The sequence below is a fragment of the Georgenia sp. G2120 genome (assembly GCF_055326485.1).
In genome coordinates, this window is record NZ_JBUZNL010000009.1 from 112,752 (window position 1) to 161,023 (window position 48,272).

At 73.6% G+C, this 48,272-nt stretch carries 39 protein-coding genes, 2 pseudogenes and 1 riboswitch (1 of these 42 only partly in view); of the genes and pseudogenes, 12 read left to right on the top strand and 29 right to left on the bottom strand.

Annotated elements, in window-relative coordinates:
* Positions 1-533 carry the end of an aminopeptidase P family protein gene (locus tag ACZLMO_RS11320; RefSeq protein WP_425715462.1) on the top strand. The gene continues 1,030 nt to the left of window position 1, outside the view, so the window shows 533 of its 1,563 coding nt (coding positions 1,031-1,563); its start codon lies off the left edge, out of view; it ends in the stop codon at positions 531-533.
* Between the two features lie 8 nt (positions 534-541).
* Here the strand turns inward: ACZLMO_RS11320 and ACZLMO_RS11325 are convergent, their stop codons facing one another.
* Both ACZLMO_RS11325 and ACZLMO_RS11330 read right to left on the bottom strand, forming a co-directional pair.
* Complete coding sequence (locus tag ACZLMO_RS11325) at positions 542-1,396, bottom strand: sugar phosphate isomerase/epimerase family protein (RefSeq protein WP_425715461.1); 855 nt, start codon at positions 1,394-1,396, stop codon at positions 542-544.
* Positions 1,393-2,418 (bottom strand): YflT domain-containing protein, encoded by a 1,026-nt coding sequence (locus tag ACZLMO_RS11330; RefSeq protein WP_425715460.1) that lies wholly within the window; start codon positions 2,416-2,418, stop codon positions 1,393-1,395. Before ACZLMO_RS11330 ends, ACZLMO_RS11325 begins: the two co-directional genes overlap by 4 nt.
* A 153-nt stretch (positions 2,419-2,571) precedes the next feature.
* On the opposite strand from ACZLMO_RS11330, the gene ACZLMO_RS11335 reads away from it, so the two are divergent.
* From ACZLMO_RS11335 to ACZLMO_RS11345, 3 genes are read left to right on the top strand one after another with little or no spacing between them, the layout of a single operon-like run.
* The gene (locus tag ACZLMO_RS11335) at positions 2,572-3,882 is read left to right on the top strand and encodes a magnesium transporter MgtE N-terminal domain-containing protein (RefSeq protein WP_425715459.1); all 1,311 of its coding nucleotides are present in this window, start codon (positions 2,572-2,574) and stop codon (positions 3,880-3,882) included.
* On the top strand, positions 3,875-4,504 hold the full coding sequence (locus tag ACZLMO_RS11340; protein WP_425715458.1) for a DUF1003 domain-containing protein: 630 nt from the start codon (positions 3,875-3,877) through the stop codon (positions 4,502-4,504). The genes ACZLMO_RS11335 and ACZLMO_RS11340 overlap by 8 nt, the downstream gene beginning before the upstream one ends.
* Positions 4,501-5,634 (top strand): Mrp/NBP35 family ATP-binding protein, encoded by a 1,134-nt coding sequence (locus ACZLMO_RS11345; protein WP_425715457.1) that lies wholly within the window; start codon positions 4,501-4,503, stop codon positions 5,632-5,634. The genes ACZLMO_RS11340 and ACZLMO_RS11345 overlap by 4 nt, the downstream gene beginning before the upstream one ends.
* Before the next feature lie 22 nt (positions 5,635-5,656).
* Here ACZLMO_RS11345 and ACZLMO_RS11350 read toward each other — a convergent pair whose 3' ends face one another.
* Together ACZLMO_RS11350 and ACZLMO_RS11355 are read right to left on the bottom strand one after the other, a co-directional pair.
* The gene (locus tag ACZLMO_RS11350; RefSeq protein ID WP_425715456.1) at positions 5,657-6,118 is read right to left on the bottom strand and encodes a twin-arginine translocase TatA/TatE family subunit; all 462 of its coding nucleotides are present in this window, start codon (positions 6,116-6,118) and stop codon (positions 5,657-5,659) included.
* 52 nt (positions 6,119-6,170) lie between these two features.
* Positions 6,171-8,246 carry a S1C family serine protease gene (locus ACZLMO_RS11355; protein ID WP_425715455.1) on the bottom strand — a complete coding sequence of 692 codons (2,076 nt, stop codon included), beginning with the start codon at positions 8,244-8,246 and terminating at the stop codon, positions 6,171-6,173.
* A gap of 351 nt (positions 8,247-8,597) precedes the next feature.
* On the opposite strand from ACZLMO_RS11355, the gene ACZLMO_RS11360 reads away from it, so the two are divergent.
* From ACZLMO_RS11360 to ACZLMO_RS11375, 4 genes are all read left to right on the top strand, one after another.
* Positions 8,598-9,230 (top strand): O-methyltransferase, encoded by a 633-nt coding sequence (locus ACZLMO_RS11360; RefSeq protein ID WP_463653804.1) that lies wholly within the window; start codon positions 8,598-8,600, stop codon positions 9,228-9,230.
* A gap of 123 nt (positions 9,231-9,353) precedes the next feature.
* On the top strand, positions 9,354-10,169 hold the full coding sequence (locus ACZLMO_RS11365; protein ID WP_463653805.1) for a succinate dehydrogenase cytochrome b subunit: 816 nt from the start codon (positions 9,354-9,356) through the stop codon (positions 10,167-10,169).
* Between the two features lie 26 nt (positions 10,170-10,195).
* Positions 10,196-12,361 (top strand): fumarate reductase/succinate dehydrogenase flavoprotein subunit, encoded by a 2,166-nt coding sequence (locus ACZLMO_RS11370; RefSeq protein ID WP_463653806.1) that lies wholly within the window; start codon positions 10,196-10,198, stop codon positions 12,359-12,361.
* On the top strand, positions 12,358-13,107 hold the full coding sequence (locus ACZLMO_RS11375) for a succinate dehydrogenase/fumarate reductase iron-sulfur subunit (RefSeq protein ID WP_463653807.1): 750 nt from the start codon (positions 12,358-12,360) through the stop codon (positions 13,105-13,107). Before ACZLMO_RS11370 ends, ACZLMO_RS11375 begins: the two co-directional genes overlap by 4 nt.
* A gap of 12 nt (positions 13,108-13,119) precedes the next feature.
* Here the strand turns inward: ACZLMO_RS11375 and ACZLMO_RS11380 are convergent, their stop codons facing one another.
* The 7 genes from ACZLMO_RS11380 to ACZLMO_RS11410 all read right to left on the bottom strand — a co-directional run bounded on the left by ACZLMO_RS11380 (position 13,120) and on the right by ACZLMO_RS11410 (position 21,945).
* Complete coding sequence (locus ACZLMO_RS11380) at positions 13,120-14,943, bottom strand: leucyl aminopeptidase family protein (protein WP_463653808.1); 1,824 nt, start codon at positions 14,941-14,943, stop codon at positions 13,120-13,122.
* An 80-nt stretch (positions 14,944-15,023) separates the two neighbouring features.
* On the bottom strand, positions 15,024-15,191 hold the full coding sequence (locus tag ACZLMO_RS11385) for a DUF3117 domain-containing protein (protein WP_425715452.1): 168 nt from the start codon (positions 15,189-15,191) through the stop codon (positions 15,024-15,026).
* Positions 15,192-15,354: 163 nt separating this feature from the next.
* Positions 15,355-16,677: an anaerobic C4-dicarboxylate transporter gene (locus tag ACZLMO_RS11390; protein ID WP_463653809.1), complete on the bottom strand. Its 1,323-nt coding sequence runs from the start codon at positions 16,675-16,677 to the stop codon at positions 15,355-15,357.
* On the bottom strand, positions 16,674-18,170 hold the full coding sequence (gene aspA / locus ACZLMO_RS11395; protein WP_463653811.1) for an aspartate ammonia-lyase: 1,497 nt from the start codon (positions 18,168-18,170) through the stop codon (positions 16,674-16,676). The genes ACZLMO_RS11390 and aspA overlap by 4 nt, the downstream gene beginning before the upstream one ends.
* Positions 18,171-18,339: 169 nt before the next feature.
* On the bottom strand, positions 18,340-19,155 hold the full coding sequence (locus ACZLMO_RS11400) for an LOG family protein (protein ID WP_463653812.1): 816 nt from the start codon (positions 19,153-19,155) through the stop codon (positions 18,340-18,342).
* Positions 19,156-19,204: 49 nt separating this feature from the next.
* The gene (dapE, locus tag ACZLMO_RS11405) at positions 19,205-20,383 is read right to left on the bottom strand and encodes a succinyl-diaminopimelate desuccinylase (protein WP_463653813.1); all 1,179 of its coding nucleotides are present in this window, start codon (positions 20,381-20,383) and stop codon (positions 19,205-19,207) included.
* 29 nt (positions 20,384-20,412) lie between these two features.
* Complete coding sequence (locus tag ACZLMO_RS11410) at positions 20,413-21,945, bottom strand: NAD(P)H-quinone dehydrogenase (protein ID WP_463653814.1); 1,533 nt, start codon at positions 21,943-21,945, stop codon at positions 20,413-20,415.
* 104 nt (positions 21,946-22,049) lie between these two features.
* Between ACZLMO_RS11410 and ACZLMO_RS11415 the strand changes: the two genes are divergently transcribed.
* The gene (locus tag ACZLMO_RS11415) at positions 22,050-23,822 is read left to right on the top strand and encodes a phospho-sugar mutase (RefSeq protein ID WP_463653815.1); all 1,773 of its coding nucleotides are present in this window, start codon (positions 22,050-22,052) and stop codon (positions 23,820-23,822) included.
* A 107-nt stretch (positions 23,823-23,929) separates the two neighbouring features.
* Here the strand turns inward: ACZLMO_RS11415 and ACZLMO_RS11420 are convergent, their stop codons facing one another.
* From ACZLMO_RS11420 to ACZLMO_RS11470, 11 genes and pseudogenes are all read right to left on the bottom strand, one after another.
* Positions 23,930-24,826, bottom strand: a complete 897-nt coding sequence (locus ACZLMO_RS11420) for a hypothetical protein (protein WP_463653816.1) — start codon at positions 24,824-24,826, stop codon at positions 23,930-23,932.
* A gap of 38 nt (positions 24,827-24,864) precedes the next feature.
* Entirely contained in the window at positions 24,865-26,154 is a 1,290-nt protein-coding gene (locus ACZLMO_RS11425) for a thymidine phosphorylase (protein ID WP_425715445.1), read from the bottom strand.
* Between the two features lie 128 nt (positions 26,155-26,282).
* Positions 26,283-26,690 (bottom strand): annotated as a pseudogene (locus tag ACZLMO_RS11430) (cytidine deaminase); the annotation flags it as partial.
* Between the two features lie 44 nt (positions 26,691-26,734).
* A complete protein-coding gene (locus tag ACZLMO_RS11435) occupies positions 26,735-28,045 on the bottom strand; it encodes an ABC transporter permease (protein ID WP_425715444.1) in 1,311 nt (436 codons plus the stop codon).
* Positions 28,042-29,472, bottom strand: coding sequence for an ABC transporter permease (locus tag ACZLMO_RS11440; protein ID WP_425715443.1), 1,431 nt, complete (start codon positions 29,470-29,472; stop codon positions 28,042-28,044). The genes ACZLMO_RS11435 and ACZLMO_RS11440 overlap by 4 nt, the downstream gene beginning before the upstream one ends.
* Positions 29,469-31,037, bottom strand: a complete 1,569-nt coding sequence (locus ACZLMO_RS11445) for an ABC transporter ATP-binding protein (protein ID WP_425715442.1) — start codon at positions 31,035-31,037, stop codon at positions 29,469-29,471. The genes ACZLMO_RS11440 and ACZLMO_RS11445 overlap by 4 nt, the downstream gene beginning before the upstream one ends.
* 170 nt (positions 31,038-31,207) lie before the next feature.
* The gene (locus ACZLMO_RS11450; RefSeq protein ID WP_425715441.1) at positions 31,208-32,377 is read right to left on the bottom strand and encodes a BMP family lipoprotein; all 1,170 of its coding nucleotides are present in this window, start codon (positions 32,375-32,377) and stop codon (positions 31,208-31,210) included.
* Between the two features lie 277 nt (positions 32,378-32,654).
* Complete coding sequence (locus tag ACZLMO_RS11455; RefSeq protein ID WP_425715440.1) at positions 32,655-33,932, bottom strand: amidohydrolase; 1,278 nt, start codon at positions 33,930-33,932, stop codon at positions 32,655-32,657.
* Positions 33,933-34,038: 106 nt separating this feature from the next.
* Complete coding sequence (locus tag ACZLMO_RS11460; RefSeq protein ID WP_425715439.1) at positions 34,039-35,157, bottom strand: mannose-1-phosphate guanylyltransferase; 1,119 nt, start codon at positions 35,155-35,157, stop codon at positions 34,039-34,041.
* Entirely contained in the window at positions 35,154-36,404 is a 1,251-nt protein-coding gene (locus ACZLMO_RS11465; RefSeq protein WP_425715438.1) for a YihY/virulence factor BrkB family protein, read from the bottom strand. The genes ACZLMO_RS11460 and ACZLMO_RS11465 overlap by 4 nt, the downstream gene beginning before the upstream one ends.
* A gap of 128 nt (positions 36,405-36,532) precedes the next feature.
* Positions 36,533-37,348 carry an exodeoxyribonuclease III gene (locus ACZLMO_RS11470; RefSeq protein WP_425715437.1) on the bottom strand — a complete coding sequence of 272 codons (816 nt, stop codon included), beginning with the start codon at positions 37,346-37,348 and terminating at the stop codon, positions 36,533-36,535.
* A gap of 187 nt (positions 37,349-37,535) precedes the next feature.
* Here ACZLMO_RS11470 and ACZLMO_RS11475 point away from each other — a divergent pair.
* Both ACZLMO_RS11475 and ACZLMO_RS11480 read left to right on the top strand, forming a co-directional pair.
* Positions 37,536-37,622 (top strand): annotated as a pseudogene (locus tag ACZLMO_RS11475) (XdhC family protein); the annotation flags it as partial.
* 458 nt (positions 37,623-38,080) lie between these two features.
* A complete protein-coding gene (locus tag ACZLMO_RS11480) occupies positions 38,081-38,653 on the top strand; it encodes an XdhC family protein (protein ID WP_425715436.1) in 573 nt (190 codons plus the stop codon).
* Between the two features lie 9 nt (positions 38,654-38,662).
* Here the strand turns inward: ACZLMO_RS11480 and ACZLMO_RS11485 are convergent, their stop codons facing one another.
* The 6 genes from ACZLMO_RS11485 to ACZLMO_RS11510 form a co-directional block, all read right to left on the bottom strand.
* The gene (locus tag ACZLMO_RS11485) at positions 38,663-40,735 is read right to left on the bottom strand and encodes a xanthine dehydrogenase family protein molybdopterin-binding subunit (protein WP_425715435.1); all 2,073 of its coding nucleotides are present in this window, start codon (positions 40,733-40,735) and stop codon (positions 38,663-38,665) included.
* Complete coding sequence (locus tag ACZLMO_RS11490) at positions 40,728-41,741, bottom strand: FAD binding domain-containing protein (protein ID WP_425715434.1); 1,014 nt, start codon at positions 41,739-41,741, stop codon at positions 40,728-40,730. The genes ACZLMO_RS11485 and ACZLMO_RS11490 overlap by 8 nt, the downstream gene beginning before the upstream one ends.
* A complete protein-coding gene (locus ACZLMO_RS11495) occupies positions 41,738-42,250 on the bottom strand; it encodes a (2Fe-2S)-binding protein (RefSeq protein WP_425715433.1) in 513 nt (170 codons plus the stop codon). The genes ACZLMO_RS11490 and ACZLMO_RS11495 overlap by 4 nt, the downstream gene beginning before the upstream one ends.
* Positions 42,251-42,366: 116 nt before the next feature.
* Entirely contained in the window at positions 42,367-43,239 is an 873-nt protein-coding gene (locus tag ACZLMO_RS11500; RefSeq protein WP_425715432.1) for a bifunctional 5,10-methylenetetrahydrofolate dehydrogenase/5,10-methenyltetrahydrofolate cyclohydrolase, read from the bottom strand.
* Positions 43,236-44,537, bottom strand: a complete 1,302-nt coding sequence (gene glyA, locus ACZLMO_RS11505) for a serine hydroxymethyltransferase (RefSeq protein WP_425715431.1) — start codon at positions 44,535-44,537, stop codon at positions 43,236-43,238. Before glyA ends, ACZLMO_RS11500 begins: the two co-directional genes overlap by 4 nt.
* A gap of 49 nt (positions 44,538-44,586) precedes the next feature.
* Positions 44,587-44,689, bottom strand: a riboswitch (ZMP/ZTP riboswitch).
* Between the two features lie 33 nt (positions 44,690-44,722).
* Entirely contained in the window at positions 44,723-45,238 is a 516-nt protein-coding gene (locus ACZLMO_RS11510; RefSeq protein ID WP_425715430.1) for a GNAT family N-acetyltransferase, read from the bottom strand.
* Between the two features lie 98 nt (positions 45,239-45,336).
* Between ACZLMO_RS11510 and purU the strand changes: the two genes are divergently transcribed.
* Positions 45,337-46,200, top strand: a complete 864-nt coding sequence (gene purU / locus ACZLMO_RS11515) for a formyltetrahydrofolate deformylase (RefSeq protein ID WP_425715429.1) — start codon at positions 45,337-45,339, stop codon at positions 46,198-46,200.
* A gap of 155 nt (positions 46,201-46,355) precedes the next feature.
* Here the strand turns inward: purU and ACZLMO_RS11520 are convergent.
* Positions 46,356-48,272, bottom strand: a 1,917-nt coding sequence (locus tag ACZLMO_RS11520) for an MSCRAMM family protein (protein ID WP_463653817.1), incomplete at its 5' end; no start/stop codon positions are given.

Below are 48,272 nucleotides of genomic sequence, written 5' to 3' on the forward strand. Positions count from 1 at the left end.
GCACCCTCCCGGTCGACGGCACGTTCACCGAGCCCCAGCGCCGCGTCTACCGGGCGGTGCTCGACGCCGCCGACGCCGCGTTCGCGGTGGCCGGGCGGGTGAACGAGGACGGGTCGCGGGTCCGGTTCCGGGACGTCCACGCCGCGGCGATGGAGGTCGTCGCCGCCCGGCTGGCCGAGTGGGGGATGCTGCCCGTCGACGCCGCGTCCTCGCTCGAGCCGGAGGGGCAGTACCACCGGCGCTGGATGGTCCACGGGACGTCGCACCACCTCGGGCTCGACGTCCACGACTGCGCGCAGGCCCGCCGCGAGATGTACCTCGACGCGGAGCTCGTTCCCGGGATGGTCTTCACCATCGAGCCGGGCCTCTACCTGCGCGCCGACGACCTCAAGGTGCCCGAGGACATGCGCGGGATCGGCGTGCGGATCGAGGACGACGTCCTCGTCACCGAGACCGGCGTGGAGAACCTGTCGGCGGCCCTGCCGCGCACCCCCGAGGCGATCGAGGAGTGGATGGCCGCCCTGCGCGGCTGACGGACCGCCTAGTCCCCGGAGGTCCCGGACTCCCCCGACGACGACGTTCCCGGCGCCGCACCGTCTCGCACCGGCGCCAGGTGCTCGCGCGCGAACCGCAGCGACTCCATGTTCATCGTGCGGCGCTGGAGCGTGGACACGGACCGGGTGTTGATCTCGACGACCACCGAGCCGGAGAACCCCGTGTCCCGGAGGTGGTGGAGGACCTCGGCGCACGGCTGGTTGCCGCGGCCGGGCACGAGGTGCTCGTCCTTGATCGTGCCCGTGCCGTCGGTGAGGTGGAGGTGGGCGAGCTTGTCCCCCAGGGACCGCACCATCGACATCGTGGCGTCGGCGTCCATCCCGGACGTGGCCGCGTGCGAGAGGTCGATCGTCACCGAGCCGTAGTCGTGCTCGGTCGGGTCCCAGCCCGGCGAGTAGGCCTTGAGGTGGGCGCCGCCGGCCTGGGCCTGCCAGGTGAACATGTTCTCCACCGCGAGCCGCACGCCGTCGCCGGCCGCCTCCCGCTCGGCGATGGCCTCGACGAACCGCCTGGCGTACTTCCTCTGCCACCGGAACGGCGGATGGAGCACGACGACGCCGGCCCCGACCTCTCCCGCGAGGTCCACCGAGCGGTCGACCTTGTCCCACGGCTCCCGGCCCCACACGCCCTGGGTGAGCAGCAGCGTGGGCGCGTGGATCGCGTGGACCGGGATGCCGTACTTCTTCGACAGCGCGTTGATGAGCCGCGGCTCGCGGGACTCCGGCGCCGTGAGCACCATGATCTCGACGCCGTCGTAGCCGAGCTCGGCCGCGAGGGCGAACGTGTCCTCGACCGACCCGGGCATCACCGAGGCCGTCGAGAGGCCGACCGGGATGCTCACTGCTGGTCGTGCCCGCCCGCGTCGGGGGCCGTCCGGTTCTCGGCGGCCCCCCGGTGCTCGTCCGCCGCGCGCAGCTGGGCCTCGGCGTGGGCCCGCTGGTCGGGGGTGAGGTCCTCGAGGCGGGCGCCGTAGCGGGGCGCCCCGTCCGCCGTCGGCTCGAACCCGGCGGGGGCGGGACGAGGCGCGCTGTCCGCGCCGGCCTCGGCACCCGCGGGCTGTTCGGCCCCGTACGCGGGGGTGCCGGCGTCATGGCCCCCGTGCACCGACGCTCCCGCGTCGTGGGTGCCGGCGGGGTGCGAGCCGGTCGCACCCTCGCCGCGCGCGCCGGGGGTCCAGGCGTCCTGACCGCCGTCGGGCTGCCCGCTCGTCCCGGGGGTGCCCGCGTGTCCGGGCATGCCGCCGTGTCCGGGCGCGCCCGCCTGACCCTGCGTGCCCGCCGGCCCGCCCGCGTGCTGCGGTGCCCCGTGCGCGGACACGCCGTACGCACCCTGCCCCGCGCCGTACGCCCCCGCACCCTGTTGGGCGGCCGGCGCGTTGCCGAGCAGCCCCTCCTTCTGGAGGGCGGCACGCATCTCGTCGGCCACGGTCGGCCCGGCGATGATGACGTACCGCTTGGCGACCACGGTGCTCGAGGAGGTGAAGTCGCGGGTCTTGGGGCGCACGGCGTAGCTGACGATCCCGAGAAGCACGCCGAAGGCCGCGCCCACGAGCACGGGGATGACGAAGTCGACGAGCCCGAAGTTCCCGATGACCAGCCACATGACCAGCGCCATCATCAGGCCGAACCAGGCGCCGGTCAGCGCGCCGGAGCCCGCCACCTTCCCGTAGTCGAGCCGCCCCGTGATGCGCTCGACGAGCCGCAGGTCCTCGCCGACGATCGACACGAGCCGCACGTCGTGGTCCGTGTCCGAGAGGTGGTCGACGGCACGCTGCGCATCCTCGTAGCTGGAGTACGCGGCGAGCTGGACCCCCGTGGGGATCGACAGCGCCCTCGCGCCGAGCGGCTGGTTCTGGATCGACATGGGTCCAGTATCCCGCCCGGCGCGGCCGGGCCGCCACCGCGCTCCACTCCCGGCGAAACAACGCTCCGCTCCCGGCGTGACCGCGCCCCGCTCCCCGCGTCATCACGGCCCGTCCCCGGCGCCGCCCGCACGGCCGCGGTTACGCTTCGACGCGTGTCAGCCACCACGCCCCGCCCGACCAACGTCGCGCGCGTCTACGTGGCCCGCCTCGCCGGCACCACCGTGTTCGACCCGATCGGTGACCAGGTGGGACGGGTCCGTGACGTCGTCCTGCTCACCCGCGTCCGCGCCGCGCCCCGCGCCGTCGGGCTCGTGGTCGAGGTGCCCGGCCGGCGCCGCATCTTCGTCCCCCTCACCCGGGTGACGGCGATCGAGCCCGGGGCCGTCATCACCACCGGGCTGCTCAACCTGCGCCGGTTCCAGGCCCGGATGGCCGAGCGCCAGGTGGTCGGCGAGCTGCTCGACCGCCGCGTCACGCTGACGGACGGGTCGGGCGACGCGTCGGTCCTCGACATCGCGATCGAGCAGCAGCGCAACCGCGACTGGCTCGCCACCAAGCTGTTCGTGCGGCGGATCAGGCCGCGCGCGACCTTCCAGCGCGGGGAGACCCTCGTCGTCGGGATCGACGAGGTGACCGGCCTGACGGGCGCCGCGCTCGCCCAGGGCACCGAGTCTCTGCTCGCGCAGCTCACCGACCTCAAGCCGGCCGACGTCGCGGACGTCCTCCACGACCTGCCCGACCAGCGGCGCCTCGACGTGGCGCGGCACCTGCCCGACGAGCGGCTGGCCGACGTCCTCGAGGAGCTCGGCGAGGACGACCGGGTGCACATCGTCTCCGGGCTCGACCTCGAGCGGGCGGCCGACGTCCTCGACGTCATGCAGCCCGACGACGCCGCCGACCTCATGTCCGAGCTGCCCGAGACCACGGCCGCGACCCTGCTCGAGCGGATGGAGCCCGAGGAGGCCGAGGACGTGCGCCGGCTCCTGGCCTACGACGAGCACACCGCCGGTGGTCTGATGACGACCGAGCCCGTCATCCTCCCGCCGGAGGCGACCGTGGCGACCCTGCTCGCCCACGCGCGGCGCAGCGACGTCCCGGCCGCCCTCGGCGCCCTGACGTTCATCGCCCGCCCCCCGCTCGAGACCCCGACGGGCCGGCTGCTCGGCGTGGTCCACCTCCAGCGCGCGCTGCGCGAGCCGCCGACCACTCCGGTGGGCACGATCCTCGACAAGGACATCGACCCGGTGCTGCCGACCGACGGCCTGGGCAAGGTCACCCGCCTGCTGGCGACCTACAACCTCACCGCCCTGCCGGTGGGGGACGAGGACGGCCGCCTGCTCGGCGCCGTCTCCGTGGACGACGTCCTCGACCACCTCCTGCCGGAGGACTGGCGCGAGGCCGACGAGGACGTGACCGACGAGGCCATGGACGAGAGCGTGGAGGAGCGGCGCACCGATGACTGACCGGCTCGACACCCCCACCAGCCGGCGCCCCTGGTTCACGCGGCGCCCGTCCGACCCGGACAAGGTCGGCCGCGTCTCCGAGTCGGTGGCCGTCTTCTTCGGCACGCCCCGATTCCTCGTCTACCTCACCGTGTTCGTCACGGTCTGGCTCGTGTGGAACTCGTTCGCGCCCGTGGCCTGGCGGTTCGACTCCCAGGAGTTCGGGTTCACCCTGCTCACGCTCATGCTCTCGCTGCAGGCCTCCTACTCCTCGCCGCTCATCCTGCTCGCGCAGAGCCGGCAGGTGGACCGCGACCGGGTCTCGGCCGAGCAGGATCGCCAGCGCGCGGAGCGCACGCTCGCGGACACGGAGTACCTCACCCGCGAGATCGCCTCGCTGCGGATGGCGGTCGGCGAGGTCGCCACCCGCGACTTCGTCCGCTCCGAGCTGCGCGACCTCCTCGCCGAGGAGGTGGCCGACCGCGACCGGCGGATCGTCGAGCTCGAGCGGGAGGTCACCGAGCTGCGTGGCCGGGCCGGGGGCGATATGTCCGACGACGAACCCCCGGTGGGCGACTCCGCACCCGCGGGTGACCAGAGCCACCAGGATCGGGGCCCGGGGCTGCCTACCATGGAGGCATGACCGCCCCCACCGTCGAGACCGTCCGCGCCGAGCTGACCACGGTGATCGACCCCGAGATCCGCCGCCCCATCACCGAGCTGGGGATGGTGCGCAGCATCGAGATCGAGGAGTCGGGCGAGGTCGAGGTCGGCATCGACCTCACCACCGCGGGCTGCCCGCTCAAGGACACGATCACCCGGGACGTGACGAACGCCGTGGCCGCGCTCGAGGGTGTGAGCGGCGTCCGGGTCGCGATGGGCGTGATGACCGACGAGCAGCGCAAGGAGCTGAAGACGCAGCTCCGCGGCGGCACGCCGGAGCCGGAGATCCCCTTCAGCAAGCCCGGCAGCCTCACCCGCATCTACGCGGTCACGTCCGGCAAGGGCGGCGTCGGCAAGTCGACGGTCACCGCGAACCTCGCCACCGCGATGGCGGCGACCGGCCTCAAGGTCGGGGTGCTCGACGCCGACATCTACGGCTTCTCCATCCCGCGCATGCTCGGGGTCGAGCTGCCGCCGACCAAGGTCGACGACATGATCCTCCCGCCGGTCGCGCACGACGTGAAGGTCATCTCGATCGGCATGTTCGTCCAGGACCGCAGCCCGGTCGTGTGGCGCGGACCGATGCTGCACCGCGCGCTCCAGCAGTTCCTCGCCGACGTCTTCTGGGGCGACCTCGACGTCCTGCTCCTCGACCTCCCGCCCGGGACCGGCGACATCGCGATCTCCGTGGCCCAGCTGCTGCCCGGCTCGGAGATCCTCGTCGTCACCACGCCGCAGGTCGCGGCCTCCGAGGTGGCCGAGCGCGCCGGCACGATCGCGACCCAGACCCGCCAGAAGGTGGTCGGCGTGGTCGAGAACATGAGCTGGTTCGACGGCCCGGACGGCTCGCGCACCGAGCTGTTCGGCTCGGGCGGCGGCGGGGAGACCGCGACGCGGCTGAGCGAGACCCTCGGCTACGACGTGCCGCTGCTCGCGCAGCTGCCCCTCGAGGTGGCGATCCGCGAGTCCGGCGACTCCGGCGTCCCGGCCACGCTGTCCGGCGACGCGGCATCCTCCCCCGCCACCGGCGCCCTGCTCGACCTCGCGGCGACGCTGGGCACCCGGGCGCGCGGCCTCGCCGGCCGCTCGTTGGGCGTCACGCCGGTCTGACCCGCTCGGGCCGGCGACGGGGTCAGGTCGCGTCGGGGTCGTGGGGCGCCGGCCGCGCCTGGTCGAAGGGGTCGGGGCGGCGTCGCTCATCGGCGCCGGCCGCGGACACTGCCCCGGTCCCGCGCGACTGTCCCGGGCCCGCGCCCGAGCTCGCGGTCGCCGTGACGCCCGCCGCCGAACCCGTGGCGGCGGCGCTCGAGCCGGCACCCGTAGCGGTGCCGGCCCGGCCCGCGGTGCGCGCAGGCTCCTTCATCGCGTCGGCGACGATCCGGCGCGGGTCGTACTGGCGCGGGTCGAGCGACTTGAGATCCTCGAGGTCGTCGCCGAGCTCGGCACGGACCTTGTCCCCGGTGTCGCGGGCGACCGCGGCGACCTTGCGCACGATGCGGGCGAGCTGACGGGAGAGCTCGGGGAGCTTCTCGGGGCCGACGACGAGGAAGCCCACGAGCAGCAGGACGACGAGCTCGCTCCCGCTGATCCCCATGACGCACCATCCTAGGCGGGCCGGGTCCCGGGTCCCGGCCCCGCCCCAGGGGTCAGAGGGGTTCCTCGACCTCTGCGAGGGTGACGTCGACCTCCTGCTCCTCGCCGTCGCGCTCGATGGTGAGCGTGACGACGTCACCGCCCTGGTGGGAGCGGACGAACACGATCACCTCCGACGGCTCGGTCACGGGCGTGCCGTCGAACGCGGTGATGATGTCCCCGGGCTCGATGCCCGCGTCGTCACCCGGTCCGTCGGGGACCACGCCGTCCTCGTCCTCGACGACCCGCACGCCCTCACCGAAGTAGCTCGGGTCGAGGCTGATGCCGATCTGGGCGAACGAGGCCGTGCCGTCCTCGATGAGCTGGCCGACGGTGGTCTCGACCTGGTTGGCGGGGATCGCGAAGCCGAGACCGATGCTGCCCGCGCCGCCCTCGCCGCTGGAGTAGATGACCGAGTTGATGCCGACGACCTCGCCGTCGTAGTTGAGCAGCGGCCCGCCCGAGTTGCCGGGGTTGATCGCGGCGTCGGTCTGCAGGGCGTTGATGTAGCTCTCGTCGCCGGGATCGCCCGCGGTGACGGGCCGGTTCCGCGCGGAGATGATCCCGGCGGTCACCGTGCCGGTGAGACCGAGCGGGGCGCCGACGGCGATGACCAGGTCGCCGACGACGACCTCGTCCGAGTCGGCGAGCACGAGCGGCGTGAGGCCCTCGCGCGGGACCTGGAGGACCGCGAGGTCGTATCCCGGCGAGCGGCCCACGAGCTCGGCCTCCTCCTGCGTCCCGTCGTGGAACGTCACGGTGAGCTGGCCACCGTCCAGCGCGGGCTCGACCACGTGGTTGTTCGTCACGATGAGGCCGTCCTCGGAGTAGATCATCCCCGTGCCGGAGCCGCCGACCTGGCCGTTGCGGGCCTCGATGTAGACGGTCGAGGCGAGCGCGATGTCCGAGATCTGGGCGACCGACGCGTCGGGCCGGTCGACCCCGACCGCCCCGCTCGCGGACTCGGGCGGATCCGACTCCTCGGAGTCGTCCTCGCCGATCACGGCGCTCGACTCGTCCCACAGCAGCCAGCGGCCGCCGAGCGCGCCGAGCACGAGGCCCGCCAGCAGCGCGACCGCCGTGATGAGGGCGACGACCGGCACGGCCACGCCCCGGCGCTGCGACCGGCCGGAGCCTCCGCCGTCTCCCGCGGACGCGCTGCGGTCGGCGCCGTAGCCCGAGCCACCGGCTGCGCCCGACCCGGCGCCGAAGCCGGAACCCGGGCCCGCACCGGAGCCGCCACCGAAGCCGCTGCCGGGGGCCGACGGGCTGCCGAACCCGCCGAACGAGGAGCCGGACCGGTCAGGCTGACCGGGCGACCCGACGGGCGCCGCGAAGCCGTGCCCGGGCTGGTGCGCCGCGCCGGCGGCCGACGCCGGGGAGCCCGAACCGGCCGCGGCCGCGCCCACTCCCGCCGCGGTGGGACCGGCGGAGCCGGAGAAGGACGACGACGAACCCCCACCGGGGCCCGCCTCGGGCTGCCCCGCGGGCCGGGTGGTCTCGGAGCTGCCCGCGCCGGGTGCACCGGCGGAGGGCACGCCGTGGGCCGCCGAGCCGTTGCTCGGCGAGGTGTACGCAGGAGCGCCAGGTCCCGTGGCCCCCGGGCCCGGGGCGGCGGAGCCGGCCGCCCCCTGCCCGTACGGACCGGGGGCCGCTCCGGGCCCACCGGGGGTGGGGCCGCTCTCGCCGGGAGCACCCTGGAAGGGGCGTGTGGCCCCGCTCTCGGGGGACCCCGCCATCGGGGAGTCTGGTCGGCCACCGACCTCGTGCGTGCCGGTGCCGGTGGGGCGCGCCGAGGGCATCGGCTGGCGCGCACCGGAGGGCATCCACCGGCCGTCGCCGTTGTCGGCGCGGTCCCGCGGCATCCCCACGGGACGCGCCGGGTTGGCCGGTCGCTGGGCGGGGCCGGGGTCACCGGCGGGCGCCCCCTGGGCGTGCCGGCCGCCAGGCTCGTCGCCGTCGTCCGTGGGCGGGGCGAACCGCGAGTACGGGCCCCCCTGCGTCGGGCCGTCCTGGCCCTGGCGCCCGTCCGGGTGCTGCGCGTCGTCGCCTCGACCCGGCCCGGCGGGGAACTGTCTCTCGTCGGCCATGTGACCCTCCTTCGTCCGGGCTTACGGTATCGCCGCGGGCGCCCCCGCGGGTGCGGACGCACGGTGAGCGCTCCCCGTCCTGCGCCTGGTCCCCGCCCCGGGCGACACCCGCCACCGGGCCCGTCGTGACCCGTCTCCCCCTCGGACCTCGCACCACCACCGGGCCCGTCGTGAGCCGTCTCCCCCCTCGGACCTCACACCACCACCGGGCCCCCTCGTGGCCCGCTCCTCGCACCCGGTTCCCACCCCCGGCCCTCACCCCGTCCCCGGCCCGCCTCCCGGCACCACGTGGGGCGCCCGCCTACGATCGGACGCAGTCCGGCACGCCGTGCCGTGGGAAGGGAGGACCGGATGTCGGTCGACAAGGCGCAGTCGTGGGCCTACGCGGAGGAGTTCGCCGCCGAGGGCGAGGTCATCACCCAGGCGCGTGCGCGCTCCGAGGAGCTCGGCGTCGGGCCGGTCTCCGCCGGGACGGGCGCGGTCCTCCGGCTGCTCGCCGCGACCGTCCGGGCCAAGGCCGTCGCCGAGATCGGCACCGGCACCGGGGTCTCGGGCCTCTGGCTCCTCGCCGGCATGCCGTCCGACGGCGTCCTCACCACGATCGACGTCGAGGGCGAGTACCAGCGTTCGGCCCGCGAGTCGTTCCTCGCGTTCGGCGTGCGTCCCGCCCGCACCCGCCTGATCTCGGGCCGCGCGCTCGACGTGGCGCCGCGCCTGGCGGACAGCGCCTACGACCTCGTCCACGTCGACGGCGACCCGGCCGAGGCACCGGAGTGCGTCGAGCAGGCCGTCCGCCTCCTGCGTCCCGGCGGCGTCCTCGTCGTCTCCGGCGCGCTCGCCGGTGACCGCGTCGCCGACCCGGCACGCCGCGACGACACGACCGTCACCGCGCGCGAGCTCGTCCGCTCCGTGCGGGACGACGAGCGCCTGCTGCCCACCCTGCTGACGGCCGGCACGGGCGTCCTGGCCGCCGTCCGGGTCTGACGAGCAGGACTCGCAGACGGACGTCGTCGGGCACCTGACGGCGACCACCGTCCCGGGACCGGAGTCCCGGAGCAGCCAGAATCTCCTGTCCTACCGTGGAAGCAGTCCACGGAAGGAGCCGCGATGGGGTCGGCGACCGAGCAGGTACGCGCCAAGAGAGAGGGGCGGGACGAGCTGCTCGGGGTGCGGCTGCCCGGCGCGGAGGACGCGGCGCTCGATGTCGGACGGGTACGGAGCTCTCCGCGCACACCGCGCCCCAGGCCGCCGACATGGGTGCTCAAGGCCGGCATGTCGGTCACCGGCATCGTCTTCGCCCTGTTCGTGTTCGTCCATATGCTCGGCAACCTCAAGATCTTCCAGGGCGAGGCCGCGCTCAACTCCTACGCGCACTGGCTGCGCACCGCCTTCTACCCGGTGCTGCCGCACGAGGGCCTGCTGTGGGTCCTGCGGATCGTGCTCAGCGTCGCGCTCGTCGTGCACGTGGTCGCCGCGGGGATGCTGTGGTACCGGGGGCGGAAGGCGCGGGGCCCCCACCGCCGGACGAAGATGCGCGGCACGCGGTCGTTCGCGGCGCGGACCATGCCGGTGACCGGCCTGATCCTGCTGTTCTTCATCGTCTTCCACATCCTCGACCTCACGATCGGCGCGCAGCCGGCCGCCCCCGAGACCTTCCAGGCGGCGACCGAGACGACGTCGAACGCCTATGCCAACGTCGTCGCCTCGCACTCGCGCTGGTGGTCGGCCGGCATCTACATCGTCACGATGCTCGCCCTGACCGTGCACCTCTCGCACGGCGTCTTCGTCGCGGCCGCTGACCTCGGCGCCACGGGCCGGCGCTTCCGGGCCGTCCTGGCCGCGGTCGCCGGCCTCATGGCCGTGGCCGTGCTCGTCGGTAACGCGCTCATCCCGATCTCGGTGCTCGCAGGGTGGATCTCATGAGGTGGCCGTGGCAGAGGGAGGAACTCGTGACCGAGACCGAACCCGGCGTCGGTGCAGCGGTCGGACGGGGCGGGACCCGCCGCGGCGAGCGGCTAGGTGAGGAGCGGCGCAAACAGCAGGAGGTCGGACGTTCCGGCGCCGACCCCGCTCGGGACGCCGAGGCACCCACGGCGAGCGGCGCGGAGGAGGGCCCGACCCGAACCCCGGCGTCGGAGCAACAGCGCCCGTTCGAGGCTCCACCGTCGCACGCGCCGGGCGCGCGGGTCGGGCCGGAGCTTGACGGCAGGGTGCCCGCCGGCGACCCCGCCACCGCGTGGCAGCGTCGCCGGGACGCCTACCGCCTCGTCAACCCCGCCAACCGCCGGAAGTTCAAGGTGATCGTCGTCGGCAGCGGCCTCGCCGGCGCGGGTACCGCGGCGGCGCTGGGCGAGCTCGGCTACGACGTCGAGTGCGTGACCTACCACGACGCGCCGCGGCGCGCGCACTCGGTTGCGGCGCAGGGCGGCATCAACGCCGCTCGTGCCCGGCAGGTGGACAACGACTCACTGCACCGGTTCGTCGTCGACACCGTCAAGGGCGGCGACTTCCGCGGCCGCGAGGCGGAGGCGTTCCGGCTCGGCGAGGAGTCGGCGCGTGTCATCGACCACCTCGACGCCATCGGCGCCCCGTTCGCCCGCGAGTACGGCGGCCGGCTCGCCACCCGCTCGTTCGGCGGCGTGCAGGTGAGCCGGACCTACTACACCCGCGGCCAGACCGGCCAGCAGCTCCAGGTCGCGTCCGCACAGGCGCTGCTGCGACAGGTCGACGCCGGCACCGTCACCCTGCGCACCCGTCACGAGATGCTCGACCTGGTCATTCAGGACGACCGCTGCACCGGTGTGGTCCTGCGGAATCTGCTCACCGGTGAGATCTCGGCGCACACCGCGCACGCCGTCGTGCTCGCCACCGGTGGCTACGGGAACGTCTTCTACTTCTCCACCCTGGCGAAGAACTCCAACGCGTCGGCCGCGTGGCGGGCCGTGCAGCGCGGGGCGCTCCTGGCGTCGCCGAGCTTCATCCAGTTCCACCCGACGGCTCTCCCGGTCAGTTCGCGCTGGCAGTCGAAGTCGATCCTCATGTCGGAGTCGCTGCGCAACGACGGACGCATCTGGGTGCCGAGAAAGCCAGGCGACGAACGCCCCGCCAACGACATCCCCGAGGACGAACGCGACTACTACCTCGAGCGGCGCTACCCCGCGTTCGGCAATCTCACGCCCCGCGACGTCGCCTCCCGCAACGCCAAGGAGCAGATCGACGCCGGCCGGGGAGTGGGCCCGCTGAAGAACTCGGTCTACCTCGACTTCCGGGACGCGATCGCCCGTCTCGGCAGGGAGACGGTGACCGAGCGCTACGGGAACCTGTTCACGATGTACGACCACGCCACGGGCGAGGACCCCTACACCGTCCCGATGCGGATCGCGCCAGGAGCCCACTTCACGATGGGCGGGCTGTGGTCGGACTATGACATGCAGACGTCGATCCCCGGGCTGTTCGTCGGCGGAGAGGCCGGCTGGGGCTACCACGGTGCCAACCGGCTCGGCGCGAACTCGCTGCTGTCGGCGTGCGTCGACGGCTGGTTCACCCTCCCGTACTCCGTGCCGAACTACCTCGCGCCGCTGCTCGGTACGCCCTTGCCCGACGACGACGCCCCGGAGGTGCGCGAGGCGCTCGCCCGCGCCCGCGGACGGGTCGAGCGCCTGATGGCGATCGGCGGAGAGCACGGCCCCACCCACTTCCACCGGCTGCTCGGCGACATCCTGTACGAGGGCTGCGGCGTGGCCCGGTCGGCCACGAGCCTGGGCAGGGCACTGGCGGAGATCCGCACGCTGCGCGCCCGGTTCTGGCGCGAGCTGCGAGTGGCGGGGACCGGACAACGGCTCAATCAGGAGCTGGAGAAGGCGGGTCGGGTGGCCGACTACCTGGAGCTCGCCGAGCTGATGTGCGTCGATGCGCTGGACCGCGAGGAGTCCTGCGGGGCACATTTCCGCACAGAGCACCAGGCGGACGGCGAGGCGCTGCGAGACGACAAGAGATGGGCGTTCGCCTCCGCGTGGGGCCTCGACGGAGGGACCGTGGAGGACGGCCGATGGGTGCGCCACGCGGAGCCGCTGACCTTCTCCACGGTCCCCCTGGCGACAAGGAGCTACACGTGAGACTGAGACTCAGGATCTGGCGGCAGGACGATCCGGTGGGGATGGGCCGCTACGAGGACCACACCGTCGACGACGCGACGCCCGAGATGTCGATCCTCGAGCTGCTCGACCGGCTCAACGAGGATCTTGCGGAGCATGGCGGCGATCCCGTGGCGTTCGAGTCCGACTGCCGCGAGGGCATCTGCGGGGCGTGCGGCGTCACGGTCGACGGCAAGCCGCACGGGCCCGCGGACAACACGCCGAGCTGTCACCAGCGGCTCAGCGCCTTTACCGACGGACAGACCGTGACCGTGGAGCCGCTGCGGTCGGCGGCGTTCCCGGTCATCCGCGACCTGGTCGTCGACCGGTCGACGTTGGACGAGCTCATCGCCGCGGGCGCGAGCGTCACCGTACGGGCGGGTACCGCCCCCGACGCCGACGACGTCGGCGTCACGCACGAACAGGCCGAGGCCGCCCTCGACATGGCGGCCTGCATCGGCTGCGGCGCCTGCGTGGCCGCCTGCCCGAACGGGTCGGCGCACCTGTTCGCGGGCTCCAAGCTCGCGCACCTGTCGTTGCTGCCGACTCCCGGCAAGGAACGCGGCCGGCGGGCTCGTTCGATGGTGAGCGCGCTGGAGGAGAACTTCGGCCCGTGCTCGCACTATGGCGAGTGCACGGTGGTGTGCCCGGCCGGCATCCCGCTCACGGCGGTGGCGATGGTGCCCAAGGAGAGGTGGCGTGCCTGGTGGCGGGACAGTGCCGACTAGAGCGCGTCGCGCTCAGTCGAGCTCGGCCAACCAGTGCACGAGCAGCGCCGCGCCGACGCCCGTGGGTGCGCCGCTCGGCAGCCGCTTGCCGCCGGTCGAGCGGCCGGTCCCCGCGATGTCCAGGTGCGCCCAGCGGCGCCCCTCGGTGAACTTCCGCAGGAACATCGCGGCGAAGATCGTCCCGCCGACCGCGTGCACGTCACCGCGCGGGGTCTGCCGTACGTCGGCGACGTCGGAGTACAGCGCGGCCCCGGAGTCGGCGGGCATCGGCAGGCGCCACACCCGCTCGCCGGCGGCCTCGCCCGCGGCGCTCAGGGCGGCGGCCAGCTCGTCGTCGGTGGCGAACAGCGCCGACGTCGAGGTGCCCAGGGCGATGCGGGCCGCCCCGGTCAGCGTGGCGACGTCGACGACGACGTCGGGGTCCGCGGCGGCGATCGCGTGGGTGAGTCCGTCGGCCAGGACGAGACGCCCCTCGGCGTCGGTGTTGCCGATCTCGACGGTGCGGCCGGAGAGCGTGCGCACGACGTCGCCGGGCCGGTAGGACCCCGCCCCGAAGGCGTTCTCGGCCAGCGGGAGGACGGCGGTGACCGTGTGCGGCAGCCGCAGCCGGGCGGCCGCCAGGACGGTGGCGAGCACGACGGCCGAGCCGGCCATGTCGGTGCTCATCGTCAGCATGCCCGAGGTCGGCTTCTTGGACAGCCCGCCGCTGTCGAAGGTGATGCCCTTGCCCACGAGCGCCACGCGGCTGCCCCCGCCGCCGGCGGGCGTGTAGCTGACGGTGACCAGGCGGGGCGGGGTCGGTGAACCCGTCCCGACGGCGAGGATCGCCCCGGCTCCGCGTCGGCGCAGCTCCTCCTCGTCCTCGACCTCGACGCTGAGCAGGGCCCGGGTGCCGGCGTCGAGCCCGTCGACGAGGTGCCGGGCCGCGGCGGCCATCCAGGCGGGGTTCTTCACCGTCGAGCGGGTCGCGGTCAGGGCGCGTGCCCGGTGGGTGGCGGTGACCGCCTGGCGGGCCAGGCCGAGGCCGTCGGTGCCGGTCAGCGGGGTGGGGCGCGGGTCGGCTTCCGCCTCGGGCGCGGTGGCGTCCTCCCGCTGCGGGTCGGCCTCGGCCCGGGGCTCGGGCGCCAGAAGCTCGACGGCGCCCACCGGGGCGGGGCCGGAGCCCTTCCGCGAGACGGTGGGCAGGCGGTAGGCGTCGAGCCAGATTCCGGCGGCGAGCGGCGCGACCGGGTCCTCGACGGACCGCCCGTCCTCGCCGGACCGGCCGTCCTCGCCGGACCGGCCGTCCTCGCCGGGCCGGTGGTCCTCGCCGCCGACCGATGCGGTCGGCGTCGGCTCCTCGAGGACGACGAGCGCCCGGCTGCGGCCGGCGAGCGCACGCCCCAGCCCCAGGCCGGCCGCACGCAGGTCGGCGGCCGTCCCGGCGCCCGTGCGGACCACGAGCAGGCGGCGCGGGAGCCCCGTCCACGGGACGGCGACGCCGCCGAGCACGTGCGGCAGGCGCACGGTATGCACCGACCCGGCCTTCGCCGAACCACCGGCGGCCGCAGCCGCTGCGGGCTCGTCGTCGTCGGAGCCCTTGTCGGGTGCTCCCGCGCCGCCGAGCTCGGCCGCCAGGTCGATGCCGTAGCGGGTCGCGACCTCCAGGGCGCGGGGCCCTGGCCCGTCGGCGTCGGCGGTGACCACGACGGCGTCCGGCCGACCGCCTCCGGCGGCGTCGTCACCGTCGTCGTCGACGGTCAGCGCCTCCGACCAGGGGCGGGTCGAGACACGCACCTCCGGCAGGTCGACGTCGGGCAGCTGCACGGCGGGTTCGGTGGGCTCGGTGGTGGCCACGGTCCTCCTCGGGTACGACGACGGCCGGCCGCGTGGCGGCCGGCCGTCGGTCAGGCTGGTGCGGGTCTGTCAGCTGCCGGTCAGGAGGCGACGGCGGCGAGCGCCTCGCTCAGCTCGCCGGCCTCGGTGGCATTGAGCTCGACCACCAGGCGGCCGCCTCCCTCGAGCGGGACGCGCATGACGATGCCGCGACCCTCCTTGGTCACCTCGAGCGGGCCGTCCCCGGTCCTCGGCTTCATCGCTGCCATTGCGGCACCTCTCGTTCTTATGTGTTCGGGCCCGCCGCGTCGGAGAGCTGCCCCGTACCGAACCGCGCGGACACCATGGCCAGGCCCATTCTAGGTCACGGGCGGGTGTGCGTTCCGTCCAGACCTGGGCAGCCCGCCCCGTGACCTGCGGGCAGGCCAGGGCTCAGATGCCACGCAACGCGGCAAGGACGAACCCGAGCGCAACGGCGATCGAGATGTTGATGGCACCGGGCACGAGGAACGGGTGGTTGAAGATCGCCCTGCCGATCCGCGTGGTCCCCGTGTCGTCGATCTCGACCGCGGCCAGCAGGGTGGGGTAGGTCGGGAGCACGAAGAGCGCGGAGACCGCCGGGAACGCCGCGAGCACGGCCGCCGGGGCCACGCCGATGGCGAGCGCGGTGGGCATGAGTGCATGCGTCGTCGCCGCCTGGCTGTAGAGCAGTGCCGCGGCGAAGAAGAGGATGACGGCAAGCGTCCAGGGGAAGTCCGTCAGCATGTTCCCTGCCGTGCGCATGATGAGCTCCTCGTGGTGGGAGACGAACGTCGTCCCCAACCATGCGACGCCCAGCACGCAGATCGAGGCGCTCATGCCGGACTTGAAGGTGGAGGCGCCGAGCACCTCGGCCGTCGAAACCTTGCACAGCAGGACGATGAGCGCGGCGATGCCGAGCATGATCGCGATGATCGCCTGGTCTCGTCCCATGACCGGGTCGCTGATGAGGCCCACGTTGTCACTGATCGCCGTCGCGTACCCCATGACCAGCACGAGTCCGAGGACGAAGATGAGCACCGACAGCTTGGCACCCCTGCGCAGCTCGCGCTGCTGGGAGCCGCGCATCTCGATCTCCCCGGCCGCCAGGCGCCGGCGAAACTCCGGATGGGTGTCGAGCGCCGTCGTCCCGCGGAACTTGTCGATCGCCATCATGATCGCGGCGGTCGCCATGCAGGCGATGAACGTCGCGGGTATCGCCACGGCGAGGAGGTCGATGTACGACACGCCCGTGCCGCTGGACTCGAGGTAGGTCGAGAAGGCGACGACGGCGGCCGAGATGGGCGAGGCGGTGATGGCCATCTGCGAGGCGACTACGGCGATCGACAGTGGCCGTGCCGGCCGGATGTTGTTCTCCTTGGCGACCTCGGTGATCACCGGCATCGTCGAGAACGCCGTGTGCCCGGTGCCGGCCATCATCGTCATCGCGTACGTGACGAGCGGGGCGAGGAACGTGAGGTAGCGCGGCTTGCTGCGCAGGACCTTCTCCGCGAGATTGACGAGGTAGTCCATGCCGCCCGCCACCTGCATCGTCGCGATCGCGGCGATGACGGACATGATGATGGAGATGACGTCGAGGGGCATGTCACCCGGAGTGACGCCCATGACCGCGAGGACGAGGACGCCCAGGCCGCCGGCGAAACCGATGGCGATCCCGCCCAGGCGTGCTCCGAGGAAGATCGCCGCCAGGACGACGACGAACTGCACGGCGATCATGACCGGTCCTGCGCGTCCGGGGTGGCTCCCGCATCGACCTGCTCCGCGCGGGGGAAGGTGTCGGGGTCCTCCGCGGGAAAGATCTTGCCCTGATACTTCGGCCGCATGAGGTTCTCCCGGGAGAGCAGCTGGTCGATCTGCTCCTCGTCGAGCAGCCCCATCTCGAGGACGACCTCCTTCACCGAGCGCCCCGAGCGGGCCGCCTCCTTGCCCACCAGGTCGCCGTTGTGATGGCCGATGACCGGGTTGAGGTAGGTGACGATGCCGATCGAGCCCATGACGTTGGCCAGGCAGACGTCCTCGTTGGCGGTGATCCCGTCCACGCAGCGCTCGCGCAGCCCGACCGCGGCGTTGCGCAGCAGGCTGACCGACTCGAAGAGGACCTGCCCGATGACTGGCTCCATCACGTTGAGCTGGAGCTGGCCGGCCTCGGAGGCCATGGAGACCGTGACGTCGTTGCCGATGATGTTGAAGCACACCTGGTTGACGACCTCGGGCATCACCGGGTTGACCTTGGCCGGCATGATCGAGCTGCCCGCCTGGAGCTCGGGCAGGTTGATCTCGTTGAGGCCGGCCCGCGGCCCGGAGGACAGCAGCCGCAGGTCGTTGCAGATCTTGCCCAGCTTGACGGCGACCCGCTTGAGGCCGGCGTGCATGGAGACGTAGGCGCCCGTGTCGGAGGTGGCCTCGATGAGGTTCTCCGCGAGCACGACCGGCAGGCCGGTGATCTCCGCGAGCCGGGCGACCGCGAGCTCGGAGTAGCCTTCAGGGGTGTTGAGCCCCGTGCCGATCGCGGTCGCCCCGAGGTTGACCTCGAGCAGATATTCGGCGAGTCGCCCGAGGTGGCGGATCTCCTCACGCAGGAGGACCGCGAAGGCGGTGAACTCCTGGCCCAGCGTCATGGGGACGGCGTCCTGGAGCTGGGTGCGCCCCATCTTCAGCACGTCGGCGAACTCCTCGCCCTTGGCCGCGAAGGCGCCGGCGAGCCGGCCGAGCTCCTCGCGCAGGTCGTGCACCAGGGTGTAGACGGCCAGGCGGAAACCGGTCGGGTAGGCGTCGTTGGTGGACTGGCTCTTGTTGACGTGGTCGTTGGGGTTGACGACGTCGTAGCGCCCCTTGGGGTAGCCGAGGATCTCCAGGGCGAGGTTGGCGACGACCTCGTTGGTGTTCATGTTGACCGAGGTGCCGGCGCCGCCCTGGAAGACGTCGATGGGGAACTGGTCCATGCAGCGGCCGCGCTCGAGGATCTCGTCGCAGCCTGCGACGATCGCCCGCGCGACATGCGGCGGGATCGACCGCAGCTCGCCGTTCGCGAGGGCGGAGGCCTTCTTCACCTGCACCATCGACCGAACCATGGCTGGCACGTCGCTGATGGTCGACGAACTGATCTGAAAGTTCTCGATCGCCCGCTGGGTGTGGACACCGTAGTAGGCATCCGCGGGCACCTCCAGCGTACCGAGCAGGTCCTCCTCGAATCTTCCAGTGGTGGCCATGCTCGATGCTCCTCCCGCCCTGGTGGGCCGTCGCGGTTGTGGTCCGTCCTGGTACCGGTCGTCGTTCGCGACGACCAGGACAAGTCTCGCGGACCGGACAGCACGACGTGGGCGACCAAGGTCCTTGGGGCCGGCGACCGTTGCACTACGGGTTGCGGCCTGCCGGCGCCTACTCGGCCATGCCCTCGGCCTCGTCCTTGGCCACCTGCTGTGCGCGCTTCTCGTCGGCGAGCCGCTGCACACGGGCCAGTACGGCATCGACGGCCTCCTCGGCGGTGTCGACGATCGGCACGAGATCGACGTCGTGCTCGGAGATGGTGCCGCGCTCGATCATCACCTCGCTCATCCAGTCGACGAGCCCGCTCCAGAACGACCTGCCGACGAGCACGATCGGAAAGCTCGAGACCTTCTGCGTCTGGACGAGAGTGAGCGCCTCGAACAGCTCGTCCATCGTGCCGAGCCCACCCGGCAGGACGACGAAGCCCTGGCTGTACTTGAGGAACATCGTCTTGCGGGCGAAGAAGTAGCGGAAGTTGACGCCGAGGTCGACGTACTCGTTCATGCCCTGCTCGTGCGGGAGCTCGATGCCGAGACCGACGCTGAGGCCGTCGCCCTCGACGGCGCCGCGGTTGGCGGCCTCCATCACGCCGGGACCACCGCCCGTGACGGTGGCGAACCCCTCGGCGGCGAGCCGTCGGCCGACCTCGCGGGCGATCTCGTACTCCGCGGCCCCCTCCCCCAGCCGGGCGGAGCCGAAGACCGAGATCGCGGGCCCGAGGTCGGCGAGCGCCCCGAAGCCCTCGACGAACTCGGACTGGATGCGCATGACCCGCCAGGGGTCCTGGTGGACGAAGGACCCGTCCTGGTCCGGCGCGAGCAGCCGCGCGTCGGTGGTCTGGTCGGGGATCAGGTCGCGTCTCAGGAGGACCGGTCCCTTCCGATAGGTGCCGTTCGTCAGGCGTGCGGACCGCTTCTCGACGCTCATGCCATCAGTGTGGCCCACCGACGGCGTGCGGCGCGCACGGATCCGCGGGTCAGTCTCCCCCGCCCGCGGTGTCGAGATCGAGACCCGGGGCGAGCCAGGCGCCGAGCGCCCGCGCGCAGTCGCGCACCTGGGCGGTCGGGCAGCGCTCGTCGTCGGCGTGGGCGAGCATCGGGTCCCCGGGGCCGAAGTTGAGGGCGGGGATCCCGAGCTCGGCGAACCGCGCGACGTCGGTCCAGCCGTACTTCGGCCCGACGCTCCCGCCGGTGGCCCCGGTCAGCTGCTCGACAGCGGCTGCGAGCACCGGGTCGTCGAGGCCGGGGCGGGCGCCGCCCGCGGCGTCGGACAGGACGATCTCGGCATCGATGCCGTCGAGCACGGACCGCACGTGCGCGGTCGCCTCGTCGACCGAGCGCGACGGCGCGAACCGGTAGTTGACGGTGACCGTGCAGGAGTCGGGGATCATGTTCGTCGCGATCCCGCCGGTGATGCCGACCGCGTTGAGGCCCTCGCGGTAGACGAGCCCGTCGACGGCGACCTCCGCCGGCTCGTAGTCGGCGAGCCGCTCGAGGATCTCGCCGGCGGCGTGCACGGCGTTGTGGCCGCGCCAGGCACGCGCGGAGTGCGCGGTGACGCCGCGGGTGGTGACCTCGACGCGCAGCGTCCCGTTGCAGCCGCCCTCGACCCCGCCGGCGGTGGGCTCGCCGAGGACGGCGACGTCCCCCGTCACCCAGTCCGGGTGCTCGCGCACGACCCGGCCCAGGCCGTTGAGGTCGGCGGCGACCTCCTCGTTGTCGTAGAACACCCACGTGACGTCGTGCTGCGGTGCGTCGAGCCGGGCCGCGAGCCAGAGGGCGACCGCGACGCCGCCCTTCATGTCGACCGTCCCCCGGCCCCACAGCACCTCGGCGCCGTCCTCGACGCGCCGCTCGGTCGGCAGGTTGCCCGCCAGGGGCACGGTGTCGATGTGGCCGGCCACGACGATCCGCGAGTCCCGTCCGAGCTGCGTGCGGGCGACCACCGTGTCCCCGTCGCGCAGGACCTCGAGGTGACCGGTCGCGCGCAGGGCGGTCTCGATCGCGTCGGCGAGCGGCGCCTCCGCGCCGGACACGGAGGGGGCGTCGCACACCGCCTGGAAGAGGTCGACGAGGTCGCAGGTCGCGAGGTCGGGCAGGGTCGCGTCGGGGGCTGCCGGCGCGGGGTGGGAGCCGGTATCGGCGGGGTCGCTCACCGCGCCAGGGTAGTCGGTGCCCGTGGTTCTCACTCCTGGCCCTGCTCGCCGGTCACGTGCAGGGTGCGCGCCGCCTCCGTGATCGACCCGCTGAGCGAGGGGTAGATGGTGAAGGCGTTGGCCACCTGGTCGACCGTCAGCCGGTGCGTGACCGCGAGGGTGATCGGCAGGATGAGCTCGCTGGCCCTCGGGGCGACGACGACGCCGCCGAGCACCGTGCCCGTGGCGCGGTCGGAGATGACCTTGACGAAGCCGTCGGTGATGCCGAGCATCTTCGCCCGCGGGTTGCGCCCCAGCGGCAGGATCGAGATCGATCCGTCGACCTGTCCGGAGGCGCAGTCCTGCGCCGTGGCGCCGATCGTGGCGATCTCCGGGGCCGTGAAGATGTTGGCGGAGACGGTGGACAGGTCGAGCGGCGGCACGGCGTCGCCGAGCGCGTGCCACATGGCGATCCGGCCCTGCATGGCGGCGACCGAGGCGAGCGGGAGGACGCCGGTGCAGTCGCCGGCGGCATAGACGCGGAACGCGCGGGTGCGCGAGACGCGGTCGACGACGACGTGCCCGGAGTCCGTGGTCTCGACGCCCGCCTCCGCGAGCCCGATGCCGTCCGTGTCGGGGATGCCACCGACGGCGACGAGGCAGTGCGAGCCCTCGACGACGCGGCCGTCGGTCAGCTCGACCTCGACGGCGTCGCCCACCCGGCGCACCGCCGCGGCGCGCGAGCGGGACAGGACGGTCATCCCGCGGCGCCGGAAGACGCCCTCGATGAGCTCGGCCGCGTCCGCGTCCTCGCCCGGGAGCACGCGGTCGCGGGAGGAGACGAGGGTCACCCGGGCGCCGAGCGCGTTGTAGGCGCCGGCGAACTCGGCACCGGTGACGCCCGACCCGACGACGATGAGGTGCTCCGGGAGCGTGTCGAGCGCGTACATCTGCGCCCAGGTGAGGATCCGCTCGCCGTCGGGCTGCGCGGTCGGCAGGACCCGCGGGGTCGCGCCGGTGGCGAGGAGGACCATCTCGGCCTCGAGCTCGCGCACGCTGCCGTCCGCGAGCGTAGCGGTCACCCGGCGCGTGCCGCCGTCGGAGAGGGTGCCGCCGAGCGCGCCGGTGCCGTCGACGATCTCGACACCCTCGCGCTCGAGGCGGGTGCGGATGTCCTCGGACTGGCGGGCCGCGAGCTCGCGCACGCGCGCGTTGACGACGCCGAGGTCCGCGTACAGAACGCCGACGCCGCTCTCGGGCACCTCGTCGGAACGGATGCCGAGCTCGTGGGCGGACTCGGTGACGGTGAGCCACTCGGCGGTGGCGATGAGGGTCTTCGAGGGGACGACGTCGGTGAGGACGGCCGAGCCCCCGAGTCCCTGGCGCTCGACGAGCGTGACGCGGGCGCCGAGCTGTGCGGCGACGAGGGCCCCCTCGTAGCCGCCGGGGCCGCCGCCGAGGATGACGACGCGCGAGCCGCCGCGGACGCCCGAGGGGCCCGGACGCTCGGCGCCGTGCTGCGGCGCGGTGGTCGGGGCGGGGGCGGCGGACGCGCTCGGCGGCGCGCTGGTCGTCTGGCTCACGGCGGACATGGTTCCAGAGTCGCGGCCCTCCCGCGCACGGTTCGCGCCCGCGCTCCGGCGGCCTCCGCGTCGCTCGCACCCCGCACGCGCAGTAGGTTCGGGGGATGACCGACGCGCAGGGCAGCGAGACCGCACCGATCGTCCTGGGACCCGACGTGCTGGGCCGGGCCCGCACGTGGGCCGAGCAGGATCCGGACCCCGCCACGCGGGCCGAGCTCGAGGGGCTCATCGCGCTCGCCGGGACCGACGAGGACGCGGCCGCCGAGCTGTCGAGCCGGTTCGCCGGCCCGCTCGAGTTCGGCACCGCCGGCCTGCGCGGCGAGATCGGCGCAGGCGAGACCCGGATGAACCGGGCCACCGTCACGCGGGCGACCGCCGGGCTCATGGCCGCGCTCACCGCCGAGATCGGTCCGGACCCGGTCGTGGTGATCGGGCACGACGCCCGGCACGGCAGCCACGAGTTCGCGCGCGACGCCGCCGAGATCGTCGCCGGCGCCGGCGGCCGCGCCCTCCTGCTGCCGCGCCCCCTGCCGACCCCGGTGCTCGCGTTCGCGGTCCGGCACCTGGGGACCGACGCCGGGATCATGGTCACGGCCTCCCACAACCCGCCGCGGGACAACGGCTACAAGGTCTACCTCGGCGGACGGGCCGTCCCGGCCGAGGAGCGCGGGACGCAGATCGTGGCTCCCTGGGACGCGCAGATCGCCGAGGCGATCGCCGCCGTCGGGGACCTGCGCGAGCTGCCCCGCGGGGAGCGCGAGGGGCTGGGCGAGGAGATCGTCGAGGCCTACCTCGACCGGGTCGCGTCGCTCGTGCCCGCGGGCGCCGCGGAGGGCCTGACGATCGTCCACACGTCGATGCACGGGGTCGGCGCCGAGACGGCGCGGGCGGCGCTCGCGCGCACCGGAGTGAGCGAGCTCCACGAGGTGGCCGAGCAGGCCGAGCCGGACCCCGACTTCCCCACGGTCGCCTTCCCCAACCCCGAGGAGCCCGGCGCGCTCGACCTCGCCCTCGCCCTCGCCCGCGGGACCGGCGCCGACCTCGTCATCGCCAACGACCCCGACGCCGACCGCTGCTCGGCCGCGATCCCGGCACCGCACGCGGCCGGCGGGTGGCGGCAGCTGACCGGCGACGAGATCGGGGCCCTCCTCGGCGACCAGGCCGCACGCGCGGGGACCGGCACCCCGACGACCTCCGGCTCGACGCCGGACGGCACCTCCGCAAGCGCCTCCGACGGGCGCCCCGTGCTCGCCAGCTCGGTGGTGTCCTCCCGCCTGCTCGGGCGGATCGCCGCCGCGCACGGCATCGACCACGCCGTCACGCTCACCGGCTTCAAGTGGATCGCCCGCGCCCCGCGGATCGTGTTCGGCTACGAGGAGGCGATCGGCTACTGCGTGGACCCGGAGGGCGTGCGGGACAAGGACGGCATCTCCGCGGCCGTCCGGCTCGCCGCCCTCGCCGGCGAGACCCACCGCGCCGGTCGCACGCTCCAGGACCTCCTCGACGACCTCGCGCTCGCCCACGGCGTCCACGTGACCGCGCCGCTGACGGTCCGTGTCACCGACCTCACCCTCATCTCCCGGGCGATGACGCGTGTCCGCGAGCAGCCGCCCACCGAGCTCGGCGGGTCGCCCGTCACCGTCTCCCTCGACCTCGCCCACGGGTCCGCGGACCTGCCGCCGACCGACGGGGTCGTCTGGGAGACCGAGATCGGCGACCGGGTCGTCGTGCGCCCCTCGGGGACAGAACCGAAGCTCAAGTGCTACCTCGAGGTGGTCCAGCCGGTCGGCCGGGCCGGGCTCGCCGCCGCCCGCGAGGCCGCCGATACCCGGATGGCCGTCCTGCGCGAGGACGTCGCCGCCGCGATCGGGATGTAGCAGCCGCGCGCGCCCGATCCTTCGCCGCCCCACGCGGCGTCGACCACGCGTGGTGGCGCCGCAACCGCACGCGCGCCGACGGCAGACTCCGTGGCCGCAGCTGCCGCTCAGCCGGCCCGCGGCACCGGGAGCAGCGCGATCACCACGTGGCTCCACGAGCCCAGCGCCTTGAGGGGCGTCGAACGAGCGAGGAGGTCGGCCACGGGGACGAGGTGGTCGAGCCCGCGGGACGGGTCGTAGATCGTCAGGGCGGGCGCTCCCGAGGCGTCGAGGCCGGGCCCGCTCCCCCGGTCCTGCGCCGGCCGGGCGAGCACCACGTGCCGGGGGACGGCCTTACCGAGGCCCCCACCGAGGTCGCCGGAGGTGTACAGCGGGACCGGCAGTCCCGCCAGCGTGGCCGAGTGGACGGCCGCGAGGACGTGGGCGGCACGCTCGGAGCGGTCGTCGACGGGGGTCCACCGGTACCGCACGCCCGGGAACCGCGCCTCGCGGGCGGCGGCCCACGGCGGCGTGCCGAGGCTGTCGGGCCAGTCGGCCACCCCGAGGGCTCGGTGGGACGTGGCGGCCTTGACGAGCCGCTGCGCCGCGTCGAACCGGTGCTCCGGGGAGTCGAGCGTCAACCCCTGCTCGGCGAGCTCGGCGCTCCGGGCCGCGTCCGGGATCTCGGGCCGAGGCGCCGTCGGCTCCGTCCCCTCGGCGATCCAGCGCTCGAGCTCGGGGTCCCCGAGCGCGGCGAGGACCACGAGGGACGCGGACCCGCACGTGGTCGGGTCGCGCTGGACGGCGTGCGCCCCGCCGATCTCGGCCCGCACGCCCGCGAGCGCCCGCGCCTCACCGGCGGTCGCGGCCCGCTGGGTGTCCTCGGCCAGGCCTGCCGCCCGCGCGGGCAGGACGGCGCTCGAGAGCCGGCGGGCCAGGTGGCCGGTCCGGACGGGTCGGGCGAACGGGTCGATCAGCGTGGACAGGGTGACGTGGGCCCACGGGCGGGGCGACGGCGTCGGCATGCGCCCAGGGTGCCGCGCCCGGCCGCGCGGCGCCACCGTCAGGCGGTGATCCGGCCGAGCACGACCTCCCCCGCCCCCGACGGGGCGTCGTCGCTGATCGCGAGGGCGCCGTCGAGCGCCTCGAGCGCGCGAGCGACCCGCCCCTCGTCGTCGGTGTGCAGGGTGAGGACGGGCTGCCCGGCGGCGACCCGCTCCCCCTCGCGGGCGTGGATCTCGACCCCGGCGCCGGCCTGGACGGCGTCGCCCTGCCGCGCGCGGCCGGCGCCGAGCCGCCAGGCGGCGACCCCGATCCCGAGCGCGTCGAGCCGGCCGACGACGCCGGCGCGGTCGGCCGTCACGGTGTGCGTGTGCCGGGCGATCGGGAGGTCCGCGTCCGGGTCGCCGCCCTGACCGGCGATCATCCGGCGCCACACGTCCATCGCACGGCCGTCGTCGAGGGCGGCGGCCGGGTCGGCGTCGGGCCGGCCGGCGGCGTCGAGCATCTCCCGGGCGAGGGCGAGCGTGAGGTCCCGGACGTCGGCCGGTCCCCCGCCGGCGAGGACCTCGACCGACTCGCGGACCTCGAGCGCGTTGCCGGCGGTGCGGCCGAGCGGCGTGCTCATCTCGGTGAGCAGCGCGGTGGTGCGCACCCCGGCGCGCTCGCCGAGGTCGACCATGGTCGTGGCGAGCTCGCGGGCGCGGTCGAGGTCCGTCATGAACGCACCGGAGCCGACCTTGACGTCGAGGACGAGCGAGTCGGTGCCCTCGGCGATCTTCTTGCTCATGATCGAGCTGGCGATGAGCGGGATCGCCTCGACCGTGGCGGTCGTGTCCCGCAGGGAGTAGAGCTTCTTGTCCGCCGGGGCGAGCCCGGACCCGGCGGCGCAGACGACCGCCCCGACGTCGCCGAGCATCCCCATGATCTGCTCGTTCGTCAGGCTCGCCCGCCACCCGGGGATCGCCTCGAGCTTGTCGAGCGTGCCGCCCGTGTGGCCGAGCCCGCGGCCGGAGAGCTGGGGAACGGCGACGTCGAAGACCGCCACGAGAGGGGCGAGGGGCAGCGTGATCTTGTCGCCCACACCGCCGGTGGAGTGCTTGTCCGCCGTCGGGCGGCCGAGGGAGGAGAAGTCCATCCGCTCGCCCGAGGCGATCATGGCCGCGGTCCACCGCGCGGTCTCGGCGCCGTCCATGCCGCGCAGGTAGATCGCCATCGCGAGCGCGGACATCTGCTCGTCGGCGACGACGCCGCGCGTGTAGGCGTCGACCACCCAGTCGATCTGGTCGTCGGACAGTCGGCCGCCGTCCCGCTTGGTCCGGATGACGTCGACGGCGTCGTGACGTTCGGTCATGGGTGCTCCCCCGGTCGGTCGTGGGTCGGGCGGTCGTGGGTCGGGCGGTCGTGGGTCGGGCGGTCCCCGGCGGGGTCGTGCTCGGCAGGACACTGCTCGGCGGGCCGGTGCTCGGCGCGCCGGGCGGCCCGGGCGAGGTCGTCCTCGCCGAACGCGAACGGGACGACCTCCTCGATGGTGCGGATGCCCGCGGCAAGGGCGAGCGGCATGCCGGGCGCCGCGTGCTCGACGAGGAGCTGGCGGCAGCGCCCGCACGGGCTCAGGGGCGCACCGTCGCCGCCGACGCAGGCGAACGCGACGAGCCGGCCCCCGCCGCCGCGGACGAGGTCGGACACGAGCCCGCACTCGGCGCACAGCGTGACCCCGTAGCCGGCGTTCTCGACGTTGCAGCCGGAGACGAACCGGCCGTCGTCGACGAGCGCGGCGGCGCCGACCGGGAACCCCGAGTAGGGGACGTACGCGGCCGCGCACGCCTCGCGGGCGAGCGACGTGAGCCGCTCCCAGGTCTCGGGCCCGACCGGTTCGGGGGTGGCCATCGCACTCCTTGCCTCGCGCGGGCCGGCCCGCGCGGCCTCGGGCCTCAGCCCTTGATGTAGGGGATGTTCTCCGCGGCGGGCGCGCGGACGCGGCCCACGAGGCCCGCGACGGCGACGATCGTCACCGCGTAGGGCAGCATGAGCAGGATCTCGGACGGCACGGGCGAGTTGATCGACGACAGGACGTTGCCGACGTTCTTGGCGAACCCGAACAGCAGGGCCGCGGCGACCGCCCCGACCGGGTTCCAGCGCCCGAGGATCATCGCGGCGAGCGCGATGTACCCCTGCCCGGCGGACATGTCCTTGCCGAAGGCGAGCCCGGAGCCGACCGTGAGGAACGCGCCGCCGAGCCCGGCGACGGCGCCGCCGAGCATGGTCGACCAGACGCGGGTACGGATGACGTCGATGCCCACCGTGTCGGCCGCCTTGGGGTGCTCGCCGACGGCGCGCAGGCGCAGGCCCCACCGGGAGCGGAACAGGTAGATCTGCAGCGCGATCACGCCGGCGAACATGAGGTAGACGAGGATCGACTGGTTGAACAGCACCGGACCGACGATCGGGATGTCGGACAGCCACGGGATCGGCAGCTCGGGCAGCCGCATCCGCTGGTTGAGGTCCGTGCCGTCGCCGGAGAGCACGGTGGAGAACAGGAAGCCGGTGACACCGAGGACGAGGACGTTGAGCACGACGCCGACGATGATCTGGTCGACGTGGTACTTCACGGAGAAGAGCACGAGCAGGCCGCCGACGAGCGCGCCGGCGACCGGTGCGGCGACCATGCCGACGTAGGCGGACGCGGTCATCGAGGCGACGACGGCCGCGAGGAACGCGCCGGCGAGCAGCTGGCCCTCGATGGCGATGTTGATGATGCCGGAGCGCTCGCACAGGATGCCCGACATCGCACCGAACACGAGCGGGACCGACAGCGCGAGGCCGCCTGCCACGAGCGAGGTGACGGGGATGATCGTCGGCCGCCCCGCGCCGACCCAGGTGAGGAACGCGATGACGAGCGCGAGGACGCTGATCACCTGGAGCCACACGGTCACCCGCTTGCGGGACCACGCGAGGAAGGTGACGACCCCGAGGACCGCGACGATGACGAGCCCGAGGACGAGCACGGTGGTGAAGCCGGGCAGCTCGACGTTGGGGATCTGGACGACGTCGTTGCGCAGGGAGAACTGGAACGTGGTCGCGCCCTCGGGGGTGCGCGGCAGGAACCAGCCGAGCACGAGGAGGGCGAGGACGGCATGGACGATCGTCCAGCGCCAGGACCGCGGGGCGAGCTCGTCCCGCGTGGTCTGCTCGATGGGCCCCTGGTCGGGCGTGAGGTCGCGCTCGGCGACGGCGGCGCTCATGACTCCTCCGAGGTGCTGGTACGGGCGTCGGCCGTGGCGGTGGCGTCCGCGGCGTCGTCGGCGGGGGCGGTGGCATCGGTGCCGCGGCGGGACCCGCGGGCGGACCGGGACGTGCCGCTGCGCCTGCTCTCGCGGCGCTTCCTGGCGGGCCGCGTCGGGTCGGGCAGGTGGAAGATCCACCGCACGAGCGGGGGCGCCGCGATGAACAGGACGATGACGGACTGCAGGACGAGGATGAACTCGATCGGCATCGCCGCGGGCGCACCCTCGAGCGGGGTGGTGTTCGTCGTCGACATGAGGGTGCCGCCGGCGCGCAGCGCGCCGAAGAGCAGGCCGGCGAAGAACGTGCCCCACGGTCGGGACCGGCCGAGCAGGGCGACGGTGATCGCGTCGAACCCGTACGTGCCGGCGACGCCGAGGGAGAGGTACTTCTCGGTCCCGAGGACGGGGCCGGTCGCGGCGAGTCCGCACAGCGCGCCCGAGACGGCCATCGCCACGATCGTGGCCTTGGGCACCGAGATGCCGGCGGTGCGCGCGGCGTCCGGGTTGGCACCGACGGCGCGGAGCTCGAAGCCCCAGGTCGAGCGCTCGAGGAACCACCAGGTGAAGACCGCGGCGAGGATCGCGACGATCAGGCCGGCGTGCAGGCGGAAGTCGGCACCGAGCAGCAGCGGGTAGGTCGCGTCGGGGTCCACCCGGAAGGACGTCTGGCCGTTGGGCCGCTCGCCGCCGAACACCGTGGACTTGAGGACGTACAGGACGAGGAACCCGGCGATCGAGTTGAGCATGATCGTCACGATCACCTCGTTGGCGCCCGTGCGCGCCTTGAGGATGCCGGCGATCGACGCGTACGCCGCCCCGCCGACCGCACCACCGACGATCGCCACGAGCAGGTGGAGGACGACCGGCAGGTCCCAGCTGAACCCGATGTAGGTGGCGACGATGGCGCCGAGGATGATCTGGCCCTGGCCGCCGATGTTGAACAGGCCCGCGCGGAAGCCGATGGCCAGGCCGAGGCCGGCGAGGATGAGCGGGACCGAGTTGACCAGGGTGTTGGACAGGGGCTGGAGCGCGCCGGTCAGCGAGTCGGCGCGGAAGTCCCAGATGGCCCCGCGGAACATCGCCTGGTAGGCGCCGTACACGGCGTCGATCGCGGCGTAGATCGTGTCCCAGGGGCGCGCGAAGAAGTAGCTCGACGTCTCGGCGACCCGCGGGGAGGACACGATGACGAGGATCGACCCGACGACGAGGGCCACGACGATCGCGAGGACCGTGACGAGCCAGCCCTTGGTGGAGATGTCCCGCAGCGTGCGCGGCCAGTCGCGGCGGCGGCCGCTCGCGGTCGACTCCTCCTCCCCCGGGCCGGCCACGGGCCCGGCGGCCGGGTCGCCCGGGACGCGGGCCGCGGCGGCGTTCGACTCGGTCACGAGACCTCCTCCTCGTCGGCTGCGCCGAGGGTCGTGCGGTGGGTCGCGGCCTGAGCGGCCGCCTCGTCTGCGGGCACGCCCGCCATCATGAGCCCGAGGGTGTCCCGGTCGGTGTCCCCGGGGACGACGCCGACGATCGCGCCGCGGTACATCACGGCGATGCGGTCGCCGAGGGCGACGACCTCGTCGAGCTCGGTGGAGACGATGACGACCGGCGTGCCCGCGTCGCGCTCGGCGACGATCCGCTGGTGCATGAACTCGATGGAGCCGACGTCGACCCCGCGGGTGGGCTGGGAGGCGACAAACAGCCGCAGGGGCTTCGACATCTCCCGGGCCATGACGACCTTCTGCTGGTTGCCGCCCGAGAGGGTGGAGATCGGGTCGTCGACCGAGGTCAGCCGCACGTCGAACTCCTTCGTGCGCTCCTCGGCGTTGCGGGCCACCTCGCCGGGCCGCATCGACGGCCCCGCGGCGAAGGGGGCGGTGTCGTAGAGGTCGAGCACGTAGTTCTCGGCCACGGAGAAGGAGGAGATGACGCCGTCCGTCGACCGGTCCTCCGGGACGAAGCCGAGGCCGCCGTGGAGGCGCTGCTTGACGCCGCGGCGCGTGACGTCCTTCCCGTCGAGGGTGAGGCGGCCGCGCACCGGTCGGGTGAGGCCGAGGATCGTCTCGGTCAGCTCGGTCTGCCCGTTGCCCTGGACGCCCGCGACGACGAGGATCTCGCCCCGGCGCACGTCGAGCGACACGTCGTCGAGCACCACCCGGTTCTCGTCGTCGAGGACGGTGACGTTCTCGAGGGCGAAGCCCTCGCCGGAGGGCTGGGCCGGCTCCTTGGCGACCTGCATCTCGACGGGGCGCCCCACCATGAGCGAGGCGAGCTCGGCCTCCGGCAGGGACGGCTCGACGGTGGCGACGACCTTGCCCCTGCGGATGACGGTGATGGTGTCGGCGACCGCGCGGACCTCGCGGAGCTTGTGGGTGATGAAGACGATCGAGGTGCCCGCCGCCTTGAGCTCGCGCATGATGGCGATGAGCTCGTCCGTCTCCTGCGGGGTGAGCACGGCGGTGGGCTCGTCGAGGATGAGGATGGAGGCCTGGCGGGACAGGGCCTTGACGATCTCGACGCGCTGCTGGGCGCCGACGGGGAGGTCGCCGATGCGCGCGTCGGGATCGAGGTCGAACCCGAAGCGCGAGGAGATCTGCCGGACGAGACCGGCCGCCTCCCGCTTGCGGATGAGGCCCGAGGGGCCGGTGGGCTCCTGGCCGAGGACGACCGACTCGGCGACGGTGAACACGGGCACGAGCATGAAGTGCTGGTGGACCATGCCGATGCCGGCGGCCACCGCGTCGCCCGGTCCGTCGAGCTCGACGGGCTCGTCGTCGATGAGGATCTGTCCGCCGTCGGGCCGGTAGAGGCCGTACAGGACGTTCATCAGGGTGGACTTGCCGGCGCCGTTCTCGCCCAGGAGGGCGTGGATCTCGCCGGGCCGGACCACGAGGTCGACGGAGTCGTTGGCGACGAGCGGCCCGAAGACCTTGGTGATGCCGCGCAGCTCGAGCTTCACGGGAGTTGAGCTCCTTCGCTCTTCGTCTGGGCCGGCCGACGCGGGGAGCGGGACGGCGGGCGGGTCGGGGCGGTCGTCACACTAGCGCCGACCGAGGGGGACGCCACGGCGGCCCGGCCTACCGGGCCGGGCCGCCGTGGGTCGTACGACCGCTCAGGGTCGCGGCGAGATCACTGCTGCGGGCTGGACACCGACTCCACGGTGCGCTCGCCGGAGATGATCTCCTCCTCGAGCTCCGCGAGCCGGTCGACGAGCTCGGACGGCACGTCCGCCTCGAAGTCGTGGAACGGGGCGATGGACACACCACCGTTCTCGAGGGTGCCCACGTACGGGGTGTTGTCGAAGCTGTCCTCCTCGTAGTCCCCGACGGTGTCGACGACGGACTGGCCGATCTCCTTGAGGACCGAGGTGAGCACGATGTCGCCGTAGTCGGTCGACTCGTACCAGTCGGAGTCGACGCCGACGATCATGACGTCGCCGGCCGACTCGGCGGCCGCGGCGGCACCGAGGCCGACGGGGCCGGCCACCGGCATGATGATGTCCGCGCCCTGGGCGATGAACTGGTCGGCGAGGGTCTGGCCCTGCCCCTGGTCCTCGAAGTTGCCGGTGAAGGAGCCCTCCTGGGCCTCCTCGTCCCAGCCGAGGACGGCGACGTCGGTGCCGTTGTCCTCGTTGTAGGCGTCGACGCCGAGCGCGAAGCCGTCCATGAAGATGGTGACCGACGGGAGCTGGATGCCGCCGAAGGTGGCGACGATACCGGTCTCGGACATGCCCGCCGAGGCGTAGCCCGCGAGGAAGGCCGCCTGGACGGTGTCGAAGATGAGCGGGCGGCCGTTCTCGAGCTCGACGGGCTGGAAGTCGTCGGTCTGGAAGCCGGAGTCGATGAGCGCGAAGCTGACGTCGGGGTTGTCGTTCGCGGCCTGCTCGATGGCGTTCTCGAGGAGGAAGCCGACGCCGAACACGAGGTTGCAGCCCTGCGAGATGAGGGAGTCGACGTTCTGGGTGTAGTCGGCGTCCGTCTGGGACTCGACGAGGATCTGGCCGATGCCGTACGTGTCGACGGCCTCCTGCAGGCCCTCGGCGCCGGACTGGTTGAACGACTGGTCGTCGAAGCCGCCCTGGTCGGAGACCATGCAGGCGGTCGTGTCGGACGAGGCACCGGTGGCGCCGCCCGAGGCGGACTCGCTGCCGCTCTCCGAGCCCGTCTCGCCGCCCGTGTCCTCGGCGGGGGTGGACTCGTCGCCGTCGGCCGAGCCCTCCTCGTCGGGCGCGTCGCCGCAGGCGGCGAGCACGAGGGCCGCAGCGAGGGCGACGCTGCTGAGGGTGAGGGTCTTCTTCACGCGATCTCCGATCCGTCCGGCGTCGGCTCCGATTGCCGACGCACCGGGGTGAGTGCGGCTCACACTAGTGGCCCGGACGGCCCCGTCCGGCCAGTTGATGCGCATCCGTGACCGGCCCCGTTGTCGCGTCGGTCACCCGGTCGACACCGGTTGTTCGCCCACTGGATCGCGGGTCCGAGGAGTGGGACCCGGCGGGCCGCGACGCGGCGGTGAGGAGGCCCTGTCGGACGGCGCCGAGCCGGTCCCGTCGCGGTCCCCGGCGAGGTCCGGCCGGCGGTCAGGAGGACGCGTCGGAGGCACCCGTGAGGGCCACACCGGCGAGGACCTTGGCGCCGGCGGCGAGGGCACGCTCGTCGAACTGCGCGTCCCCGCGGTGGAGGTCGTAGGTCGTCCCCCCGGGGGTGCGGGTGCCGAGGCGCGCGAGCGCACCGGGGACCCTGCGCAGGTACCAGGCGAAGTCCTCCCCACCGAGCGACTGCTCGGTCAGCTCGGTCGAGTCCTCGCCGAGGACCGACTTGGCCGCCCGGTCCAGGGCTCGGGTGGCGCGCTCGTCGTTGACGACCGGCGGGATGCCCTGGAGCACCTCGACGTCGACCTCGACCCCGAAGGGCTGGAGCATCGCGCGCACGGCGGGCTCGACGAGCGCACCCGCCTCCTGCCAGGCGTCGGCGTCGAGGCAGCGCAGGGTGCCGCGCAGCACGCCGGTCGACGGCATGGCGTTGGCGGCGGTCCCGGCCTGGATCGCGCCGAACGTGAGGTCGACCCCGATGCGCGGGTCGAGTCGGCGGCGCAGCACGGCGGGCAGGCCGGTGACGACGGTGGCCAGGGCGTTGACGACGTCCCCGGTCAGGTGCGGCCTCGACGTGTGGCCGCCGTCGGAGCGCACGTGGACGGTGACGGCGTCGGAGGCCGCGGTGATCGCGCCGATGCGGCTCCCGAGCCGGCCGACGTCGAGCTTGGGGTCGCAGTGCAGCGCAAAGATCCCGCCCACGCCCTCGAGCACGCCGTGCTCGACCAGGGTGCGAGCGCCCGAGGGCTGGGCCTCCTCGGCCGGCTGGAAGATCGCACGCACGCCGCGGGCCAGTCGGCCCGCCGCGTCGAGCTCGGCGAGCGCCAGGGTGGCGCCGAGCAGGGCGGTGGTGTGGATGTCGTGCCCGCAGGCGTGGGCGGCCCCGCGCCGCTTCGACGCGAACGGCAGCCGCGTGGTCTCGGGGATCGGCAGCGCGTCCATGTCGGCGCGCAGCGCGAGCCGCCCGCCGGGCACGTGCCGGCCGCCCGATCGGCGGGACCGGTCGGCGGGGGTGCTCGCGCCGTTCGGCGGGGCGGGGTGGGAGCGGCGGGGGTCCGGACCGAGGTCGACGACGACGCCGGTCCCCGCGACCCTGCGCGGGCTCAGGCCGGCGCCGATGAGGACCTCCTCGACGAACGCAGCCGTCTCGTGCTCGGTGAACGCCGTCTCCGGGTTCATGTGGATGCGGCGGCGCCACGCGACGAGATCGTCGGAGCGGGCGTCGATCGAGGAGACGACGGCGGACAGCAGGTCGGGGGCAGGCACCGCTCAACGGTACTCGGGCCCGCGGGCGGCCCTGGGTGAGGCTGCCACCGGCGGGGCGGTCCGGTGTCGAGCGGTCCGGGGCCGGCCCGCCCCGTGCGAGGTGCCCTCAGGCGAGGTGACCGAGGCCGCGCCCCTCGAGGGAGTCGACGACCCCCTTGACGCCCTGGGCCCGCTCGCGGGTCGTCACGAGCAGCGCGTCACCGGTGTCGACGACGACGACGCCGGGCACCCCGAGCAGGGCCACCGTGCGACCGGGCGCGTGGACGAAGGCGCCCTCGGCGTCCTCGGCGACGATGCGGGTCCCCGGCGCTGCGGCCACCCCGCGGTCGTCGGGGACGAGGACCGAGGCCAGCGAGTCGGCGTCCCCGACGTCGGTCCACCCGAGGTCGGCGGGCACCACGGCGACGCGGCCCTCCGCGGCGAGCGGCTCGGCCAGGGCGTGGTCGATGGCGATGCGGGTGAGGGTCGGCCAGGTCTCGTCGAGCACGGCGTCGCGCTCGGGGGTGTCCCAGGCCCGGCCGACGGCACCGAGCCCGGTCGCGAGCTCGGGGTGCAGCTCCGCGAGCGCGTCGAGGAGGTCCCCGGCGAGGGCGACGAACATGCCCGCGTTCCACAGGTGCGCGCCGCCGTGGACGTAGGTGCGTGCGGTGGCGGCATCGGGCTTCTCGACGAAGCTGTCGACGCGGCGGGCGTCGGGGGCGTGCTCCTCCCCCAGCGGCTCGCCCACGGCGATGTAGCCGAACCCGGTGGCGGGGTGGGTCGGCGTGAGGCCGACGGTGACGAGGGAGACGTCGCCGCGCCGCGCGGCCACGGCCGCCTGGGCGACCGCGGAGACGAAAGCCGCCTCGTCGGTGACGAGGTGGTCCGCGGCGAAGGAGCCGATCACCGCGTCGGGTCCGTGCCGTTCCGCGAGGATCGCGGCGGCGAGGCCGATCGCGGCCATCGAGTCCCGCGGGCTGGGCTCGGCGACGACCTCGGCGCGGTCCCCCACCTGCTCGGCCACGGCCTCCGCGTGGGCGACGCCGGTGACGATCGTCGTCGTCGCCGCCAGCGGTGCGAGGCGGCCGACCGTGGCCTCGAGGAGCGAGCGCCCGGACCCGGTGAGGTCGAGGAGGAACTTCGGGCGGTCGCGGCGCGAGAGCGGCCACAGGCGCGTGCCCGCCCCGCCGGCCGGGACGATCGCGTGGATCACCGGAACGCCGTCCGGCTCGACCGGGACGCTCACCGTTCGTCCTTCGGCCCGTACTTCTCGTAGACCTTGCGCGTGTCGGCGTCGAGCTCCCGGCGGGCCTCCGCGGCCTTCTCCTCGAGCCTGCGCACGCGGCGCTCGCGGAACGACCCGAGGAAGCCGCCCGGGTTCGACCCCATCTCCTCGGCGATCCGCTCCTCGCGCTCGCGGGCCGCGACGGCGTCGGGATTGAGCGACGGGTCGACGTCGATGACGCCCGTGATCTGCTGGTGCGGCCAGTCCTTGGTCTCCGGGACGGACTCGGTGATGTAGTTCGGCCGCTCGGTGAAGTGGACCTCCTCGGGAGCCTCGGCGAGCTGCGGCAGCGGCGGGTTCGCGATGAAGGCGCTGACGTAGAGCATGAGGCGGGCGAGCAGATTGACCCAGAGCAGCAGGGTGGCGATCGCGGCGAAACCGGCGAGGAGCGGGTTGTCGACGGCCCCGACCGCGCTGGTGCCGAGCGCACGCAGGACACCCGATCCGACGGCGCCGATCGCGGCGCCCGCCAGGAGGTCCTTCCGCGGCGGCTTCACGGACGCCGTGAAGGAGATGAGCATGACGAAGACGAGCGCGTCGATGACGAACGAGGCCGCGATCGTCCCGATGCGCAGCAGCCACTGGCCGGTCTGTCCCTCGATGCCGATGAGGTCGAGCACCGTCGAGCCGATCGTGTTGACCATGATCGACGCGATCGCGGTGGTGAGCACCGCGAGCGCGAGGACGACGAACCCGGCGATGGGGCGCGCGAGCCGGCCGACGACGAAGTTCTCGGGCGGCGCGTTGATGCCGAACATCGCCTGGATGGCGAGCCGGAGGTTGTTCATCACCGAGCTCGCGGTCCAGACCAGGACGGCGAGGGCGATGATCGACGCCGGGTTGAGCGCCGTGGACACGACGAGCTGGTCGGGACTGACGAGGCCGCCGTTGGTGCCGTCGTCGATGATGCCGGGCATCGCGTCGTTGACGGCGTCGATGACGGTCTGGCGCAGCTCGTCGTTGCCGCCCATGATGCGGCTGAAGATCGTCCAGCCGATGGCGAGCGCGGCGAAGATCGAGAACAGGGCCGAGTACGCGATGCCGCCCGCGAGCATGGCGCCGCGCGCCGTCCCGTAGCGCTGGTTCGCCCGCCACAGCCGGGAGCTCTGCACCCACTCCCAGGCCGCGAGCGCGCGGTCCTTCAGGGTCGGTGCCCCGTCGGCGGGCCGGGGGTCGTCGGCCTCGGTCACCCTCGTCGTCTCGGTCACACCCTGCAGGTTATCGACCTCGCGCGCGTTCGTCGCACGCTCACGGACCGGTCGGGCGAGGGCGACGACGACGACGAGCGGGGCGCGGTCGGGCCACGCCCGTCGAGAGTACGGGTGGGCGAGCCCGGTCAGGCGTAGGTGACCACCAGCGGGGCGTGGTCGGACCAGCGCGTGTCCCAGCTCGGGGCGCGGTCGACCTGCGACTCCTGGGCACGCCCGGCGAACCCGGGGGTGACGAGCTGGTAGTCGATCCGCCAGCCGGCGTCGTTGTCGAACGCCTTGCCGCGGTTCGACCACCACGTGTACGGGCCCTGGACGTCACCGGAGAGCTGCCGGTGGACGTCGACGAGCCCGAGCTCGTCGATCCAGGTGTCGACGAACGCGATCTCGTCGTCGAGCACGCCGGAGGTCTTGTTGTGGTTGCCCTTCCAGTTCTTGATGTCCTGCTCGGTGCGGACGATGTTGAGGTCGCCGGCCAGCAGGACCTCGCGCTCGCCTGCGGCGTGCTGCTCGGTGAGCTCGGACAGCCGGGCCGTGGTGCGGCGCAGGTGGGCGTACTTGTTGTCCATCTTCTGCTGGTCGGTGACCGTGCCCGAGTGGATGTACGCGGAGACCAGCGTGAGCGGGACGTCGAGGCCGGGGACGACGACGTCGGCCTCGACCCACCGCCCCGTGTCGACCGGGGCCTCCTTCTCGGTCCCCAGGCCGATGCGCACCGCCGTGACGTCGAGCGTCGTGGCGATGGCGACGCCCGCCCGGCCCTTGAGGTCGCTGGCCTGCTGGACCACGGTCCACCCGTCCCCGAGGAGACCGGAGAGCGTGGCCTCGTCGGCGCGGACCTCCTGGAGGAGCGCGACCTCGGGGGCGGCCTCCGCGAGCCACTCCCCCATGCCCTTGCGGTAGGCGGCCCGGACCCCGTTGACGTTGACGGTTGCGATCTTCACCCCGCCATCGTGCCAGGCCCTGCCGAGGGCCGGGAACGTGCCGACGCTCGACGGGCGCGGATACGACTCCGCTCCCGCCTAGCCTGGGAACGTGCTGGAGTCCTTCGCCGAGCTGCAGGAACGGCTCACCGACCCTGTCCGGCCTCGCGCGTGCGCCCTGGCCACCGTCGTGGCCACGACCGGATCCGTGCCGCGTCCCGTCGGCACGTCGATGCTCGTCGACGCGGGTGGGACCGTGCGAGGCTCGCTCACGGGCGGCTGTGTCGAGGGTGCGGTGCTCGAGGCCTGCCAGGACGCGCTGGCGACCGGCCGCGCGGCGGTGCACCGGTTCGGCTACAGCGACGACGACGCTCTGGCCGTCGGCCTCATGTGCGGCGGCAGCGTCCACGTGCTGGTCCAGCCGTTCTTCCCCGCGGACCACGCCGTGCCCGTGCAGACCCGGGAGCCGGTCGCGATGGTCGCCGTGCTGCCGGGAGCCGCCGGTCCCGGCGGGTCCGGCACGTCGGGCGGGCGGGGCGGACGCCCGTCCTCGGTCCCGGGCGCCGTGGTGCTCCTCGACCAGGACGAGGCCGCTGTGCGGTCGGCGCTCGCTCCGATGGTCCCCGGTCCTGCGCTCGAGCAGGCGACGGCGCAGGTGGGCGAGATGGTGCGCTCGGGCCGGACGGGCCGCGTGCGCTGCGCGCCGCCGGGCGGATCGCCGGGCCACGAGCAGGAGGAGCCGCTGGAGCTCGTGTGGAGTCCCGCACGCGGCCCGTGCACCTGGTCGTGGCGGGTGCCAACGCCTTCAGCCACGCGCTCGTCGAGGCCGCGCGCCCGCTCGGCCACCGGATCACCGTCTGCGACCCTCGTCCCGCCTTCACCGACCCGGACGGCTTCCCGGGCGCCGAGGTGGTGCGCGACTGGCCGCACCTGTACCTGGAGAAGGCGGCGCGGTCGGGCGACCTCGACTCGCGCAGCCTCGTCTGCGTGCTCACGCACGACCCCAAGGTCGACCTCCCGGCGATCGCCCGGGCGCTCGACCTCGGCGTCGCCTATGTCGGAGCGATGGGCTCGCGGCCGGCCGACCGCGACCGGCGGGCGGCGCTCCGCGCGCAGGGCGTCGGCGAGGCCGCGCTCGCGCGGCTGCACTCCCCCATCGGGCTCGACCTCGGAGCCGTCACGCCGGCCGAGGTGGCCGTCGCGATCCTCGCCGAGATGCTCGGCGTCCGTGCCGGGACCCGTCGGATCGCACCGCTCAGCGCCGGCGACGGTCCGCTGCACCCGGCGTCGGGGACGGCGCGCGAAGCGCTGACCGGGCGGTCCTGACCGAGACTGTCAGCCGCGCAGGAAGGCGTCCCCGAAGAGCGGCAGGTCGCGCACGCGCACACCGGTGGCGTGGTAGGCGGCGTTGGCGATCGCGGCCGGGGAGCCGACGATGCCGATCTCGCCGATCCCGCGCGCGCCCAGCGGTCCCGAGGCGGGGTCCTCCTCGTCGAGCCAGGTGACGTCGATCTCGGGGATGTCGGCGCTCACCGGCACGTGGTACTCGGCGAGGTCGTGGTTGACGACGTGGCCGAACCGAGGGTCGAGCTCGCTCTTCTCGAGGAGGGCCATGCCCGCGCCCATCGTCATGCCGCCGATGAGCTGCGACCGCGCCGTGCGGGGGTTGACGATCCGGCCGGCGGAGAAGACGCCCAGCATGCGGTCGAGCCGGATCTCGCCCGTGGACTCGTTGATCCGTACCTGGGCGAAGTGCGCCCCGAACGAGTTGAGCGACAGCTCCTTCGACGCCGGGTTGGGGTCGGCCGTCCCCTCCGCCTCGGCCCCGGCGGCGGGGTCGGCGCCGTGCTCGTCGTGGAAGTTCTCCGCGGCCGTCAGGACGGCGGCGCTCCAGCTGGACAGCCCGCTCGAGCCGCCCGCCACGGTGGCGTTCGGCAGGTCCGTGTCGCCGATCCGCAGGTCGATCTGGGACAGCGGCACGCGCAGCGCGTCCGCAGCGACCTGGCTCAGCGTGGTCCAGGTTCCGGTGCCGAGGTCCGCCGCGCCGATGTCGACGCGGTAGCCGCCGTCCGTGCGACGGATGCGCGCGACCGAGCCGGGCTGCCGGAACGAGGGGTAGAGCGCCGAGGCGACCCCCGTGCCGATCAGCCAGCCGTCCTCGGGTCGCGAGCGCGGGGCCGGATCGCGGTCGGCCCAGCCGAAGCGCTCGGCGCCGACGTGCAGGCACTCGATGAGCCGGCGCCGGTTGAACGGCAAGCCGGTGTCGGGGTCGGCGTCCGGCTCGTTGCGCTCGCGAAGGACGATCGGGTCCACGCCGCAGCGGGCGGCGAGCTCGTCCATCGCGATCTCGAGCGCCACCATGCCGGGCGCCTCGCCGGGGGCGCGCATCCACGACGGCACGGGGACGTCGAGGGGCACCACGCGCTGGGTGATCCGCCTGTGTCGTCCGGCATACATCATGCGCGCCGGCTTGGCGGCCAGCTCCGTGAACTCCTTGGTGCGCGAGGACATCGCGACCGCGTCGAACCCGAACGCGGTGAGCGTGCCGTCGGCGCGGGCGCCGAGCCGCACGTGCTGACGCGTCGGCGCCCGGTAGCCGGTGAGCGCGAACATCTGCTGCCGGGAGACGGCGTACTTCACCGCGCGCCCGGGCACGCCGCGCGCGGCCAGCGCCGCGAGCACGGCGTCGGCGTGCGGCAGTCCCTTGGAGCCGAAGCCGCCGCCGATGTGCGGGGCCACGATCCGCAGCTGCTCCGGCTCGATCCCGAGGACGGGGGCGAGCGCCTCCCGTGCCGGGTGCGCGCCCTGCGTCGACATCCACAGGGTGAGCCGGTCGCCGTCCCAGCGCGCGACGGTGGTGTGCGGCTCCATCGGGTTGTTGTGCTCCATCGGCGTCGCGTAGCTCTCGTCGACGACGACCTCCGCGTCGGCCAGGGCCGCGTCCAGGTCGCCGTCGTCGACGTCGTCCGCGCCGCCTTCCGGCTCGCGCAGCGACGGATGGTCGGCGCGGAAGTCGGCGTCGTGCTCCTGGTGCTCGTAGCGGATCTCGACAAGGCCGGCGGCGTGCCGCGCGACCTCCGGCGTCGTGGCGACCACGGCGCCCAGGTACTGGCCACGGAATCCGATCTCGGCGCTCTGCAGGACGGCGAGCTCGCCGTCGGAGGTGTCGCCGAGCGCCGGCGCGTCCCGGTAGGTGAGGACGTGCACGACCCCGTCGACGGACCCGGCGGCGGCGGTGTCGATGCCGGCCGCGCGGCCGCGGGCCACGGTGGCCTGCAGCGGGTAGAGGTACAGCGCGGTGCCGACCTCGTGCTCGTAGGCGTAGGGCACGCGGCCGCGGACCTTGTCGGCGCCCTCGAGGCGTGCCGGGTCGGTGCCGATCGCGGAGGCGGCGAGGAGCTCACTCATCGTCGCTCACCTCGATGCCGGTGAGCTCGGCGAGCACGGCGACGAGGGTGCCGCGCGCCATGGGGACCTTGAACGCGTTGCCCTCCAACGTCCTCGCCGCCTCGAGCTCGGCGTCGGCGGCGCGGCGGAACACCTCGCGCGTGGGCTCGGCGCCGCGCAGCACCTCCTCGGCCGGCCGCGCCCGCCACGGCTTGTGGGCAACGCCGCCGAGCGCGATCCGTGCGTCCCGGATCCTCGGCGTAGGGCCGGTCTCGTCGAGGTCGACGACCGCGGCGACGGAGACGAGCGCGAAGGCGTAGGAGGCGCGGTCGCGGACCTTCCGGTAGGTGGAGCGGGACGACGGCGTCGGCGGGGGCAGCTCCACCGACGTGATCAGCTCGCCGTGGGCGAGGACCGTGTCCGTCTCGGGCCGGTCGCCCGGGAGCCGGTGGAGCTCGACGACCGGGAGGCGGCGTTCACCGTCGGGCCCGAGGACGACGACCGTGGCGTCGAGTGCGGCCAGGGCGACGGCCATGTCGGAGGGGTGGGTGGCGACGCAGTGCTCGGACGCGCCGAGGACGGCGTGGTACCGGGTGTAGCCACCGATCGCCGAGCAGCCGGACCCGGGCTCGCGCTTGTTGCACGGCGTGCTGACGTCCTGGAAGTACACGCAGCGGGTCCGCTGCAGCAGGTTCCCGCCGGTGGTCGCCGCGTTGCGCAGCTGCCCGGAGGCACCAGAGAGCAGGGCGCGCGAGAGCACCGGGTAGTTCCGGCGGATGCGGGGGTGCGCGGCGAGGTCGCTGTTGCGCACCATCGCCCCGATCCGCACGCCGCCGTCGTCCAGGTCCTCGACCTCTGCCAGGTCGAGCCGGTTGATGTCGACCAGCAGGTCCGGCTCGCGCACGCCGAGCTTGAGGTGGTCGACGAGGTTCGTGCCGCCCGCGAGGAAGGCGGCGTCCGGGCGGTCCGCGACGGCGGCGACCGCGCCCTGCGGGTCGGCGGCCCGCTCGTAGTCGAAGGGTCTCATCGCTGCTCCTCCGCCACCTGCCGGACGGCCGCCACGATGTTGACGTAGGCGCCGCAGCGGCACAGGTTGCCGCTCATCCGCTCACGGATCTCCGCGTCGGACAGCTCCGTCGGTCCCTCGAGGTCGTCGCTCGCGGCGCTCGGTGCGCCGTCGGCCGCCTCCCGCAGCATGCCGGCGGCCGAGCAGACCTGTCCCGGCGTGCAGTAGCCGCACTGGAACGCGTCCTGCTCGAGGAAGGCCCTGTGCAGGGCGGCGGGTGCGTCGCCCTCGGCGAGACCGTCCGACGTGGTGACCTCGGCCCCGTCGTGGACGAGGGCGAGCGCGAGGCAGGAGTTGAGGCGGCGGCCGTCGACGAGGACGGTGCACGCCCCGCACTGGCCGTGGTCGCAGCCCTTCTTCGGCGACATCACGCCCAGCCGGTCCCGAAGGGCATCGAGCAGGGTGGTGCGCGGGTCGACGGCCACGGTGCGTTCCTCGCCGTCGACGACGAGTTCCAGCTGGTGATCCACAGGTACCTCCGCGGGATCGTGGGCGGCGTCGCTCGACGCTAGACCCGCGTCCGAGGGTCGGCAACCGCGGACCGACCACCCGGGGCCGGTCGGGGCCGGGTCGGAGCCGGGTCGACTTATGCGGCCGTACCGGTGGCGGTCGCCCGCTCCGCCGCCTCGACCGCGTTGCGGAACAGCAGCGCGATCGTCGTCGGTCCCACCCCGCCGATCCGCGGCGTGATGGCCCCGGCGACCTCGGCGCACGACTCGTCGACGTCGGGCAGGAGCTTCCGCCCCTCGTAGCGCACGCCACCGCCGACGACCGTGACGCCCGGCGAGAGGTGCTCGGGCCGGAGGATGCCGGGCACGCCCGCGGCGGCGATGACGACCTCCGCGCGGCGCGTGTACCGCTCCCAGTCCGGCACGCCGGTGTGGACGACCGTGACGGCGGCGTTCGCCGTCGCCCGCTTCTGCGACAGCAGCAGCGCGAGCGGCCGGCCGAGGGTGGTGCCGCGGCCGAGGATGACGACCTCGCGCCCCGAGATCGGGATGTCGTGGAACGCGAGCAGCGCCTCGATGCCCGCAGGCGTGCACGGGACGGGGCCGGGCATGCCCAGTGCGAGCCGCCCCATGTTGACCGGGTGCAGGCCGTCGACGTCCTTGTCCGGGTCGAGCGCGAGGAGCGCGGCGTCGAAGTCGATCTGCGGTGGCGTGGGGTGCTGGAGGAGCACGCCGTGGACGTCCGCCGCGTCGTTCATCTCGGACACGGCGGCGAGCACGTCGGCCTGGGTGGCGTCGTCGGGCAGGTGGATGTGGGGCGAGGTGAAGCCGAGCTCGGCGGCCTTCGCCTGCTTCATCCGGATGTACCCGGCCGAGGCGGAGTCGGAGCCGACGAGGATCGTGCCCAGGCCCGGCGTCGTGCCGCCCTCGACGAGGCGGGCGGCGCGCTCGCGGACGTCCGCGAGGACCGACTCGGCGACCGGGCCGCCGGGGAGCAGCCGGGCGGTCACTGGGCGAGGCCCTCGTAGAGCGGGAACTGGGCGGTGAGGGCGTCGACGCGGGCGTGCAGGGCCTCGACGTCGGCGCTCTGACCGTCCCGCAGGGCGATGGCGATGATGTCGGCGACCTCCCGGAACTCGGTCTCCCCGAACCCGCGGGTGGCGAGCGCGGGGGTGCCGATTCGCAGGCCGGACGTCACGCGCGGGGGACGCGGGTCGAACGGGACGGAGTTGCGGTTGACCGTGATGCCGGCCGCGTGCAGGAGGTCCTCGGCCTGCTGGCCGTCGAGCGCGTGGTTGCGCAGGTCGACGAGCACGAGGTGGACGTCCGTGCCTCCGGTGACGAGCGAGACGCCGGTCGAGGCGACGTCCTCCGCGAGGAGGCGCTCGGCGAGGATCTGCGCGCCCTGGACCGTGCGGCGCTGGCGGTCCTTGAACTCGTCGCCGTGGGCGAGCTTGAGGGCCACGGCCTTGGCCGCGACGACGTGCATGAGCGGTCCGCCCTGCTGGCCGGGGAACACGGCCGAGTTGAGCTTCTTGCCGAGCGGCTCGGGGTCCTTCGCGAGGATCATGCCGGAGCGGGGACCGCCGATCGTCTTGTGGATCGTCGTGGACACCACGTCGGAGTGCGGGACCGGGTTCGGGTGGAGGCCCGCGGCGACGAGCCCCGCGAAGTGCGCCATGTCGGTCCACAGGTAGGCGCCGACCTCGTCCGCGATCTCGCGGAAGGCGGCGAAGTCGAGCTGGCGGGGGTAGGCGGACCAGCCGGCCACGATGACCTTGGGCCGGGTGGCGAGGGCGGTCTCGCGGACGGCGTCCATCTCGATCCGGTGGGTCTGCTCGTCCACGCCGTACGCGGAGACGTCGTAGAGCTTGCCGGAGAAGTTGATCCGCATCCCGTGCGTGAGGTGACCGCCGTGGGCGAGGTCGAGGCCCAGCAGCGGGTCGCCCGGGGTGAGCAGCGCGTGGAGGACGGCCGCGTTGGCCTGGGCCCCGGAGTGCGGCTGGACGTTGGCCCAACCGGCGCCGAAGAGCGACTTCGCGCGGTCGATCGCGAGGTTCTCCGCGATGTCGACCTGCTCGCAGCCGCCGTAGTAGCGGCGCCCCGGGTAGCCCTCGGCGTACTTGTTCGTCAGGACGGAGCCGGCGGCCTGGAGGACGGCGCGCGGGACGAAGTTCTCCGACGCGATCATCTCGAGGGTCTCGCGCTGGCGGGTGAGCTCGCCCTCGAGGACCGCGGCGATCTCCGGGTCCACCTCCGCGAGCGGGGCGTCGAGCGAACGGGCGGTGGGGCTGGTCTCGGTGGTCATCTCTCTCCTCGGTCGGTCACGCCACGGCGTGAGCTCTCACGACTGTGGTGACCTCGACCCAGGCGGACGGCCGAAGACTTCTCCCCGTGGCGGACCACGGTCGCGTCGCTCCCCGGTGGTCGATCCACCTCTCGCCAGTCACGACGTGGTCAGCCTACCGGCCCGCGGGAGCCTCCGCCGTCCGGCTACTCGGCGCTGCGCGCGGCGTCGGCGCTCGCCCCGACCGGGTCCCCCTCGCCGAGGATGCGGCGCAGGTAGGCGTACGTGAGGTCGCCGGTGTGCTGGTCGAACTGGTGCTCGAAACCGTTCTTCTGGTACATCGCGAGGTTCTGCACCGAGTCCTGGCCGGTGGAGATCCAGACCTCCGCGGTCTCCTCGGGCAGGTACTCGAGGACCGACATGAGCAGCTCGGTGCCGATGCCCTGGTTCTGGAGGTCGGGGACGACGGCGAGGCGGCTGAGGGTCGCCCGGTCCCCGCCGAGCTCGACCCGGACGGAGCCGACGAGCCGGTGGCCGAGCCAGCCGCCGATCGTCACGACGTCGGCGCGCGCCAGGTCGGCGCGCAGCTCGGTGAGCGACTGCGTGAGGGCCGGCAGGTGCGGGTCCTGGTAGATCTGGGCCTCCGTGACGAACGCGGCACGACGGACCGTCATCAGCTCGCCAGCGTGCTCGTCGTCGACCACGTCGATGGTTACGTCCATGTCGGTAGTCTTCCATCCCCGACGCCCCCGCGTCGGACCTCGGCGCGCGGAGTGGTCACCTCGGCGGCGGCCCGACGCGGACGACTAGGGTGCCGCCGGTGAACCCCACAGTCGTCGACCCGCAGCATCTCGTCCTCGCCCTGTCCTGCCCGGACCGGCCCGGCATCGTGCACGCCGTCTCCGGCCTGCTCTCCGAGCACGGCGGCAACATCACGGAGTCCCAGCAGTACGGCGACCCCGAGACCGGCCTGTTCTTCATGCGGGTCCAGGTCCGCACGGAGCACGACGTCGACGACGTGCGGGCCGCCGTGGAGGGGCTCGCCGAGCGGTTCGACATGACGTACACGCTCGACGTCGTCGGACGCCCGCTGCGCACGATCGTGCTGGTCTCCAAGGAGGCGCACTGCCTCACCGACCTGCTGTTCCGGCAGCGCTCGGACCGCCTCCAGGTCGACGTCGCGGCCGTGGTGTCCAACCACCCCGACCTCGAGCCCCTCGCGCGGTTCTACGACGTCCCGTTCCTGCACGTGCCGGTGACGAAGGAGACCAAGCCGGAGGCCGAGGCGCGGCTGATGACGCTGGTGGACGAGCTCGGCATCGAGCTCGTGGTCCTCGCCCGGTACATGCAGATCCTCTCCGACGACCTGTGCCGCAAGCTCGCCGGGCGGGCCATCAACATCCACCACTCGTTCCTGCCGAGCTTCAAGGGCGCGCGCCCCTACGCCCAGGCGCACGCGCGAGGCGTCAAGCTCATCGGGGCGAGCGCGCACTACGTGACGGCGGACCTCGACGAGGGGCCGATCATCGAGCAGGACGTCGAACGGGTGACCCACGCCGACGAGGTCGCCGAGCTCGTGGCGCGCGGGCAGGACGTCGAGCGGCGCGTGCTGGCCCGGGCGGTGCGCTGGCACGCCGAGCACCGGGTGCTCCTCAACGGTCACCGGACCGTCGTCCTCCCCTGACGACTGCGGGGACTTTCCGTCACGAGGGTGGGGGTCCCTCGGCGGGTGAGCGGCTGTCCGTCTGACGAGTGAGCGCTCACCCCGCCCACGACGACGAAGCGGGCCCCGCACCCATCAGGGTGCGGGGCCCGCTCACGCGTGACCGTCAGGTCGGATCAGCGGCGGATACCCAGGGTGTCCGCGCCGTCGCCGTTCCAGTCGCCGACGAACACCTCGTCGCCCGAGCGGCCGTAGTGGACCTCGCGGTCCGCCCAACCACCGGTGAGGGTGTTGGACATCAGGTACAGGTTCCCGCGACGCGAGGCGAACGTGTCGCTGCCGTCCCCGTCCCAGTCACCCACGAGCACCTGGTCGGCCGCGCGCCCGTAGGTGAACTCCGCGTCCGCCCAACCACTGGCCAGGCTGTTGGACACGAAGTACCGGGCCCCACGACGCACCGCGAACGTGTCCGTCCCGTCGCCGTCGTAGTCACCGACCAGGACCTGGTCGTTCGCGCGGCCGTAGTCCAGCTCGGTCTCCGCGTCCCCACCGGTGTGGCGGTTGGTGAGGAAGTAGCTGTTCCCGCGTCGGACGGCGAAGGTGTCCACGCCGTCGCCGTTCCAGTCACCCACGAGCACGGTGTCCCCGGAGCGGCCGAACGTCAGCTCGATGTCCGCGTTGCCCCCGTAGAGGGAGTTGGACAGGAAGTAGGCGTTCCCGCGGCGGACCGCGAGCGTGTCGGACCCGTCGCCGTCCCAGTCACCGACCAGGACCTCGTCGCCGGGGCGCCCGAAGGAGAACTCGTGGTCGGCCCAGATGTCCCAGCCGTCGTTGAGGTAGAACCCACGACCCGGCGTCGGCGGGACCGGCTCCGGCTCGGGCTCCGGCTCGACGGGCGTCTCGGTGAGGTCGAAGCCGCCGGCGAAGCGCGCCGGGATGCCGGCGCTGAGCACGGCCTCCCGGGTCTCCTCGGCGTCGAACTCGAAGCCCTCGGGCACCGCGACGACCTGGACGGTCCAGGTCACGAGCTCGAGGCCGTCGACACGCAGGGTGCCCTCGGCGTCGCTCGTGTCCTGCTCGGAGCCCTCGACGACGTCGAGCGTGTCGCCGTTCGACCCGGTGAAGCGGTAGGTCACGCCGGCGACCGGCTCCTCGTCCGGACCGGTCGCGTAGACGCTCACGCGGCCGTTGCCCGGGAGGACGAACTCGCCCAGGTCCTGCTCGTCCCCGGTGATGGTGACCGAGAAGGGCTCGGACGCGCGCCAGGGGCTGGCCACGCCGATGTTCTCCACCGTGTACTCACCAGCCGGCAGGCCCATCACCGAGAAGGCACCGTTCGCCTCGTCCGAGTCGGACAGGTTGGCGATGTCAGTGTTCCGCGCGTCGTTGTCCGCGACGACGAAGACGTTGTCCTCGGCGTCGGTGAACTGCCACGTGGTGTTGCTGATCGCGTAGTCGGACGAGTCGGCCACCGTGAAGGAGACCGGGCCGGGGATCTCGGCGAGGACCCAGCCACCCGCGAACCGGGAGGACGTCCCTGCGTCGATCGTTGTCGTGAGGGCCTCGGCCGCCTCGACGTCGTAACCCTCGGCCTCGATGATCTCGACCGTGTACTCACCCAGCTCGAGACCACCGGCACGCACCGTGCCGGCCGCCGGAGCAAGGTCAGCCTCGGACCCGTCGACAACGTCGACGCTCGTGCCGTCGGCGTGCGTGAACCGAACCGTCACGCCCTCGATCGGAGCGTCGTCCTCGTCGGTCACCCAGGCCGCGATGCGGCCGTTGCCCGGCAGGACCAACTCGCCGAGGTCCTGCTCGTCCCCGGTGATGGTGACCGAGAAGGGCTCGGACGCGCGCCAGGGGCTGGCCACGCCGATGTTCTCCACCGTGTACTCACCAGCCGGCAGGCCCATCACCGAGAAGGCACCGTTCGCCTCGTCCGAGTCGGACAGGTTGGCGATGTCAGTGTTCCGCGCGTCGTTGTCCGCGACGACGAAGACGTTGTCCTCGGCGTCGGTGAACTGCCACGTGGTGTTGCTGATCGCGTAGTCGGACGAGTCGGCCACCGTGAAGGAGACCGGGCCGGGGATCTC

What these genes read in the sequence shown, in the direction of transcription:
- ACZLMO_RS11330 (WP_425715460.1), bottom strand. Translation starts at nt 2,418, where the DNA reads ATGTCGATCCAGAACCAGCCGCTCGGCGCGAGGGCGCTGTCGATCCCC.
- ACZLMO_RS11340 (WP_425715458.1), top strand. Translation starts at nt 3,875, where the DNA reads ATGACTGACCGGCTCGACACCCCCACCAGCCGGCGCCCCTGGTTCACG.
- ACZLMO_RS11345 (WP_425715457.1), top strand. Translation starts at nt 4,501, where the DNA reads ATGACCGCCCCCACCGTCGAGACCGTCCGCGCCGAGCTGACCACGGTG.
- ACZLMO_RS11350 (WP_425715456.1), bottom strand. Translation starts at nt 6,118, where the DNA reads ATGGGGATCAGCGGGAGCGAGCTCGTCGTCCTGCTGCTCGTGGGCTTC.
- ACZLMO_RS11355 (WP_425715455.1), bottom strand. Translation starts at nt 8,246, where the DNA reads ATGGCCGACGAGAGACAGTTCCCCGCCGGGCCGGGTCGAGGCGACGAC.
- ACZLMO_RS11360 (WP_463653804.1), top strand. Translation starts at nt 8,598, where the DNA reads ATGTCGGTCGACAAGGCGCAGTCGTGGGCCTACGCGGAGGAGTTCGCC.
- ACZLMO_RS11365 (WP_463653805.1), top strand. Translation starts at nt 9,354, where the DNA reads ATGGGGTCGGCGACCGAGCAGGTACGCGCCAAGAGAGAGGGGCGGGAC.
- ACZLMO_RS11385 (WP_425715452.1), bottom strand. Translation starts at nt 15,191, where the DNA reads ATGGCAGCGATGAAGCCGAGGACCGGGGACGGCCCGCTCGAGGTGACC.
- ACZLMO_RS11390 (WP_463653809.1), bottom strand. Translation starts at nt 16,677, where the DNA reads ATGATCGCCGTGCAGTTCGTCGTCGTCCTGGCGGCGATCTTCCTCGGA.
- aspA (WP_463653811.1), bottom strand. Translation starts at nt 18,170, where the DNA reads ATGGCCACCACTGGAAGATTCGAGGAGGACCTGCTCGGTACGCTGGAG.
- ACZLMO_RS11400 (WP_463653812.1), bottom strand. Translation starts at nt 19,155, where the DNA reads ATGAGCGTCGAGAAGCGGTCCGCACGCCTGACGAACGGCACCTATCGG.
- ACZLMO_RS11415 (WP_463653815.1), top strand. Translation starts at nt 22,050, where the DNA reads ATGACCGACGCGCAGGGCAGCGAGACCGCACCGATCGTCCTGGGACCC.
- ACZLMO_RS11420 (WP_463653816.1), bottom strand. Translation starts at nt 24,826, where the DNA reads ATGCCGACGCCGTCGCCCCGCCCGTGGGCCCACGTCACCCTGTCCACG.
- ACZLMO_RS11425 (WP_425715445.1), bottom strand. Translation starts at nt 26,154, where the DNA reads ATGACCGAACGTCACGACGCCGTCGACGTCATCCGGACCAAGCGGGAC.
- ACZLMO_RS11435 (WP_425715444.1), bottom strand. Translation starts at nt 28,045, where the DNA reads ATGAGCGCCGCCGTCGCCGAGCGCGACCTCACGCCCGACCAGGGGCCC.
- ACZLMO_RS11485 (WP_425715435.1), bottom strand. Translation starts at nt 40,735, where the DNA reads ATGAGTGAGCTCCTCGCCGCCTCCGCGATCGGCACCGACCCGGCACGC.
- ACZLMO_RS11490 (WP_425715434.1), bottom strand. Translation starts at nt 41,741, where the DNA reads ATGAGACCCTTCGACTACGAGCGGGCCGCCGACCCGCAGGGCGCGGTC.
- glyA (WP_425715431.1), bottom strand. Translation starts at nt 44,537, where the DNA reads ATGACCACCGAGACCAGCCCCACCGCCCGTTCGCTCGACGCCCCGCTC.
- ACZLMO_RS11510 (WP_425715430.1), bottom strand. Translation starts at nt 45,238, where the DNA reads ATGGACGTAACCATCGACGTGGTCGACGACGAGCACGCTGGCGAGCTG.